General features: G+C 72.6%; 48 protein-coding genes (2 of these 48 cut by a window edge). 30 read left to right on the forward strand and 18 right to left on the reverse strand.

The window, feature by feature from the left end:
- The 9 genes from ACFC8N_RS11900 to ACFC8N_RS11940 all read left to right on the forward strand — a co-directional run.
- Window positions 1–151, forward strand: the final stretch of a protein-coding gene (locus tag ACFC8N_RS11900; protein ID WP_356029798.1) for an alpha/beta hydrolase. The gene continues 767 nt to the left of window position 1, outside the view; the window shows 151 of its 918 coding nt (coding positions 768–918); its start codon lies off the left edge, out of view; it ends in the stop codon at window positions 149–151.
- Between the two features lie 189 nt (window positions 152–340).
- Window positions 341–1,471, forward strand: coding sequence for an alpha/beta hydrolase (locus ACFC8N_RS11905; protein WP_376288008.1), 1,131 nt, complete (start codon window positions 341–343; stop codon window positions 1,469–1,471).
- Window positions 1,472–1,523: 52 nt separating this feature from the next.
- A complete protein-coding gene (locus tag ACFC8N_RS11910; RefSeq protein WP_356029868.1) occupies window positions 1,524–2,732 on the forward strand; it encodes an acyltransferase in 1,209 nt (402 codons plus the stop codon).
- A 10-nt stretch (window positions 2,733–2,742) separates the two neighbouring features.
- Entirely contained in the window at window positions 2,743–4,218 is a 1,476-nt protein-coding gene (locus tag ACFC8N_RS11915; protein WP_376288009.1) for a sensor histidine kinase, read from the forward strand.
- A complete protein-coding gene (locus ACFC8N_RS11920) occupies window positions 4,215–4,907 on the forward strand; it encodes a response regulator transcription factor (protein WP_356029793.1) in 693 nt (230 codons plus the stop codon). Before ACFC8N_RS11915 ends, ACFC8N_RS11920 begins: the two co-directional genes overlap by 4 nt.
- 68 nt (window positions 4,908–4,975) lie before the next feature.
- The gene (locus tag ACFC8N_RS11925) at window positions 4,976–6,322 is read left to right on the forward strand and encodes a histidine kinase (RefSeq protein ID WP_362822368.1); all 1,347 of its coding nucleotides are present in this window, start codon (window positions 4,976–4,978) and stop codon (window positions 6,320–6,322) included.
- On the forward strand, window positions 6,319–6,984 hold the full coding sequence (locus tag ACFC8N_RS11930; RefSeq protein WP_356029790.1) for a response regulator transcription factor: 666 nt from the start codon (window positions 6,319–6,321) through the stop codon (window positions 6,982–6,984). Before ACFC8N_RS11925 ends, ACFC8N_RS11930 begins: the two co-directional genes overlap by 4 nt.
- Before the next feature lie 158 nt (window positions 6,985–7,142).
- Entirely contained in the window at window positions 7,143–7,694 is a 552-nt protein-coding gene (locus ACFC8N_RS11935; protein WP_376288010.1) for a hypothetical protein, read from the forward strand.
- A 94-nt stretch (window positions 7,695–7,788) separates the two neighbouring features.
- Window positions 7,789–9,009, forward strand: a complete 1,221-nt coding sequence (locus ACFC8N_RS11940) for a cytochrome P450 (RefSeq protein ID WP_376288011.1) — start codon at window positions 7,789–7,791, stop codon at window positions 9,007–9,009.
- Window positions 9,010–9,018: 9 nt separating this feature from the next.
- Here the strand turns inward: ACFC8N_RS11940 and ACFC8N_RS11945 are convergent, their stop codons facing one another.
- Complete coding sequence (locus ACFC8N_RS11945) at window positions 9,019–10,590, reverse strand: ABC transporter permease (RefSeq protein ID WP_376288012.1); 1,572 nt, start codon at window positions 10,588–10,590, stop codon at window positions 9,019–9,021.
- Window positions 10,590–11,501 carry an ATP-binding cassette domain-containing protein gene (locus tag ACFC8N_RS11950; RefSeq protein ID WP_376288013.1) on the reverse strand — a complete coding sequence of 304 codons (912 nt, stop codon included), beginning with the start codon at window positions 11,499–11,501 and terminating at the stop codon, window positions 10,590–10,592. The genes ACFC8N_RS11945 and ACFC8N_RS11950 overlap by 1 nt, the downstream gene beginning before the upstream one ends.
- 74 nt (window positions 11,502–11,575) lie before the next feature.
- Here ACFC8N_RS11950 and ACFC8N_RS11955 point away from each other — a divergent pair, with 74 nt between their 5' ends.
- Entirely contained in the window at window positions 11,576–12,085 is a 510-nt protein-coding gene (locus tag ACFC8N_RS11955; protein WP_362822364.1) for a MarR family transcriptional regulator, read from the forward strand.
- Between the two features lie 6 nt (window positions 12,086–12,091).
- Here ACFC8N_RS11955 and ACFC8N_RS11960 read toward each other — a convergent pair whose 3' ends face one another.
- Together ACFC8N_RS11960 and ACFC8N_RS11965 are read right to left on the reverse strand one after the other, a co-directional pair.
- On the reverse strand, window positions 12,092–13,603 hold the full coding sequence (locus ACFC8N_RS11960) for an APC family permease (protein WP_356029780.1): 1,512 nt from the start codon (window positions 13,601–13,603) through the stop codon (window positions 12,092–12,094).
- Window positions 13,604–13,745: 142 nt separating this feature from the next.
- Window positions 13,746–14,618 (reverse strand): diacylglycerol kinase, encoded by an 873-nt coding sequence (locus tag ACFC8N_RS11965; protein ID WP_362822362.1) that lies wholly within the window; start codon window positions 14,616–14,618, stop codon window positions 13,746–13,748.
- 212 nt (window positions 14,619–14,830) lie between these two features.
- Here ACFC8N_RS11965 and ACFC8N_RS11970 point away from each other — a divergent pair, with 212 nt between their 5' ends.
- Window positions 14,831–16,114, forward strand: a complete 1,284-nt coding sequence (locus tag ACFC8N_RS11970; protein ID WP_356029776.1) for an adenylosuccinate synthase — start codon at window positions 14,831–14,833, stop codon at window positions 16,112–16,114.
- Window positions 16,115–16,311: 197 nt separating this feature from the next.
- Window positions 16,312–18,129, forward strand: coding sequence for a 5'-nucleotidase C-terminal domain-containing protein (locus ACFC8N_RS11975; protein WP_356029774.1), 1,818 nt, complete (start codon window positions 16,312–16,314; stop codon window positions 18,127–18,129).
- 63 nt (window positions 18,130–18,192) lie between these two features.
- Here ACFC8N_RS11975 and ACFC8N_RS11980 read toward each other — a convergent pair whose 3' ends face one another.
- From ACFC8N_RS11980 to ACFC8N_RS11990, 3 genes are all read right to left on the reverse strand, one after another.
- Entirely contained in the window at window positions 18,193–18,843 is a 651-nt protein-coding gene (locus tag ACFC8N_RS11980) for a hypothetical protein (RefSeq protein ID WP_362822361.1), read from the reverse strand.
- 61 nt (window positions 18,844–18,904) lie between these two features.
- A complete protein-coding gene (locus ACFC8N_RS11985) occupies window positions 18,905–19,600 on the reverse strand; it encodes a GntR family transcriptional regulator (RefSeq protein ID WP_071373859.1) in 696 nt (231 codons plus the stop codon).
- 108 nt (window positions 19,601–19,708) lie between these two features.
- Window positions 19,709–21,064: an aspartate aminotransferase family protein gene (locus ACFC8N_RS11990; RefSeq protein ID WP_376288014.1), complete on the reverse strand. Its 1,356-nt coding sequence runs from the start codon at window positions 21,062–21,064 to the stop codon at window positions 19,709–19,711.
- A 225-nt stretch (window positions 21,065–21,289) separates the two neighbouring features.
- Here ACFC8N_RS11990 and ACFC8N_RS11995 point away from each other — a divergent pair, with 225 nt between their 5' ends.
- Both ACFC8N_RS11995 and ACFC8N_RS12000 read left to right on the forward strand, forming a co-directional pair.
- Window positions 21,290–23,191 carry a serine/threonine-protein kinase gene (locus tag ACFC8N_RS11995; protein WP_376288015.1) on the forward strand — a complete coding sequence of 634 codons (1,902 nt, stop codon included), beginning with the start codon at window positions 21,290–21,292 and terminating at the stop codon, window positions 23,189–23,191.
- Between the two features lie 137 nt (window positions 23,192–23,328).
- Window positions 23,329–24,870, forward strand: coding sequence for a substrate-binding domain-containing protein (locus tag ACFC8N_RS12000; protein WP_356029768.1), 1,542 nt, complete (start codon window positions 23,329–23,331; stop codon window positions 24,868–24,870).
- Between the two features lie 24 nt (window positions 24,871–24,894).
- Here ACFC8N_RS12000 and ACFC8N_RS12005 read toward each other — a convergent pair whose 3' ends face one another.
- Window positions 24,895–25,644 carry an SLATT domain-containing protein gene (locus ACFC8N_RS12005; protein ID WP_356029767.1) on the reverse strand — a complete coding sequence of 250 codons (750 nt, stop codon included), beginning with the start codon at window positions 25,642–25,644 and terminating at the stop codon, window positions 24,895–24,897.
- Between the two features lie 278 nt (window positions 25,645–25,922).
- Here ACFC8N_RS12005 and ACFC8N_RS12010 point away from each other — a divergent pair, with 278 nt between their 5' ends.
- The 7 genes from ACFC8N_RS12010 to ACFC8N_RS12040 all read left to right on the forward strand — a co-directional run bounded on the left by ACFC8N_RS12010 (window position 25,923) and on the right by ACFC8N_RS12040 (window position 32,322).
- On the forward strand, window positions 25,923–26,267 hold the full coding sequence (locus ACFC8N_RS12010) for a YbaB/EbfC family nucleoid-associated protein (protein ID WP_356029766.1): 345 nt from the start codon (window positions 25,923–25,925) through the stop codon (window positions 26,265–26,267).
- A gap of 51 nt (window positions 26,268–26,318) precedes the next feature.
- Complete coding sequence (gene recR, locus ACFC8N_RS12015) at window positions 26,319–26,918, forward strand: recombination mediator RecR (protein WP_356029764.1); 600 nt, start codon at window positions 26,319–26,321, stop codon at window positions 26,916–26,918.
- Window positions 26,911–27,573 (forward strand): DUF5063 domain-containing protein, encoded by a 663-nt coding sequence (locus ACFC8N_RS12020; RefSeq protein WP_376288016.1) that lies wholly within the window; start codon window positions 26,911–26,913, stop codon window positions 27,571–27,573. The genes recR and ACFC8N_RS12020 overlap by 8 nt, the downstream gene beginning before the upstream one ends.
- A 208-nt stretch (window positions 27,574–27,781) precedes the next feature.
- Window positions 27,782–29,053 carry an aspartate kinase gene (locus ACFC8N_RS12025; RefSeq protein WP_356029761.1) on the forward strand — a complete coding sequence of 424 codons (1,272 nt, stop codon included), beginning with the start codon at window positions 27,782–27,784 and terminating at the stop codon, window positions 29,051–29,053.
- Window positions 29,053–30,126, forward strand: coding sequence for an aspartate-semialdehyde dehydrogenase (locus tag ACFC8N_RS12030; RefSeq protein ID WP_356029760.1), 1,074 nt, complete (start codon window positions 29,053–29,055; stop codon window positions 30,124–30,126). Before ACFC8N_RS12025 ends, ACFC8N_RS12030 begins: the two co-directional genes overlap by 1 nt.
- A 335-nt stretch (window positions 30,127–30,461) precedes the next feature.
- On the forward strand, window positions 30,462–31,142 hold the full coding sequence (locus ACFC8N_RS12035) for a SigE family RNA polymerase sigma factor (protein WP_079176770.1): 681 nt from the start codon (window positions 30,462–30,464) through the stop codon (window positions 31,140–31,142).
- Between the two features lie 70 nt (window positions 31,143–31,212).
- Entirely contained in the window at window positions 31,213–32,322 is a 1,110-nt protein-coding gene (locus tag ACFC8N_RS12040; RefSeq protein ID WP_356029758.1) for a hypothetical protein, read from the forward strand.
- Window positions 32,323–32,337: 15 nt separating this feature from the next.
- Here the strand turns inward: ACFC8N_RS12040 and ACFC8N_RS12045 are convergent, their stop codons facing one another.
- Entirely contained in the window at window positions 32,338–33,135 is a 798-nt protein-coding gene (locus ACFC8N_RS12045) for an SURF1 family protein (protein WP_356029757.1), read from the reverse strand.
- 221 nt (window positions 33,136–33,356) lie between these two features.
- Between ACFC8N_RS12045 and ACFC8N_RS12050 the strand changes: the two genes are divergently transcribed.
- Window positions 33,357–35,165: a prolyl oligopeptidase family serine peptidase gene (locus ACFC8N_RS12050; RefSeq protein WP_376288017.1), complete on the forward strand. Its 1,809-nt coding sequence runs from the start codon at window positions 33,357–33,359 to the stop codon at window positions 35,163–35,165.
- A gap of 12 nt (window positions 35,166–35,177) precedes the next feature.
- Here ACFC8N_RS12050 and ACFC8N_RS12055 read toward each other — a convergent pair whose 3' ends face one another.
- Window positions 35,178–37,046, reverse strand: coding sequence for an NAD-binding protein (locus ACFC8N_RS12055; RefSeq protein ID WP_356029867.1), 1,869 nt, complete (start codon window positions 37,044–37,046; stop codon window positions 35,178–35,180).
- 178 nt (window positions 37,047–37,224) lie between these two features.
- On the opposite strand from ACFC8N_RS12055, the gene ACFC8N_RS12060 reads away from it, so the two are divergent.
- Window positions 37,225–38,244, forward strand: a complete 1,020-nt coding sequence (locus ACFC8N_RS12060) for a permease (protein WP_376288018.1) — start codon at window positions 37,225–37,227, stop codon at window positions 38,242–38,244.
- On the forward strand, window positions 38,241–38,996 hold the full coding sequence (locus ACFC8N_RS12065; protein WP_376288019.1) for a TIGR03943 family putative permease subunit: 756 nt from the start codon (window positions 38,241–38,243) through the stop codon (window positions 38,994–38,996). Before ACFC8N_RS12060 ends, ACFC8N_RS12065 begins: the two co-directional genes overlap by 4 nt.
- A 25-nt stretch (window positions 38,997–39,021) precedes the next feature.
- Here ACFC8N_RS12065 and ACFC8N_RS12070 read toward each other — a convergent pair whose 3' ends face one another.
- The 5 genes from ACFC8N_RS12070 to kdpB (ACFC8N_RS12090) all read right to left on the reverse strand — a co-directional run bounded on the left by ACFC8N_RS12070 (window position 39,022) and on the right by kdpB (ACFC8N_RS12090) (window position 45,957).
- Window positions 39,022–41,064, reverse strand: a complete 2,043-nt coding sequence (locus ACFC8N_RS12070) for an NAD(+) synthase (protein ID WP_362822390.1) — start codon at window positions 41,062–41,064, stop codon at window positions 39,022–39,024.
- 76 nt (window positions 41,065–41,140) lie between these two features.
- Window positions 41,141–41,659: a hypothetical protein gene (locus ACFC8N_RS12075; RefSeq protein WP_376288020.1), complete on the reverse strand. Its 519-nt coding sequence runs from the start codon at window positions 41,657–41,659 to the stop codon at window positions 41,141–41,143.
- Between the two features lie 86 nt (window positions 41,660–41,745).
- Window positions 41,746–42,537: a GNAT family N-acetyltransferase gene (locus ACFC8N_RS12080; RefSeq protein ID WP_376288021.1), complete on the reverse strand. Its 792-nt coding sequence runs from the start codon at window positions 42,535–42,537 to the stop codon at window positions 41,746–41,748.
- 51 nt (window positions 42,538–42,588) lie between these two features.
- Complete coding sequence (locus ACFC8N_RS12085) at window positions 42,589–43,398, reverse strand: SDR family NAD(P)-dependent oxidoreductase (RefSeq protein WP_376288022.1); 810 nt, start codon at window positions 43,396–43,398, stop codon at window positions 42,589–42,591.
- A gap of 405 nt (window positions 43,399–43,803) precedes the next feature.
- Complete coding sequence (gene kdpB, locus ACFC8N_RS12090; RefSeq protein WP_376288044.1) at window positions 43,804–45,957, reverse strand: potassium-transporting ATPase subunit KdpB; 2,154 nt, start codon at window positions 45,955–45,957, stop codon at window positions 43,804–43,806.
- Window positions 45,958–46,214: 257 nt separating this feature from the next.
- On the opposite strand from kdpB (ACFC8N_RS12090), the gene ACFC8N_RS12095 reads away from it, so the two are divergent.
- Complete coding sequence (locus tag ACFC8N_RS12095) at window positions 46,215–47,801, forward strand: hypothetical protein (RefSeq protein WP_376288023.1); 1,587 nt, start codon at window positions 46,215–46,217, stop codon at window positions 47,799–47,801.
- Here the strand turns inward: ACFC8N_RS12095 and ACFC8N_RS12100 are convergent.
- Window positions 47,798–49,375: a Na+/H+ antiporter gene (locus ACFC8N_RS12100; protein WP_356029746.1), complete on the reverse strand. Its 1,578-nt coding sequence runs from the start codon at window positions 49,373–49,375 to the stop codon at window positions 47,798–47,800. The genes ACFC8N_RS12095 and ACFC8N_RS12100 overlap by 4 nt on opposite strands.
- A gap of 248 nt (window positions 49,376–49,623) precedes the next feature.
- Here ACFC8N_RS12100 and ACFC8N_RS12105 point away from each other — a divergent pair, with 248 nt between their 5' ends.
- Entirely contained in the window at window positions 49,624–52,116 is a 2,493-nt protein-coding gene (locus ACFC8N_RS12105; RefSeq protein WP_376288024.1) for an ATP-binding protein, read from the forward strand.
- Window positions 52,117–52,201: 85 nt separating this feature from the next.
- Here ACFC8N_RS12105 and ACFC8N_RS12110 read toward each other — a convergent pair whose 3' ends face one another.
- Both ACFC8N_RS12110 and ACFC8N_RS12115 read right to left on the reverse strand, forming a co-directional pair.
- On the reverse strand, window positions 52,202–52,402 hold the full coding sequence (locus tag ACFC8N_RS12110; RefSeq protein WP_356029743.1) for a hypothetical protein: 201 nt from the start codon (window positions 52,400–52,402) through the stop codon (window positions 52,202–52,204).
- Between the two features lie 46 nt (window positions 52,403–52,448).
- The gene (locus tag ACFC8N_RS12115) at window positions 52,449–52,961 is read right to left on the reverse strand and encodes a hypothetical protein (protein WP_362823977.1); all 513 of its coding nucleotides are present in this window, start codon (window positions 52,959–52,961) and stop codon (window positions 52,449–52,451) included.
- A gap of 197 nt (window positions 52,962–53,158) precedes the next feature.
- Between ACFC8N_RS12115 and ACFC8N_RS12120 the strand changes: the two genes are divergently transcribed.
- The 4 genes from ACFC8N_RS12120 to kdpB (ACFC8N_RS12135) all read left to right on the forward strand — a co-directional run.
- Entirely contained in the window at window positions 53,159–55,000 is a 1,842-nt protein-coding gene (locus ACFC8N_RS12120) for an APC family permease (protein ID WP_376288025.1), read from the forward strand.
- Window positions 55,001–55,240: 240 nt separating this feature from the next.
- On the forward strand, window positions 55,241–55,330 hold the full coding sequence (gene kdpF, locus ACFC8N_RS12125; RefSeq protein ID WP_016434100.1) for a K(+)-transporting ATPase subunit F: 90 nt from the start codon (window positions 55,241–55,243) through the stop codon (window positions 55,328–55,330).
- Window positions 55,331–55,338: 8 nt separating this feature from the next.
- A complete protein-coding gene (gene kdpA / locus ACFC8N_RS12130) occupies window positions 55,339–57,003 on the forward strand; it encodes a potassium-transporting ATPase subunit KdpA (protein ID WP_376288026.1) in 1,665 nt (554 codons plus the stop codon).
- Window positions 57,000–57,494: the start of a potassium-transporting ATPase subunit KdpB gene (gene kdpB, locus ACFC8N_RS12135; RefSeq protein ID WP_356029737.1), read on the forward strand. Its footprint extends 1,644 nt past the window's final position; 495 of the gene's 2,139 nt are visible here — the first part of the coding sequence; it begins with the start codon at window positions 57,000–57,002; its stop codon lies beyond the right edge, outside the window. Before kdpA ends, kdpB (ACFC8N_RS12135) begins: the two co-directional genes overlap by 4 nt.

Genomic DNA, 57,494 nt, shown 5'->3' on the forward strand with positions numbered 1-57,494 from the left:
GGTGGCCGAGTCGTACGCGGACGCCGCGGCGAAGGCGGGCGAGGTGGCGGGCCTGACCCTGCTGGAGGACGTGGGCCACTTCCCGCTGATCGACCCGGCGGCGGACGCGTGCGCGGTGGTGGCGGAGGAGATCGCCCAACTGGCCTGGTGATGTGAGTGGTTGCTCCCTGGGGGGGGGCAGCCGCGGCCCGCCCCTTGGGGGCCGCCCCCGGTCATACCCGTAGTACCTGAGAGCTACCCCGAAGGACCGCTCTCAGGCGGGACGCCGACGACAGGACCCGATCCATAACTTCCTTGTCAGAAAGGCCCGATGGCCGGGCTTTCTGAAAGGAAGCCGACCATGGGGCAGCATCCCCCGCACACCCCCGACCCCTGCCTCTCCTCCCACCCGCAGCCGCCGATGGCGAGTGCGCCCCACGAGGGCCGCCCGCACCCGGCGACGCAGCGGTCACCGACGGCGCGGGCGGGAAGCACGGCGCCGACGGCGAAGCCGAGGCGCGGCCTGTTCCCGCCGAGGCGTCGCAGACACTGGCGTCGCGCGTTCCTCGCCGCCCTCCTCACCACGGCCATCGCCGCCCCCCTCTCCGCCGCGACCACCCACCCCCGGATCCCGGCCCCCCGCCCCTCCGCCCTGCCCCCACTCACGGCGAGCACCCTTCAGAAGACCTACGAGGCCAACCGGGCCGACGCCACCGCGGCGGCCACCATGGCGGCGGAGCACGGCGACACCGACCGCGCCGCCGCCGACCGCACCCTCGCCTCCCGCAACCTCCTCTCCTTCGACGGCCGAGGCGCGGGCCGGGCCACCGAGGTCCTCGGCGACCTCTCCCGTGCCGACCACATCGCCGTCCTGGTCCCCGGCTCGGACACCTCCCTCGACACCTACGCCCGCTTCCACCAGACCGCCGCGGCGCTGTACGCGGACCTCACGCACCGCGCCCCCCACGGCACCCGCGTCGCCGTCATCGCCTGGCTCGGCTACGAGACCCCGGCCACGGTCAGCACCACCGTCACCACGACCACCCGGGCCGACGAAGCCGCCCCCCACCTGCGCACCTTCGTACGCGACCTGCGGGCCGCGACCGAGCCGCACGCCCACCTCTCCCTGCTCTGCCACTCCTACGGCTCGGTCGTCTGCGGCCGGGCCGCCCCCGGCCTGGACGCCGACGACATCGCCCTGGTCGGCAGCCCCGGCACCGGAGCGGGCTCCGCCGCCGCCCTGCACACCCGCGCCCGCGTCTGGGCGGCCCGGGGCGGCGACGACTGGATCGCGCACGTCCCGCACACCAGCGTCCACCTGTTCGGCACCGCCATCGGCTTCGGCACCGACCCGGTCTCCCGCGCCTTCGGCGCCCGGGTCTTCGACGCCGGCGACGCCCAGCACAGCGGCTACTTCACCCCGGGCTCGGCCTCCCTCGCCAACCTGGCCCGGATCACCCTCGGCGAGACCTCGGAGGTGACCCGTGCCTGAGCCAGCCGTACTCCACCCCGTTCACGACCCCGTCCACCACTCGCGACGCCACCTGCTCCGCCCTCCGCACGTCCCTCACCCCGTCCGCGCTCTTCGCCGCGGCGCCCACCAGGTGGACTCCGCCACTCCGGCCGACCGCGACCGTGCGGTCGACGCCCTGCGGGCCTTCGCGATCCTCGGCGTCGTCCTGGGCCACTGGCTGGTGACCGCGCTGGTGGCGAGGGACGGCGGCCTGCACACCACCAGCCCGCTCCAGCACATGCCGTGGCTGGCCCCGGTCTCCTGGCTGTTCCAGACCCTGGCCGTGTTCTTCCTGGTCGGCGGCCATGTGGCCACGCGCAGTCTCGCCTCGGCCCGGGCCCGGGGCGAGAGTTACGGCGCCTGGCTGCGCGCCCGACTGACCCGGCTGCTGCGCCCGGTGGCCGCGCTGCTGTGCCTGTGGACGGTGGCCGCCACGGCCCTCCTCCTCACCGGCACCCCGCCGGCCACGATCGAGACCCTGGTCAAACTGGCCCTGTCCCCGCTGTGGTTCCTGCTGGTCTTCGCCGCCCTGACGGCCGCCACCCCGCTCCTCACCCGCCTCAACCCCCTCTGGCCGCTGGCCGTCGTCCTGCACGTCGACCTGCTCCGCTTCGGCCTGCACCTCGGCCCCGCCTGGCTCGCCTGGCTGAACCTGCCGGCGGGCTGGCTCGTGCCGTACACGCTGGGCGCGGCCTGGACCCGGGGCGAGCTGGACACCCGCCGCGCGGCCTGGGTCCTGCTCCTCGGCGGTACGACGGCGACGGCGTTGCTCGTCGGCTTCGCCGGCTACCCGGCGTCGATGGTCGGCGTCCCCGGAGCGAGGATCTCCAACCTCGACCCGCCGACGCTCGCGGCCGTCGCCTTCGGTCTTGCCCAGTGCGGCCTGGCCCTGCTCCTGCGCGACCGGCTGCGCCGCGCGATGACGCGCCCGCTGCTCTGGTCGGCAACAGCCCTCGTCAACCTCTCGGCGATGACGATCTACCTGTGGCACCAGACGGCCATGATGGCCACGACCGCGACGGGTCTGACCGCGGGCCGCCTGCCCGGTCTGCACACCGCACCGGACTCGCCGGACTGGGTGATGTACCGCCTCGCCTGGCTCCCCGTCTTCGCTCTGGTCCTGGCCCTGTGCTGGACGGCCTTCCGCCACCACGAACAGGGCCCGCGCCGTCCCCGGGACCGCACGTCGCACGTGGTCCGCCGCCACCTGCCCCCAGCAAAGACCCCGCGCAATGCCTAATGTTGACCTCGTGAAGCCCGCGGCCGCCGACGACGAGAACGACCGACAGCGCCGCCCCACACCCGAACCCGTCACGCCCACCCCGCCCCGGCGCCGCCGCCTGCGCACCTGGCTGGGCGAGAACCCCTCTTCCCAGTCACCCCCCTTCGCCCGGCACCGCTGGCTCCGCTTCCTCATCTACCTGTTCGTCGCGTACGCCGCGCTGGGGATCGGCCTGGGCGGCGGGGACCAGCTGGCGAACGAGTACGGGCTGACGGCCGTCGTCGGCTGGCTCCTCGGCCTCGTCCAGGGGGCCGTCGTCGTTGTGGCGATCTGGCGCCCCGTCCCCGCCTGGGCCGCGTCCCTGGCCGCCGCCGTGCTCACCGCCCTCCTCGCCCGTCCGCATCTCGCGACGGACGCGACCGCCAACTCCGGCTGGCCCTGGACGACGCCCGCCCTGCTGGCCCAGATGGTCGTGCTGGCCCTCCTCGCCCTGCGCACCCGCCTGCGCGGCACGCTCGCCGCGCTCGGCATCACCGTCGTGGTGACGTGGGTGCTGGAGGCCCCGATCGGTGCTCGGAGATACTCCCCGACCGGTGTCGTGGCCGTCGCCCTCTTCGCCGTCGCGGTCCTGATCGGCACCGCCCTGCGCAGCCGCAGCGAGGCCCGGGCGGAGCTGGCCCAGCAGACGACGATCACCGCGGAGGAGCGGGCCCGCCGCGCCCTGCTGGAGGAGCGCAGCCGTATCGCGCGTGAGCTGCACGACGTGGTCGCCCACCACATGTCGGTGATCTCGATCCAGGCCCAGGTCGCCCCCCACCTGGTCGAGAACCCCTCCGAGGAGCTGAAGGAGAACCTGGCGGGCATCCGCAACAACGCCCTGGAGGCGCTGACCGAGCTGCGCCGTGTGCTCGGTGTCCTGCGGTCGGCGGGCCCGGACGACCCGGAGGCCCTGGACGACGCCTACCGGCTGTCCGCCCCCGGCACCGGCCCGGCCCCCGACGCCCCGCAGCCGAACCTCGCCCGGCTGGACGCGCTGATCGAGAACACCCGGGCGGCCGGTCTGGAGGTCGTCATGAAGACGGAGGGCGAGCCGCGCGGCTATCCGCCCGGTGTGGAGCTGTCGGCGTACCGGATCGTCCAGGAGGCGCTGAGCAACGTCCTGCGGCACGCCCCGGGCGCGTCGGCCACCGTGGAGGTCCTCCACTACCCGCACGGGATATGCCTGGACGTCACCAACTCCCGCCCCACCCGCCCGGCCCCGCCGTCCCCCGGCAGCGGCCACGGTCTGCTCGGGATGCGGGAGCGGGCGGCCATGCTGGGCGGACACGTCGTCGCGACGGGCGACCGGAACGGCGGCTTCCGCGTGACGGCGTTCCTGCCGCGCGAGGGCACCCCGCAGCCGGCGAACCCGGCCCGCCCCTCCGCGTCCAGCCCCGGCCCCGAGCTCGACCCCGACCCCGACCCGCACAGTCCCGAACCCCCGACAGGAGAGCAGTCCCCATGACGAGCGGTGCCGGCACCATCCGTGTACTCATCGCCGACGACCAGGAGATGGTCCGGCAGGGTTTCACCGTGCTGCTCAACACCCAGCCCGACATCGAGGTGATCGGGCAGGCGGTGGACGGGCTGGACGCGATCGCCCGTACCGCCGAACTGGCCCCGGACGTCGTGCTGATGGACATCCGGATGCCGGAGATGGGAGGCCTTGAGGCGACCCAGCGGATCACCGTCGAGCACCCCGCGGTCAAGGTGCTGGTGCTGACCACGTTCGACCTGGACGAGTACGTGTACGAGGCGCTGCGGGCCGGCGCCTCCGGCTTTCTGCTCAAGGACGCCTCGGCGGACAAGCTGGCCGAGGCGGTGCGGGTGGTGGCCGCGGGCGACGCCCTGCTCGCGCCCGGCATCACCCGGCGGCTCATCGCGGAGTTCTCCCGCATGGACGGCAGGAACCGGGCCCCGCTCAAGCAGCGCGTCGGCGATCTGACGGAACGGGAGACGGAGGTGCTGGCGCTGATCGCACAGGGTCTGTCGAACGCGGAGATCGCCGAGCGGCTGGTCGTGGCCGAGCAGACCGTGAAGACGCACGTCGGCCGGATCCTGGTGAAGCTGGGGCTGCGCGACCGCACGCAGGCGGCGGTGTTCGCCTTCGAGTCGGGCCTGGTCCGCCCGGGAGGGGCGACCCGTAGTACCTGAGAGGGACCCCGCAGGACCCCTCTCCAAGGGGACGACCGCGACCATGGCCTCGGCCTACCGTTCTGTACGTGACCGAGACGACGCACACGCAGACGACACCGCCGGGCCGGGCCGGCCGGCGGCGCAGCCCCGAGATGCGGCTGGCCGCGGACGCCCTGCGCGGTCTGCGGCAGGAACTGTTCCAGGACGCCTTCAGATACGACCCGCTGCCCCGGCCGGGCGAGGCGGGCCCGCTCACCCGGCGCCTGCCGGGCCGGATGCGGGAGTACGGCGCCTGGTCCCGGCACCTGCTGGTGGCCTTCGGCGGTGCGGTGGCCCTGTTCGTCGCCATGGCGGACGAGGAAGCGCCGTTGCTCGCCCTGCTGTGCGGGCTCTGCGCGCTGGTGCCGGTGCTGCTGACTCTGGTGCGTCCGGTGGGGGCGTTCTGGGCGTCCCTCGCGGGCACCGTCGTCATGTCCGTGATCGGCCGGGGAGAGGGCAGCTGGCCGTGGGCGCCGGCCAGTTTCCTCTCCCACCTGCTGGTGCTGACGGTCGTCGCGCTGCGCACCCGCCCGCGCACGGCGGCCTGGATGTGGGCGCTGACCGCGGTGTTCGGCGTCTTCTGCGACATGGTCCTCGGCGGGAACGAGTACGGCACGGACACCGCCCCGATGCTGTTCCTGTCGGCGCTGCTCCTGCTGATCGTCACGGTCCGGCACATACGCAGGGAGGCCCAGCAGGAGATGACCGCGCAGCAGACGGTGACGGCGCACGAACGCTCGCGCCGCACGCTGCTGGAGGAGCGCACGACCATCGCCCGCGAGCTGCACGACGTGGTCGCCCATCACATGTCGGTGGTCGCGATCCAGGCGGAGGCGGCGCCGTACCGGGTGGAGAATCCGCCGCCGGAGCTGGAGAAGGCGTTCGCCACCATCCGGGAGAACGCGGTCGCGGCCCTGACCGAGCTGCGCCGGGTGCTGGGCGTCGTCCGCGCGGAGGACTACGAGGCGCCGGAGGCCCCGCAGCCCACGCTCGCGGACCTGGACGGGCTGCTGGCCAATGTGCGGGAGGCCGGCCTGGTGGTGGACAAGGCGGTGACGGGCGCGGTCCGCGAACTCACGCAGGGCGTGGAGCTGTCGGCGTACCGAATAGTCCAGGAGGCGCTGAGCAACGCCCTGCGGCACGCCCCCGGAGCGGACGCCCGGGTGGAAATAGGCTACGTTCTCGGTGGCCTGGGCCTGCGCATCGTCAACGCCCCGCCGCCGGCCCCCCACCTGATAAATCCCTCGCCCGGTGCCGGGCACGGGGTGACGGGCATGCGGGAGCGGGTCTCGATGCTGAGCGGCGAGATGACGGCGGGCCCGACGGACGACGGGGGCTACGAGGTGACGGTGTTCCTGCCGGTGCCGGCCGCCGCGAGCGAAGGGGACGCATGACCATCCGCGTACTGATCGCGGACGACCAGATGATGGTCCGCGAGGGCTTCTCGGTCCTGCTGAACGCGATGCCGGACATCGAGGTCGTCGGCGAGGCCGTCAACGGGAGGGAGGCGGTGGACCGGGTTCGCGAGCTGGCCCCGGACGTCGTGCTGATGGACATCCGGATGCCGGAGCTGAACGGCATCGAGGCGACCCGGGAGATCGTCGCGGCGGACGCGGCGGCGAAGGTGCTGGTCCTGACGACGTTCGACCTGGACGAGTACGTGTACCAGGCCCTGCGCGCCGGCGCCTCGGGCTTCCTCCTGAAGGACGCCTCGGCCCGGCAACTGGCCGACGGCGTCCGGGTGGTGGCCGCCGGCGAGGCCCTGCTCGCTCCCTCGGTCACCAGGCGCCTGATCACGGAGTTCTCCCGCCTCTCGGAACCTCCGCGCCTGATCCCGGCGGCCCAGGCGACCTACGGCGAACTGACCGAACGCGAGACGGAGGTCCTGATCCTGATCGCCCAGGGCCTGTCGAACGCCGAGATCGCCGAGCGCCTGGTGGTGGCGGAGTCGACGATCAAGACCCATGTGAGCCGCATCCTGGTGAAACTGGGTCTGAGAGACCGCACCCAGGCAGCGGTCTTCGCGTACGAGGCACGTTTGGTCACGCCGGCCTGACGCTGCGTCACGTTGCTCATGAACAGGCCTTACATCGCCTGATGTTCGCACTTGCGCATCTGAAGCTGCGCAAGTGCGAAGGTTTTTGCGGCAACGGGGAGGCGACACGAACGCCCTGCTGGCCTGAGGGCCGGGGACGCGTAATCAAGGGAGTGAACATGGAACTGGAACGCGTGCCGCACGTCGGCACAGGGCGTTTCCGGTTCGGCGTGTCGGTCGAGGACGCGCGCGCAGCGGTGGCGGAGGGGGGTCTTTTCCGGACCGTTTCGAGCGACGAGGAGCCGGGGCAGATCGTGCTCACGCACGACGGATCCGAGAGGAACGTCGTGCTCGGGTTCACCAAGGGCGCGCTGAGCGGTGTGGAGCTGTACCGGTTCCGGAACGAGGCCGCCGATGTGCGGGTGCTGCTCGACGGACTGGACGTCTTCCGTACTCCGGGCGAGGACCTCTTCGAACAGCTCGCGGAACGGGGCCACACCATCGAGGAGAACGACCTGGGCTTCGACGCCCTGCCGGAACTCGACGTGATTCTTGCGAACCAGAGCAGCTACGCATACCCGGTGGACGAAGTCGACACGGCGGCGCCCGAGTACCCGGTGATCCCCGGTGTGTCGCTGGGTTCCACCCCGCAGACCTCCCAGGAGGTTTCCCGGGACGCCGGCGGTCTGCCGTCGTGCGCCACGTCCGTCCTCGTGGGCGGGAGGGACTAATACGGCGTCCGGCACGGGGAGCGGGGCTGATCGCTTCGTATCGCTCCGCCGGTCGCCCTGGTCACGGGCCCGCTCGGCGGGTTAGCGTCCGCGCATGGCTGGCGCTACCGATGTGACCTTCGATCCCTGGGACCCGGCGTTCCTCGCCGACCCGTACCCGGCCTATGCCGAGCTGCGGGCGCGGGGCAGGGTGATCCGGTACGAGGCGACCGACCAGTGGCTGGTCCCGCACCACGCGGACGTCTCGGCGCTGCTCAGGGACCGGCGGCTCGGGCGGACGTACCGGCCCCGGTTCTCGCACGAGGACTTCGGGCGCGGCGCGCCCCCGCCCGAGCAGGAGCCGTTCCACACGCTCAACGATCACGGGATGCTCGATCTGGAGCCGCCGGACCACACGCGGATCCGGCGCCTGGTGTCGAAGGCGTTCACGCCGAGGACGGTCGAGCGGCTGACGCCGTATGTGCGCCGGCTCGCGGACGAGTTGGTGGCCGGGCTGGTCCGGGAGGGCGGCGGGGATCTGCTCGCGGAGGTGGCCGAGCCGCTGCCCGTCGCCGTCATCGCCGAGATGCTGGGCATTCCGGAGGCGGACCGGGCGTCGCTGCGGCCCTGGTCGGCGGACATCTGCGGGATGTACGAGCTCAACCCGTCGCAGGAGACCGCGGCCCGGGCCGTCCGGGCTTCCGTGGAGTTCTCGGAGTTCCTGCGCGCACTGATCGCGGCGCGGCGGAGGGAACCGGGGGAGGATCTGATCTCCGGGCTGATCGCCGCTCACGACGAGGGCGACCGGCTGACCGAGCAGGAGATGATCTCCACGGCCGTGCTGCTGCTCAACGCGGGACACGAGGCCACGGTCAACGCGACGGTCAACGGCTGGTTCGCGCTGTTCCGGAACCCCGCCCAGCTCGCCGCCCTCCGCGCCGACCACTCGCTGATCCCGTCCGCGATCGAGGAACTGCTGCGCTACGACACCCCGCTCCAGCTCTTCGAGCGCTGGGTGCTGGACGACATCGAGATCGGCGGCACGACGATCCCGAGGGGTTCGGAGATCGCCATGCTCTTCGGGTCCGCCAACCATGACCCGGCGGTCTTCACCGACCCCGGCCGCCTGGACCTGACCCGTGCGGACAACCCGCACATCTCCTTCAGCGCGGGCATCCACTACTGCATCGGCGCTCCCCTGGCCCGGATCGAGCTGGGCGCCTCGATGCGGGCCCTGCTGGAGCGGGCTCCCGGCCTGGCCCTGGCCGCGGAACCGGAGCGGAAGCCCCACTTCGTCATGCGCGGACTGGAAGCGCTGCCCGTGGTGGCCGGTTGACCGGCGCGGTCAGCCGGCCAGGTCCCGGCGGCGCAGGCCCGCCAGGCCGCCCGCCACCAGCAGCGCCGCCAGGGCCAGCAGGACGCCCACGGGAGTCCAGTCCAGGTGTCCGCCGGGGAGCTTCGGCAGGTGGCCGAAGGGGGAGAGGTCCAGGACGGCACGGGGGACGTTCAGCGCCGGGCCGATCCAGCCGATCAGCAGGGCCGCGCCCGCCACGCCCCACGCGGCCGTCGCGCCCCGCGGCAGGACGCCGTGGAGCAGGACGGCGAGGCCGCCGATCACCCAGACGGCGGCGACCTGGAGCAGGCACGCGCCCAGCACCGGGCCGATCTGCCGGCCGTAGCCGACGGCGAAGCCCAGGCCGGCGAGCAGCATGATCAGGGCCGAGCCGCCGAAGGCGATCAGCAGGTGGCCGGCCGCCCAGCGCAGCCGGCCCACCGCGCCGGCCAGGACCGGTTCGGCGCGGCCGGAGCTCTCCTCGCCGTTCAGCCGCAGCACGGAGGAGACGACGTAGAGCGCGGCGACCAGGCCGAGCATGCCGACCATCGCGGCGAGGAAGGCGTCGGTCAGCCCCGACTGGCCGCCCATGCGCTGGAAGATCTCCCGCGCCTGGGCGTTGTCGCCGACGAGCCTCGCGGCGCCGTCGGTCAGCCCGCCGTAGACGACCCCGGCGAGGAAGAAGCCGATCGACCAGCCGAGGACGCTGCCGCGCTGCAGCCGCCAGGCCAGGGCGCCGGCGGTGCCGAGCCGGCCCGCCGCCGGTCCCGGCCGGGTCGGCAGGAAGCTCATGCCGATGTCCCGGCGGCCCGCCAACGCGTAGGCGAGGAAGGCCTGGAGGGCCGTCGCCGCCACGAACAGCAGCAGCACCCACCAGCGTTCGGCCGCGAAGGCGCGCAGGTTCTCCAGCCAACCCAGCGGGGACAGCCAGGTGAGGACGGACGAGCCGTCGGAGGAGGCCGAGTCGCCCGCCGCGCGCAGCACGAAGGCCGCGCCGAGCACCGCCGCCGTCAGCCCCCGGGCCAGCCGGGCGCTCTCGGTCAGCTGGGCGACGATCGCCGCCGCCGTGGCGAAGACCATGCCCGCCCCCGCCACCCCGAGCCCGAAGGCCAGGGCGCCGGCCGTGCCCTGCCCGGCGAGTCCGGCCACGATCAGGACGCACAGGGCCGTGTTCGCGACGGCCGCCGCCAGCAGGGCCGCCGTCAGGGGCGCCCGGCGCCCGACCGCCCCGGAGGAGAGCAGTTCCTGCCGCCCGCTCTCCTCCTCGTCGCGGGTGTGCCGGACGACGACGAGGAGGCTCATGACGGCGGCGAGGGCGCCCGCGTACACGCCGACGCGCCAGGCGGTCAGCGCGCCGAGCGAGTCGTCGAAGACCGGGCCGACCATGGCGCGCAGCGAGGCGTTGCCGGCCATCTGGTGCCGAAGGTCGGCGCGCTGGGCGGGGGTGGCGTACAGGGTCTTCAGGGTGTTCGGCATGGAGAGGACCATCAGCGCGTTCACCGCGACCCAGACCGGCAGCATGACGCGGTCGCGGCGCAGCGCGAACCTCAACAGGGTTCCGGTACCGGCCAGTTGGCGGGACATCAGGCCGACGCCCCCTCGGTCCGCGCCGTCTCTTCCGTGTAGTGCCGCAGGAACAGCTCCTCCAGCGTCGGCGGGGTCGAGGTGAGCGAGCGCACTCCGGTGGCGCTCAACGACCGCAGGACGGCGTCGAGCCGGTCGGTGTCGACCTGGAGCCGGACCCGGTGGCCCTGGATGTCCAGGTCGTGCACGCCCGGCAGGCGGGCCAGTCCGTCGGGCGGGCCCGCGAGTTCGGCGCTGACGCTGGTGCGGGTGAGGTGGCGCAGGTCGGCGAGCGAGCCGCTCTCCACCGTGCGCCCCTTGCGGATGATGCTGACCCGGTCGCACAGCTCCTCCACCTCGCTGAGGATGTGCGAGGAGAGGAGGATCGTGCGGCCCCTGTCGCGTTCCTCCTCCACGCAAGCCTGGAAGACCTCCTCCATCAGCGGGTCCAGGCCCGAGGTCGGTTCGTCCAGGATCAGCAGGTCGACGCCGGAGGCGAAGGCGGCGACCAGGGCGACCTTCTGCCGGTTGCCCTTGGAGTAGGTGCGGCCCTTCTTGGTGGGGTCCAGCTCGAAGCGCTGGATCAGCTCAGCCCTGCGCCGCTGGTCGAGTCCTCCGCGCAGCCGGCCGTAGAGGTCGATGACCTCGCCGCCGGAGAGGTTGCGCCACAGGGTGACGTCGCCGGGGACGTACGCGATGCGGCGGTGCACCTCGACCGCGTCCCGCCAGGGGTCGCGGCCCAGCACCTGGGCGGCGCCCGCGTCGGCGCGCAGCAGTCCGAGCAGGACGCGGATGGCGGTCGACTTGCCGGCGCCGTTGGGGCCGAGGAAGCCGTGCACCTCACCGGCCTCGACGTCCAGGTCGAGGCCGTCCAGCGCGTGGGTGCGGCCGAAGGACTTGTGGAGCCCGGAGACCGTGATTGCCTTGGTCATGCATCAGAACGTACGCTTCTTTCAGAAATTTGTGAAGTTAAGGAAACGCATGAACGCCGGATAGGGTGAGCGGCATGACGGAGCCAGGGAACGGGACGGAGTCAGGGAGTGCGCGGGACCCCGAGGCGGTCTCGCGGTTCGTGGAGCGGTTCGCGGCGCAGCTGGTCGAGGCCGGGATGCAGCGCATGCCCTCCCGTGTCTTCGCGGCCCTGCTCGCCTCCGACACCGGCACCCTGACCTCGGCCGAGCTGAGCGAGCAACTGCGGATCAGCCCCGCCGCCGTCTCCGGAGCGGTGCGCTATCTCGCCCAGGTCCACATGGTGTCGAGGGAGCGGGAGCCCGGCTCGCGCCGGGAGCGCTACCGGGTGCACAGCGACCAGTGGTACGAGGCGCTCACCAGCCGCGAGGCGATCATCAAGCGCTGGGAGGACGCCCTGCGCGAGGGCGTCGCCAGCCTCGGAGCCGACACCCCCTCGGGCCGCCGGCTCGCGCAGACGCTGGCCTTCTTCGAGTTCATCGAGCAGGACGTGGCCCTGATGATGGAGCGGTGGCGGGTGTACCGGCAGGAGAGGTTCGGGGACTGAGCCCGCTCAGCGCTCCTTCGTCTCCTCCAGCACCGTCCGCCCCAGCAGCGCGTACCGCTCGGGCGCCCGCCGCTTGAGGTACTGCGCGCCCCCGACCCCCGCCGCCGCGACCAGGGCCACCAGCCACGGCGTCGCCTTCAGCACCAGCGAGCCGGATTCGGGACCGGCCGCCGCGCCCATGTTGGACACGAGGAGCACGACGACAGCGAGCATCGCGATGCCGCCGAGCAGCGGCGCGGTGAAGGTGCGGAACCAGTGGCGGCTCTCGGGGTGGTGGGAGCGGAAGTAGGCCAGCACCGCGAAGGAGCACACGGCCTGCACGACGAGGATCGCCATGGTGCCGAGGATGGCGAGCAGGACGTACGTGCCGGTGTACGGGTCCTTGCCCGCGGCCCAGAACGCGCCGAGCAGCACCGCGGTGACCGCCGTCTGCACCAGCCCGGCGATGTGCGGGGAACCGTGCCGGGCGTGGGTGCGGCCGACGGTGCGCTGGAGCGAGGGCAGCACGCCCTCCCGCCCCAGGGCGTAGAGATAGCGGGCGGCGCAGTTGTGGAAGGCCATGCCGCAGGCCAGCGAGCCGGTGATCATCAGCCACTGCATGACGTCGACCGCCCAGTGCCCGACGTAGCGCTCGGTGGGGTTGAAGAACATCGCGAGCGGGTTGGCGGAGGAGGCCGCCTTCACGGCCTCGGCCTCGCCGTTGCCGGAGATGGCCATCCAGGAGACGAGGACGTAGAAGACGCCGACGCCCAGGACGCTGATCATCGTGGCCTTGGGGATGATCTTCTTCGGGTCGCGGGACTCCTCGCCGTACATCGCGGTCGACTCGAAGCCGACCCAGGACCAGAAGGCGAAGAACAGCCCGAGCCCGGCGGACGTGCCCTTGAAGGCGTTGACCGGGTCGACCGGCGCGAAGGTGAACCCGTGCGGGCCGCCGCCGTGGAGGGCGACCGACACCGCCATCGCGGCCAGCACGGTCACCTCGGTCGCCAGCAGCACCACCAGCAGTTTCTCGGCGACGCTGACCCCGAACCAGGTGCCGGTCGCGTTGATCGCGAGCATCAGCACGGCGAAGGCCCACCAGGGCACGTGCGCACCCGTCTGGTCCTTCAGGGTCGTGGTCGCGAAGGTCGAGAAGATCCCGATGAGCGCCGGCTCGAAGACGACGTACGCGAAGGTCGCGAGCAGCCCGGAGGCGAGCCCGACGGTCCGCCCCAGCCCGTACGAGATGAACCCGTAGAAGGCGCCCGTGGACGTGATGTGCTTCGCCATCGAGGTGAAACCGACGGAAAAGATTGCCAGGACGACCATTGCCACGAGATAACTCGCGGGCGCCCCGATCCCGTTGCCGGACGACACCATGAAGGGCACGTTCCCGGTCATCGCGGTGATCGGCGCGGCGGTCGCCACGGCCATGAAGACGACCCCGAGCAACCCGACCGCGTTGGGTTTCAGCCGGTGAACCGCATCCGAGCCATCCGCCTCCGCCGTCGGGGCAACGCCCTCGTCCACTGCCATCGGGTGGCCCCCTCCGTGTCCGGTCCGTGAGTCCTGGTGGGTCCTGATGGAGCAGGATGGTGGACGAGCGGGGGCCACGGGAAGGGGTCGGCCGGGTTAAATATTTGTCACCAGACCTTTAGGGGCGGCTCGTGGGGGTCCCTCAGGACGGCAGCACCAGCCCCCAGGCCGCCTCCGCCACCCTCCAGGTGCGCCTGCGTACGGGGCCCGAGACGGTCCCGTCGGCCCGGTAGCGGAAGTCCGGGCCCGTGACCGTCACCGTCCGCCCGCAGGCCCGCAGCGGGGTCGCCTCGGCGCCCACCGACAGGGGGCGGAACTCCACCTCGGCCGTGCCGGCGCCGGGCGCCCCGGGTGCGCCGAGCGCTCCGGGTGCTCCCGGCGCTCCGGGAGTCACCGTCAGGGACTCCAGCGGCTCGTCCAGGTCCACGAGCGTCTCGCCGTCGAGCTGGACGCGCAGCCGGGTGGGGCCGGGGGAGGGGACCGACGGGAGCCGGGGCGGGCGTGCGGGCAGCGTGCGGGCCAGCAGGGTGCGGTACCAGCGGCCGGCGGCCGGCGCCACCGGTTCGGGCACGGGCGCGGGGACGCGCCGGGCCGGCGGGATCGCCAGCCCGGTCAGGACGACCCCGTCGCTGTCGTCGACCAGCAGGTCCAGCCGCCGTTCGGTGCCCTCCAGGACCGCCCGGGCCGCCGCCACCGCGCCGCCGGGCACGCCCAGCGACTCCGTCAGGGACGTGTCTCCCGCCCCGCCGACCGGCACCACCGACAGACCGCATCCGCCCAGTTCGCGCTCGCGGTGCAGCAGCGTGACGGCCCGTAGCAGAGCGTGGTCGTCGCCGATGACGACCGGCCGCCGGGAACCCCTTCGGCCCAGCGCCCGGGCGAATTCCTCGGGGCCGTCCGGGAGGCACACTTTCGCCGCCGCACCCGCGCTGAGCACGTCTTTCGCGATCCGAACGGACTCGCCGTCCGTCTGCCGTGCCGCCGGATCGATGATCACCAGCAGCTGGTCGGACATCGCGAAAGTCGCCACCTCGGTCCTGCCTCGCTTCCTCGGGTAGCATCTTTGTGCAAGAGCCCCTTGCGCTATTGCGCCAGGGGCTTCGTCTATTCCGGGGCATCCGGTCCGACGGTTGTGCGACCAACGGCGGTCGCTGTGGCACGCGGCGGTGAACCTTACGCCCACGCCCCCGACCTTGGACATGCCCCGCCCGGAAGGGGTGTACGCGCGTGCCCGCACTTGTGCTGCTCGGTGCTCAGTGGGGTGACGAAGGCAAGGGGAAGGCGACCGACCTGCTCGGTGGCTCGGTGGACTATGTAGTGCGCTACCAGGGCGGCAACAACGCCGGCCACACGGTCGTCGTGGGCGACCAGAAGTACGCGCTCCACCTCCTCCCTTCCGGAATCCTCTCCCCCGGCTGTACGCCGGTCATCGGCAACGGTGTCGTCGTCGACCCGTCGGTCCTGCTCTCCGAGCTGAGCGGTCTGAACGAGCGTGGCGTCGACACGTCCAAGCTCCTGATCAGCGGTAACGCGCACGTCATCACGCCGTACAACGTGACCGTCGACAAGGTGACGGAACGCTTCCTCGGGAAGAGGAAGATCGGCACGACCGGGCGCGGTATCGGTCCCACCTACGCCGACAAGATCAACCGCGTCGGCATCCGGGTCCAGGACCTCTACGACGAGTCGATCCTGACCCAGAAGGTCGAGGCGGCCCTCGACGTCAAGAACCAGCTCCTGACCAAGCTGTACAACCGGCGCGCGATCGCCGTGGACCAGGTCGTGGAGGAGCTGCTGGGCTACGCCGAGCAGATCAAGCCGTACGTCACCGACACCGTCCTGGTCCTGAACCAGGCGCTGGAGGACGACAAGGTCGTCCTGTTCGAGGGCGGTCAGGGCACCCTCCTCGACATCGACCACGGCACGTACCCCTTCGTCACCTCCTCCAACCCGACCGCCGGCGGCGCCTGCACCGGCGCCGGCGTGGGTCCGACGAAGATCAGCCGGGTCATCGGCATCCTGAAGGCGTACACGACCCGCGTCGGCGCCGGCCCGTTCCCGACCGAGCTGTTCGACGAGGACGGCGAGGCGCTGCGCCGGATCGGCGGCGAGCGGGGCGTGACGACCGGCCGTGACCGCCGCTGCGGCTGGTTCGACGCCGTCATCGCCCGCTACGCGACCCGCGTGAACGGTCTGACCGACTTCTTCCTCACCAAGCTGGACGTGCTGACCGGCTGGGAGCAGATCCCGGTCTGCGTGGCGTACGAGATCGACGGCAGGCGGGTCGAGGAACTGCCGTACTCGCAGACGGACTTCCACCACGCGAAGCCGGTCTACGAGACGCTGCCGGGCTGGAGCGAGGACATCACCAAGGCGAAGTCCTTCGCGGACCTGCCGAAGAACGCCCAGAACTACGTCAAGGCGCTGGAGGAGATGTCCGGCGCCCCGATCTCCGCGATCGGCGTGGGCCCGGGCCGGGACGAGACGATCGAGATCAACTCGTTCCTGTAGTTCGTGGTTCCGTAATTCCTGGTAGTTCCCCACAGTTCGACCCCACGTCACGGGCCGGTCATGGACATGAAGTTCCTTGACCGGCCCTTGGGTTGTTCGTGGTTCTCAGGGGAAGAGTCCAAGGCAAGCATCTACGCGGGTAGTTGCCGCCGCGTTCCACCCATTCCTTCCTCTCATCCTCGCTCCAGGAGCCCTGAATGCCCGTCAGTCCCATGAACCGCCGGGAGTTCGTGAAGAAGTCGGCCGTCACCGGAGCGGCCGTCGCCGCGGCCGGGACCGTCGCCGCCGCGCCCGCCCGGGCGGCCGAGCAGCAGCGCGGACACACGCCGCGCACCTGGTCGTTCTCGATCCTCGGCACCACCGACCTGCACAGCCACGTCTTCGACTGGGACTACTACAAGGACGCGGCCTACAGCGACAAGGCGGGCAACTCCGTGGGTGTGGCGCGGGTCGCCACGCTCATCAAGCAGCAGCGCGAGGCCAAGGGCGAGCACCGCGTCCTCCTCGTCGACGCCGGTGACATCATCCAGGGCACCTCGCTCGCCTACTACTTCGCGCGCGTCGACCCGATCACCGGGACCGACGGCAAGAAGGGCCCCCGGCACCCGATGGCCGTGGCCATGAACCACATGCGCTACGACGCCGCCGCCCTCGGCAACCACGAGTTCAACTACGGCATCGAGACGCTGCGCAGGTTCGAGAAGCAGTGTCACTTCCCGCTGCTCGGCGCGAACGCGCTGGACGCGAAGACGCTCCGGCCCGCCTTCCACCCGTACACCGTGAAGCGGATCTGCGTGCCGGGCGCCCCCGACATCAAGGTCGGCATCCTCGGGCTCACCAACCCCGGGATCGCCCTGTGGGACAAGGACAACGTCAGCGGGAAGATGGTCTTCCCCGGGCTGGTGGAGCAGGCGAAGAAGTACGTGCCCCGGCTGCGGGCGCTCGGCTGCGACGTGGTCTTCCTGACCGACCACTCGGGCCTGGACGGCTCGTCCTCGTACGGCGACGCGCTGCCGTACGTCGAGAACGCCTCCAACATCGTCGCCGAGCAGGTCCCCGGCATCGACGCGATCCTGGTCGGCCACACCCACGTCGAGGTGCCCTCCTACACCGTCAAGAACGCGGAGACCGGCGAGGAGGTCCTCCTCTCCGAGCCGTACTGCTGGGGCTACCGGCTCAGCGTCTTCGACTTCGAGGTCGAGCTGGAGCACGGCCGCTGGAAGGTCGTCGGCAAGAAGGCCCAGACCCTCAACCCCAACACGGTGGACGAGGACCCGGAGATCAAGAAGCTCCTGGAGGCCGACCACGAGCTGGTCGTGAAGTACGTCAACACCGCGGTCGGCACCTGCACCGAGGACCTCTCGGCGGCCGAGTCCTGCTGGAAGGACGTGCCGATCATGGACTTCATCCAGAAGGTCCAGGCCGACACGGTCAAGGCGGGCCTCTCGGCGGCCGACGCCGCCCTGCCGCTGGTCTCCGTCGCCGCGCCGTTCAGCCGCACCGCCGACATCCCCAAGGGCAACGTCACCATCAAGGACATCGCCGGGCTCTACATCTACGACAACACCCTGTACGGCAAGAAGCTGACGGGCGCCCAGCTCAAGGACTACCTGGAGTACGCGGCGAAGTACTACCACCAGGTCCCGGCCGGCACGAAGGTCGACACCGCGACGCTGACCAACGCCAACAGCTTCTGGGACTACATGTACGACGTGGCCGCCGGCGTCGACTACGAGATCGACATCGCGCAGCCCGAGGGGTCCCGGATCAAGAACCTCTCCTACAACGGCGCCCCGGTCGCCGCCGACCAGGTCTTCGTCGTGGCCGTCAACAACTACCGGGCGAACGGCGGTTCCGGCTACCCGCACATCGCCTCGGCGCCGATCGCCTACAGCTCGACCAACGAGATCCGGCAGCTGATGATCGACTACGTGACGGCGAAGAAGACGCTGGACCCGGCGGACTTCGCGAAGGTCAACTGGAAGCTGACGCAGGCGGGGACGCCGGTCTTCTAGACCACCGCGCCCACCCTGCCGTGCACCGGCGGGTCACTGCTCCCGCGGGCAGTGGCCCGCCGGTCAGCTGAAGACGATCATCGAGCCCTGGGCGAGGGAGCGGGTCGCCGCCGCGTGCAGGCCCAGCCAGACGTGCCGCTCGCGGGCGAAGGGGCTCGGGTCGTAGGGCGCCGGGACCGCCGGTTCCTCCAGCTCCGTGGGGGCCGCGGGGGCGGCCGGGGCGGCCGGGGGGTTGGCCGGGTCGATGCCGAGCGAGGGGGCCACGTACTCCAGTTCCCGCAGCAGGCTCTGCGAGCTGCCCAACGGGCCGCCGCCCGCGAGGAGTTCCTCGTTGGACAGCGGGTGCGGGAAGTCGACGGGGACGTACGCGCCCGCGTGGTCGTAGTGCCAGACCAGGTGCGACTGCTGGGCCGTGGACTCGAACATCTCCAGCAACTGCTCGTAGTCGCTGCCCAGTTCGCCGACCGGGGTCACCGGCAGGCCGCACGCCTGGAGGAGGTAGGCGCGGCGCAGGAAGTGCAGGGCGTCGTAGTCGAAGCCGGCCACCGGGGCGACCTCGCCGTTCAGGCCCGGCATGTACTGGTACACCGGCACGGGTGGCAGGCCGGCCTCCGCCAGTGCCTTGTTGTACTGCGCGAGTTCGTCGGCGAACGGATTGTCCGGGGTGTGGCACAACACATCCACGAGCGGCACCAGCCACAGGTCACAGGCCAAAGAGGGCTCCTCGCACACATCACTCGCACACTGAAGGTGGTCAGGGAAGGGTACTGCTCGATCACCCGTTGGTCAGGTGCTCCAGCAGGGCGAGGGAGTGGGCGTTGGAGGCGGCGACGATCCGGCGGGCGGTGTCGGCCTCGCGGCGGGCCAGCGCGTCGACCAGCTCGGTGTGCCCGGCCCACAGGCGGCCGCGCAGATCGGGCAGGCGCAGCAGGTGCTGCACCGCGCAGACCCAGGACTGCACGCGCAGCCGGTGCAGGAAGTCGCCGAGGTAGGGGTTGCCGAACAGAGCGCTCAGCTCGCGCCAGAAGCGCAGGTCGTAGCCGATGAGGATGGTCAGGTCGCCCGCTGTCGCGGCCCGCGCGGCCTCCTCGCCGCGGCGGCGGACGGTGGTCAGCGCGGCCGTCGTACGGGGGTCGTCCGGCGGGGTGCGGAAGGCGGGGTGGCCGGTGGTGAGGGCCTGGAACATGCCGTCGGTGACCAGGCTGCGGGCCTCGATCATGTTCCGGTAGTCGGTGACGGAGTACTCCGGCACGCGGAAGCCGCGGTGCTGGTCGGCCTCCAGGATGCCCTGCGCGGACAGGTCGACCAGCGCCTCGCGGACAGGGGTGGCGGAGACGCCGTACTGGTCGGCGATCTCCTTGACCGTGAACGCCCGGCCCGGTCGCAGCCGCCCCGCGAGCACCTCGTCACGGAGCGCGTCCGCGATCTGCTGGCGCAGCGTGCTGCGCGTCACAGCGGCGTTGCCGGACATGGTCGGGCCTCTCCTCACGCGGTCGGTGACGTACTCGGTACTCGTCTGCTTACGTACGAGCACGTCACCTTACGCGTTCGAGTCTTCCCGGCGGCAGCCGCGGTTCGGTTACACCGTGTACGCGTCTGCCACGCTCAGCGCGGCGTCGAGGGCGGCCAGTCCCTCCTTCAGCTCGGCCTCGCTGACGTTGCACGGCGGGACCACATGGGTGCGGTTCATGTTCACGAAGGGCCACAGGCCGTGCTGCCTGGCGGCGGCCGTGAAGGCGGCCATCGGGGCGTTCGCCTCGCCGGCCGCGTTGTACGGCACCAGCGGCTCGCGGGTCTCGCGGTTCCTCACCAGTTCCAGCGCCCAGAACATGCCGGTGCCGCGGACCTCGCCGACGCTCGGGTGGCGCTCGGCCAGCTCGGCGAGCGCGGGGCCGAGGAGCGTGGCGCCGAGGCGCCGGGCGTTCTCGACGACGCCCTCCCGCGCCATCACGTTGATCGTGGCGACGGCGGCGGCGCAGGCCAGCGGGTGGCCGGAGTAGGTCAGGCCGCCGGGGTAGGGGCGCTTGCCGAAGGTCTCGGCGATCTTCTGGGAGATGGCGACACCGCCGAGCGGGACGTAACCCGAGTTCACACCCTTGGCGAAGGTCATCAGGTCGGGCACGACACCGAACAGGTCGGCCGCGAACCACTCACCGGTGCGGCCGAAGCCCGCCATCACCTCGTCCAGGACGAACACGATGCCGTGGCGGTCGCAGATCTCGCGGACACCGGCGAGGTAGCCGGGCGGCGGGACCATGATCCCGGCCGTGCCCGGGACGGTCTCCAGGATGATCGCGGCGACGGTCCCGGGGCCCTCGAAGGCGATCGTCGTCTCCAGGTGCTCCAGGGCGCGCGCGGTCTCCTGCTCCTCGTTCTCGGCGTAGAAGCGGGAGCGGTAGAGGTACGGCGCCCAGAAGTGCACGACGCCGGCCGCGGCGCTGTCGCTCGCCCACCGCCGCGGGTCGCCGGTGATGTTGACCGCCTGCTGGGTGCCGCCGTGGTACGAGCGGTACGCCGACAGGACCTTCGGGCGGCCGGTGTGCAGGCGCGCCATGCGCACCGCGTGCTCGACGGCGTCGGCGCCGCCGTTGGTGAAGAAGATCTTGTCCAGGTCGCCCGGGGTCCGCTCGGCGATCAGCCGGGCCGCCTCCGAGCGCGCCTCGACGGCGAACGCGGGCGCGAAGGTGGTCATCCTCGCCGCCTGCTCCTGGATCGCCGCGACGACCACGGGGTGCTGGTAGCCGATGTTCGTGAAGACGAGCCCGCTGGTGAAGTCCAGGTAGCGCTTGCCGTCGTAGTCCCAGAAGTACGACCCTTCGGCGCCGGCGACGGCGAGCGGGTCGATGAGGTCCTGGGCCGACCAGGAGTGGAAGACGTGCGCGCGGTCCGCGGCCTTCACTGCGGCACCGGCTTCGGGATGGGGCTGAGGGGTCATGCGGCCGAGCGTAAATGTCCGCGATGCGGAAGGCCTATCGGCGTCTTGTTCCGTGGGACGGGGGTTTCCGCGACAGATTGTCGAACGGGGAGCTCCCGGAGGTGCCGGAACAGGGCGGCCGGCCCGTTACGGAACCGTGGAGGCGGGCCTGCTCGACTCCTTGTGCGACCGCATTATTCTCGGTCCGTTGCCCATCAGGGGCGCATGGGGAGGGCGGCGCGAGGTATGGAGAAGCTGGGGCCCGGGGATCCGCAGCTCATCGGGGGGTACCGGCTGCTGGCGCGGCTGGGCGCCGGTGGGATGGGGCACGTGTATCTGGCCCGGTCGGACCGGGGCCGTACCGTCGCCGTGAAGCTCGTCCGTGCGGAACTGGCCCGCGAGGAGGAGTTCCGGGCCCGCTTCCGGCAGGAGGTGGCGGCAGCGCGGCGGGTCGGCGGGTACTGGACCGCGCCCGTGCTCGACGCGGACACCGAGGCCGCCGTGCCGTGGGTGGCGACCGGGTACGTGGCCGGGCCCAGCCTCCAGCAGGTCGTCGGCCAGGACCACGGGGCGCTGCCCGAGCGGTCGGTACGGATCCTCGCGGCCGGGCTCGCGCACGCGCTGAAGGACATCCACGCGGCGGGGATCGTGCACCGGGACCTCAAGCCGTCGAACGTGCTGGTGACCATCGACGGGCCGCGCGTCATCGACTTCGGGATCGCCCGGGCGCTGGAGACGGCCTCGCCGGGCGGGGGCGAGGAGGGCCTGACCCGGACCGGGGCGCTGGTGGGCTCGCCCGGGTTCATGGCGCCCGAGCAGGTGCGGGGCGACCGGATCACCCCCGCGTGCGACGTCTTCTGTCTGGGGTCCGTGCTGGCGTACGCGGCGACCGGCGCCCTGCCCTTCGGGACCGCGGGCAGCGGTGGGCACGCGCTGCTGTTCCGGATCGCCCAGGAGGAGCCGGATCTCACGGGGGTGCCGGAGGGGATCGCCGACCTGGTGCGGCAGTGCCTGCGCAAGGACCCCGCGGCCCGGCCGTCGCTGGACGTGATCCTGGAGCGGACCGGGGCGGAGGACACCGTGTCCGGGGGGCGGTCCCGGGACCCCTGGCTGCCGGGGGTGCTGGTCGCTCAACTGGGCAGGCACGCCGTGCGGTTGCTGGAGGTGGAGGAGCCCACGCGGGGCGCCGCCCCGGCCTCGCCCCCGGCGGGTGCGGGCGGTGCGGTCGAGGGCGGGGGCCGCGGCGGCTCGCCCGAGCATGCCGCCGCCTCCGACGAGGGGGACGGGGGCGAGGCCGGCGGCGGGGGCACCGACCGGCTGCCCACCGTCGTGGCGGGCGGGGCGCCGGTGCCCGGGGCCCCGTCCGCGCCCACGCAGTCCGGCCACGGGCAGGCACATCAGCACCCGCAGCCCGTGCCGCCGTACCCCCAGCCTCCTCAGCCGGCTCCCACGTACCCCCAGCACCAGGGCCCCGGTGGCTACGGATATCCGCAGCCGCCGTACCCCGCCTACGGCACGTACGGCGGCGGGCCCGGGGCCGCCCCGGAGGACGAGGCGGAGCGGCGCAGCGGGCGGTCCACCGCGCTGCTCGTCGTGATCGCGCTGATCGTGGCGCTGGGGGCCGGTGGCTCGGTGTACGCGCTGATGAACGGCGGCGGGCACGCCAAGGGCGGCGGGAGCTCCTCGCCGACCGCGACCTCGCCGACCGCGAACGGCGGGACGTCCGGCTCGTCCGGCCCCGGCACCTCCACACCGTCCTCCCCCTCCTCTTCCTCCTCCGCGTCCTCGGACGGGGCGGTCCCTGCGGGCTATCTGGGCACCTGGCGGACGAGCATCGACAGCGCCAACGGACCCAACATCCGCCAGTTGACCATCCGGCAGGGGCGGGTGGGCGACACCGTGCTGACCCTGGTCGCGGACGGGCCGACCGACGGCGGCGGGACGTACCACTGTGTCTTCGAGGCCAAGCTCGCCCAACAGCCCAGTGGCAGCGGCCCGTTGGAGATCGGTCCGTCCACCGTCAGCTCCGGCGCACCCGCCTCCTCCTGCACACCGGGCGCCGCCACCGAGATCACCCTGCTGCCGGGCGACGCGCTGAAGCGGGAGCAGGCGGGCGGCGGGGAGAGCCTGACGTACACCAAGCAGTGACGGAACGTCCGTTTCCCCCGGGGCAGTTGAACGCTCGGCGAACTTCGGGGACGCTGTCCGCTTCGTCCCCTTCTCCGCGCCCCTGCCCGCGTACCGTGTCCGCACGATCCGGCTCGGGGGAGTGGCGGGGGCACCACATGTCGTGGTTGAGCACGGAGAACGTCGTCGCGGTCGGCACCGCTCTGCTGGGCATCGCCGCGTCGGCGGGCATGGTCATGTACGAGCGCCGGGTGCCGCGCCGCAAGCGGATCGGCTACCGCGTACAGATGGACAACGCGATAGGCGACGACATCCGTTCGGGCCGCGCCGACCGCAGGCTCGGTCTCCTGCTCTTCGACTTCGACGGGGCGCCGGACATGAGCGACGCGACGCTCGTGCTGCTCCGCGTCGAGAACGACGGCTCGCTCGGCATCGACCGCGACGACTACACCAGCCCTGAACTGCACGGCCTGAACGCGGTGTTCACCGACCGGATCGTGCGCGGCGTCTCGGTGACCCAGGCGACCGAACGCGACCATCTGATGGACCACTTCACCGCCGAGCGCGGCTTCGGCTACGAGGGCAGCACCCTGCGCATCCCGCGCGTCCCGCTGAACAAGGGCGACCACTTCAAGCTGCTCGTGCTGCTGACCGGCGGTGGCGTCGGCCGGGACATCCGGATCCACGGCGGGATCAAGGAGGGCGAGGTCCATCCCAACCGCAGCGCCACGCCGGACGAGAAACCGCCGGTGTTCAGCCGCGCCACCCGGTTCATCACCGTCATGCTCACCCTGTCCGTGGTCACCCTGGCCGGGATCGTCGTGGCCCGCGACGGCACGCCGCCCCCGATCGGCTGCGCCAAGGGCGAGCTGACCGTCACCGGGTCGACCGCGTTCGCGCCGGTGGCGCAGGAGGTGGCGAAGAAGTACGAGCACGACTGCGCCGGGTCGACCGTCACCGTGGACGCGCACGGATCGACGGCGGGCGTACGGCAGCTGGCGGCGCAGGGCGAGCAGACGAAGGCGCAGGGGTCGCCGCCGCTGGTGGCCCTCTCCGACGGGCCCAAGCCGGACGACATGCCCGAACTGCGGGAGAACCGGGTCGCGGTGTCGGTCTTCGCCCTCGTCGTGAACGCGGACGTGGGCCTGACGAACCTGTCGACGGCGGACGTACGGCGGCTGTACCAGGGGCAGGTCACCGACTGGAGCCAGCTGGGCGGCCGTTCGCTGCCCGTGCGCCTGGTCAGCCGGGACGCCAACTCCGGTACCCGGCAGGTCTTCCAGCGCCGTGTCCTGGGGCGCGGCGAGATGGCGAACTCCTCCGTCGACTGCGCCCACAAGGACGACGCGACGGCGCCGGTGACCCGCTGCGAACTCGACTCCACCGGGCAGGTGCTGACCGAGGTCGCCCAGCTGCCCGGCGCGATCGGCTACAGCGAGCTGAACCTCGCCGACGACGCGAAGGGGGTGCGCGTGCTGGACCTCGACCACAACGCGCCGTCGGTGGACGCCATCGAGCACGGGAACAGCGCGTATCCGTACCGGGAGATCGAGTACGCGTACACCTACGGCCAGCCGCCCGCCGACTCCCTGGCCTCCAGCTTCCTGACGTATCTGACCCGGGGGACCGGACAGGACGTCGTACGGACGCACGGGCACGTGCCGTGCTGGACGCCGGAGGGGATGAAACTCTGCGCCTAGGGGGTGTCGTGGGCGGTCAGCGGGTCATCGCGGTTCCGGGGGGCGCTGCCTGGGCATGTTCGGGCGCGAGCCGTTCGCCGGGGGCAGGGGGAAGCGGCCGCCGGCGCCCCCCGTCTCCGTCCTCGGCGCCGCCGGCGCCGCCGTCTGGATGCCCAGCGGCGCGGACCCGGTGCGGAACTCGACCATCCAGTCGGTCGTCTCCGTGCGCACCAGCTCGGTGACGTCCTCCGAGAACCGGCGCAGCACGCCCAGGCACCGCTCGGCCGCCTCGCCCGCCGTGCCCTCCGCCGGGCCCAGCACCTCCCGGATGCTCTCGGAGGCCCAGTCGAACTGGAACGCCTGGAGCCGCCGCGCGACCGCCTGCGCCGTGGCGACGTCCCGCATCCAGCCCGAGGTCACGCCGAAGTAGCGGTCGATGCCGACGCACGCGACCGCGACGAGCAGCGCCAGGCAGCCCCAGGGGGCCACCCCGTGCGCCACCTTGGTCAGATCCAGCAGCGGCAGCGCCGCACCGGCCGCCACGCCCGCCGCCGCGCCGACCCGCAGCATGCGCGCGCCCCGCCGCTTCCACACCCGGTCGCGCAGATACCAGGACGCCGTCCGCAGCGCCCCGCGCTCCGCCCACCGGTACAGCTCGTCGAGCCGCTCGGCGGGCTCGCCCCAGTCGCCGAGCGGAAAGGGCCGCCCGGTCAGGTCGCCCGGCCGCAGCCCGGCCGCACCCTCGCCCCGCCCGTCCTGAGGAGGACCCTCGGGCTGCATATCCGGCTGACCCACCCGGCACTCCCTACTGACCCTACTGACCACGGTTGATTACGTTGCGTGACAATTCCTGCCGATCTCTGCCGACGCGCGGCACCCTTCCTACCGCCCAATGGGTGGCGAAGAGGGGCCTTTCCCAGGTTTTCCGCCCGGAAGAGGGCCTTGATCAGGTATAGGGCTGCCGGGGTTCTCACTCGAAAGAGTGGCGGGGCGGCGGCAGTGTGGACCACGTAGGCTCATGCTCAGCGGAGAAATCCGAGAACGACTCCGAGAAGAGCGCAGAGGAGCTGATCGTGATCCCCGGTGGTGGCCAGCCCAACATGCAGCAGTTGCTCCAGCAGGCCCAGAAGATGCAGCAGGACCTGCAGCGGGCGCAGGAGGAACTGGCGAACACGGAGGTCGACGGGCAGGCGGGCGGCGGTCTGGTGCGGGCCACCGTGACCGGCGCGGGCGAGCTGCGCGCACTGAAGATCGACCCGAAGGCGGTGGACCCGGACGACACCGAGACGCTCGCCGACCTGATCGTGGCGGCCGTGCACGCGGCCAACGAGAACGCGCAGTCGCTCCAGCAGCAGAAGCTCGGCCCGCTGGCCCAGGGGCTCGGCGGCGGCACGGGCATCCCCGGTCTGCCGTTCTGAGCCCGGGCCAACTACGGTACGTACCGAAAGGTCTCCAGGAAAGGCAGTCCGGTGTACGAAGGCGTGGTCCAGGACCTCATCGACGAGCTGGGGCGGCTGCCCGGCGTCGGTCCCAAGAGCGCGCAGCGGATCGCCTTCCACATCCTCCAGGCGGAACCGACGGACGTGAAGCGCCTCGCCCAGGCCCTGTTGGAGGTGAAGGCGAAGGTCCGCTTCTGCGCGACCTGCGGCAACGTGGCACAGGAGGAGCTGTGCAACATCTGCCGTGACCCGCGCCGCGACCTGTCGGTCATCTGCGTGGTGGAGGAACCGAAGGACGTGGTGGCGATCGAGCGCACCCGCGAGTTCCGCGGGCGCTACCACGTGCTCGGCGGCGCGATCAGCCCGATCGAGGGTGTGGGCCCCGACGACCTGCGTATACGAGAACTTCTCGCGCGGTTGGCCGACGGGACGGTCACGGAACTGATCCTGGCGACGGACCCGAATCTGGAGGGCGAGGCCACCGCGACCTACCTCGCCCGGATGATCAAGCCCATGGGCCTGAAGGTCACCCGCCTGGCCAGCGGCCTCCCGGTGGGTGGCGACCTGGAATACGCGGACGAGGTCACGCTCGGCCGCGCCTTCGAGGGGAGACGACTCCTAGATGTCTGACGCCACACTGCACGACTCGACGCAGAACCCGGACGACTTCGTGGTCCAGATCGCGGATCAGGTCGAGAGTTTCCTGGTGGCCGTCACAGAGGTGGCGAGAGGCGACGAACCCGGCTCGACCGTGCCCTTCCTCCTCCTGGAGGTCTCCCAGCTCCTGCTGGCCGGCGGCCGCCTGGGCGCGCACGAGGACATCGTCCCCGACGAGCGCTACGAGCCCGACCTCGGCCCGGAGCCGGACGTCGACGAACTCCGCGAGCACCTGGCCCGCCTGCTGGAACCGGTCGACGTCTACTCGGAGGTCTTCGACCCCTACCAGCCCCGCAAGGCCCCGCTTCCGGCCCGCATCTCCGACGACCTGGCCGACATCATCACCGACCTGCGCCACGGCATGGCCCACTACCGCGCGGGCCGCACCACCGAGGCCCTGTGGTGGTGGCAGTTCTCGTACTTCTCCAACTGGGGTCCCACGGCCTCCTCCGTCCTGCGCGCCCTCCAGTCGGTCCTCATCCACGTCCGCCTCAACCAGCCCCTGGAGGAACTCGACGGCCTGGACACCGACCAGGCCACGATGGGCGACGAGACCCTGGAGTTCGAGGCGGGCCGCGTCATGGCCGAGGAGATCGGCGAGCCGCTGGGGATCCGGCGGGGGAAGTAGCGGCCGGCGCGATCACCGGGGGGCCGCTCACGGCGCCCGCCGTCACCGCTCCTCCGCTGTGACGCGGCGCACTTTTCCGCGTGGCACGGCGGAGTCTGGGCAGATGCGGAACGCGGACGTCCGACGTCTCACCATGCGGGACCAGGGTGGTGGAATTCGGGCGCTCGTTAGACTGAGCCGACACAAACGAACCGAGCGAGGAGCGCACGTGGGCCTTGTCGTGCAGAAGTACGGAGGCTCCTCCGTAGCCGATGCCGAGGGCATCAAGCGCGTCGCCAAGCGGATCGTGGAAGCGAAGAAGAACGGCAACCAGGTTGTCGTCGTCGTTTCCGCGATGGGCGACACGACGGACGAGCTGATCGATCTCGCCGAGCAGGTTTCTCCGATGCCTGCCGGGCGTGAGTTCGACATGCTGCTGACCGCCGGAGAGCGGATCTCCATGGCCCTGCTGGCGATGGCGATCAAAAACCTGGGGCATGAAGCCCAGTCGTTCACCGGCAGCCAGGCAGGCGTCATCACCGACTCGGTCCACAACAAAGCCCGGATCATCGACGTCACGCCGGGGCGGATCCGGGAGTCGCTCGACAAGGGCAACATCGCGATCGTCGCCGGTTTCCAGGGCGTCAGCCAGGACAAGAAGGACATCACCACGCTGGGCCGCGGCGGGTCCGACACCACGGCCGTGGCGCTGGCCGCCGCGCTCGACGCCGAGGTCTGCGAGATCTACACCGACGTCGACGGCGTGTTCACCGCCGACCCGCGTGTGGTGAAGAAGGCGAAGAAGATCGACTGGATCTCCTTCGAGGACATGCTGGAGCTGGCCGCGTCCGGGTCCAAGGTGCTGCTCCACCGCTGTGTGGAGTACGCCCGCCGCTACAACATCCCGATCCACGTCCGCTCCAGCTTCAGCGGGCTGCAGGGCACGTGGGTCAGCAGTGAGCCGATTGGGGACAAGCAGGTGGAGCAGGCCATCATCTCCGGTGTCGCGCACGACACCTCCGAGGCCAAGATCACGGTCGTCGGTGTGCCGGACAAGCCGGGTGAGGCCGCCGCGATCTTCCGGACCATCGCCGATGCCGAGATCAACATCGACATGGTCGTGCAGAACGTGTCCGCCGCCGCGACCGGCCTGACGGACATCTCCTTCACGCTGCCGAAGACCGAGGGCCGCAAGGCCATCGACGCGCTGGAGAAGAACCGGCCGGGCATCGGCTTCGACTCGCTGCGCTACGACGACCAGATCGGGAAGATCTCGCTGGTCGGCGCGGGGATGAAGACCAACCCGGGCGTCACGGCCTCCTTCTTCGAGGCGCTGTCCGACGCCGGCGTGAACATCGAGCTGATCTCGACCTCCGAGATCCGCATCTCGGTCGTCACGCGCGCCGACGACGTGCCGGAGGCCGTGCGCGCCGTGCACACCGCCTTCGGACTCGACTCCGACACCGACGAGGCCGTCGTCTACGGAGGCACGGGCCGGTAATGGCACCGACCGGCAGGCCGACGCTCGCGGTCGTGGGAGCGACCGGGGCCGTCGGCGCGGTCATGCTCCAGATCCTGTCCCAGCGCGCGGACATCTGGGGCGAGATCCGCCTGATCGCCTCCCCGCGCTCGGTCGGCCGCAAGCTGGCCGTGCGCGGGGCGGAGGTCGAGGTGGTGGGCCTGAGCGAAGAAGCCTTCGACGGGGTCGACATCGCCCTGTTCGACGTGCCGGACGAGGTCGCCGCCGCGTGGGCGCCGGTCGCCGTCGCGCGCGGTGCGGTCGTCGTCGACAACTCGGCCGCCTTCCGGCTCGATGCCGAGGTGCCGCTCGTGGTGCCCGAGGTCAACCCGCACGCCGTTCGGATGCGGCCGCGCGGGATCGTCGCCAACCCCAACTGCACGACCCTGACGATGATCGTCGCCCTGGGCGCGCTGCACGCCGAGTTCGGGCTGCGCGAGCTGGTGGTGTCGTCGTACCAGGCGGTGAGCGGGGCCGGGCAGGCCGGTGTGGACACGCTGCGGGCCCAGATGTCCCTGGTGGCCGGTACCGAGCTGGGGACGAAACCCGGTGACGTGCGGCGGGCCGTCGGCGAGCACACCGGCCCGTTCCCGGAGCCGGTCGCGCTGAACGTCGTGCCGTGGGCCGGGTCGCTGCGTGAGGACGGCTGGTCCTCGGAGGAGATGAAGGTCCGCGACGAGGCCCGCAAGATCCTCGGGCTGCCGCAGCTGCCGGTTGCCGTGACCTGCGTCCGGGTGCCGGTCGTGACCACCCACTCCCTGACTGTCCACGCCCGCTTCCAGGGCGAGGTCACCGTCGACGGCGCCCGCGAGATCCTCGCGACCGCGCCGGGGGTCGTCCTCTACGACGATCCGGAGGCCGGTGAGTTCCCGACCCCGGCCGACGTCGTCGGCACCGATCCGACCTGGGTCGGGCGGGTGCGGCGCGCCCTGGACGACCCGACCGCGCTGGAGCTGTTCGTCTGCGGCGACAACCTCCGCAAGGGCGCCGCGCTGAACACCGCGCAGATCGCCGAACTGGTCGCCGCGGAGAGAGCCGCGGAGAGCACGGCGTAGAGATTCGGCCACCGAGTCCGAAAAACGGCAAGAGGTTTATAGGATCCGTGTAAGGAATGTGGCCGGAAGCATGGTCCAAACCACTTGATCCACTGGATCACGGCGACAGAGGATTTCCCTCCCCGCCCCCGCAACCGTGCGCGGGGCGGGGAGCGTCTTTGCGGTCACTCTTCGGGCGCGGGGACGCCGTGAGCGGACCGGGCGTGGGGACGCCTGCTCCACATCGGACATAGGGGAAGAGCGGGACGCATGACGGCTCTCGAAGCACCGTCGGTTGTCGCATATGTGACGTCCGGCACGTACAACCCTGGCGGGGGGAGGCGTGTCCAACAGGCGTGGCAGAGGTACTCGAACTCAGTGCGGCCCGCGGCACCGCGGCACTCCGGCCGCCCCGTGCGGCGCTGCGGCCCCGCACGCCCGGCGGCATGCCGGTGATCGCGCCCATGCCCGCCGCGCGGCCCGCCCGCATACCCAGTCAGCGAGACGAAGCCGGAGCCGAGGGGGCCGCGGCGGACGCGGTCGCCGGGACCACCGTCGACCACCTCACCGAGACCTACCGCGCGCACTACCGCTCCCTGCTGGGCCTGGCCGCGCTGCTCCTCGACGACACCGCCTCCTGCGAGGACGTCGTACAGGAGGCCTTCATCCGCGTGCACTCCGCCCGCAAACGCGTGCGCGACCCGGAGAAGACCCTCGCCTATCTGCGCCAGACGGTCGTCAACCTCTCCCGCTCCACGCTGCGCCGGCGCATCCTCGGCCTGAAGCTGCTCTCCAAGCCGATGCCCGACATGGCCAGCGCGGAGGAGGGCGCCTACGACCAGCTGGAGCGCCGCGACCTCATCAAGGCGATGAAGGGCCTCCAGCGCCGCCAGCGCGAGGTCCTGGTGCTGCGCTACTTCGCGGACATGACCGAGGCGCAGGTCGCCGAGACCCTGGGGATCTCCCTGGGTTCGGTGAAGGCGTACGGCTCGCGCGGCATCGCCGCGCTGCGGGTGGCCATGGAGGCACCGGCATGAGTGAGCGAGGGCCGGCATGAGGCGGCACGACGAGGACGAGCACAAGCAATCGCACGCTGGGAACGGAACTGTGAACCACGGCCCCGACGAGAAGAACGCCGAGGGGCTCGGCCCGGATCCCGACGGGCTCGGTGCGGAGCTCGGCGGCCTCGGGGACGATGAGCTCGCGCTGCGGCGGATGCTGCACTCCGTCGTCGACGACATCGAGCCGCGGTCCGGTTCGCTGGAGCGGCTGCGGCGCGCGGTGCCGGCCCGGCGGGCCCGCAAGCGGCAGGCCGTCGTCGGGGTGGCCGCCGCGGCCCTGTTCTTCGGCACCGCGATCCCGGCCCTCGTGCACGTCTCGGACGCCGGCGGCACCGACCCCGACACCGCCATGGCCGGCCAGTCCTCCCAGGCCCAGGGCGGCACCGGGCAGGACCCGGCCCCGGCCGGCGGCACCTCCGGGAAGAAGGGCGGGGGCAGCGCGAGCGCCGAGCCCGGCCGGCAGCCCGGCAGGACCGGCGAGAAGGGCAGGAGCGGCGGCGGCGCCACCAGCTCCGCGGGAGCCGATCCGAGCGCCACGCTCTCCGCGGGCGGCGCCCCGGTGTGCAAGGCCGCGCAGTTGGGGTCCGCGACCGGCAGCGCCGCCGCGCCCGACACCGCGGGCGTCGTCTACGGCACGTTCCAGGTCACCAACACCTCCTCCGTCGCGTGCTCCGTCGGCGGCGCGGGCAAGGTCACCCCCGCCGCTCAGGGCGCGGCCGACCCGGCCAAGATCGTCACCGCCCGGCATGTGGCCGGGGACGCGGCGACCGGGCTGCCCGACCCGTCGCTGGAGGTCTCCGGACTGGTGCTGCAGCCCGGCGCGGCGTACGAGGAGAAGTTCGCCTTCGTGCCCTCGCAGTCCTGCCCCACCTCCGGCGGCTCCACCGCCACGGGCGGCTCCACCGCCGGTTCCACCGGCGGCCCGTCGCCGGACCCGACGCCCACCCCGCAGGCCGGCGCCTCCGGCACCGCGGGCTCGGACACGGGCGGCACGACGTCGGGCACGACGACCCAGCTGGGCACGGAGGGGGGCACGGCCCCGGGGAGTGTCGTGGTCACGCACACCGCCCAGGGCGGCTCGCCGACGGCCTCGGCGACGGTGCCGCAGGCGTGCGCCGGGACCGTGTACTACACCGGGGTGCTGGCGGGGCCGTAACCCCGGCGGCGCCTCCTACGGGGCGCTCACCGCGGCCGGGGTCTCTTCCTCCTCCGGCACCAGGAGGCCCAGCGCGGCGTCCCGTACCGCCTCCGCCTCGCGCCGCAGCAGGCGGAACCACATGAAGACCACGAAGCCCGCGAAGACGAACCACTCGCCGGTGTAGCCGAGGTTCTGGAAGGCCTTCAGGTCCAGGCCGCTGCCCGACGGGGCGGTCGCGGGGACGGGCTTCATGCCGGAGTCGGCCGTGTCGAGGGTGATCCAGGCGTCGTACAGCTTGTACGGCACCAGGTTGACCAGCGACGCCGAGCTGATCGCCGCAGTCTGGCCCGCCGGGAGTCCGCCGGCCGCGCTGACCCCGTTGTCACCGGGCGTCTCGGAGGCCTGGAGCGCGCCGGTGACGGTGACCTCACCGGTCGGCGGGGCCGGGGCCTTCGCGGCGTCAGCCGTGCCCGGCAGCCAGCCCCGTACGACCGGCAGGGCCTTGCCGGAGTCGGTGCGCAGCAGCGTGAGGACGTAGAAGCCGTTCCTGTCGTCGAGCTGCCGGCCGGGCACCAGCAGCTGGGTGCCGTACCGGCCGTGCGCGCTGACCCGGCGGCCGGAGGTCGCCTGGTCCACGGGCAGCATCGTGTCCAGCGGCTTCGCGGTCTCCCGCTGGTCGGAGGCGGCCTGCTTGGTCGCGGCGCGGCTGTCGTGCACCCGCCCCTCGAACCGGCTCAGCTGCCACGACCCCATGAAGACGCAGAACGGGATGGCGAGCAGCACGAAGACGTTGATGCCCCACCAGCGGGGTGTCAGCAGAAAGCGGTACACGCCCTCCACGGTACGGCGCCGCCGCCGGACCCCCGCCCGCGGGGCGCCCGTGAGCGACCTGCCCGACCGGTCCCACATGGCGCGATCGTCCTCTCGTCGGTTCGGCGGGACGGACACCGGCGGGCGCTGTGCGGTCAGGAGCCGAAAGTTATCCACAGGCTGCGGACACTCGCCACACAATTGTCGGCGCGGCCAGGCAGTATGGGCGCATGACTGGGGCGATGAGCGAGAGCGACATGTACGACCTGCACGACCTGCCGGACTGGGAGAAGCGCTTCCGGGCGCCGCGGGTGTCACTGCCCGACTGGGCGGAGGACGCACCGGACCGCTCCCTGTTCGTGTCGAACGCGACGGGGACGTACGAGCTGTACGCCTGGGACCGCGCGACGGGCGAGCAGCGCCAGGCGACGGACCGGCCGAACGGCACGACGGACGGCGTGCTCTCCCCGGACGGCGCCTGGATCTGGTGGTTCGACGACAAGGACGGCGACGAGTTCGGCGTCTGGCGCCGCCAGCCCTTCGCGGGCGGCGCGGCCGAGCCCGCGGTCCCCGGCCTCGCCCCCTCCTACCCGGCCGGGCTGGCCCTCGCCCGCGACGGCCGCACGGCGGTGGTCGGCCGCTCCACCGACGAGGACGGTACGACGATCCACCTCGCCCGCGCGGGCGAGGCCCCGGCCGAGATCTACCGCCACCGCGAGTCGGCGGGCGTCGGCGACCTCTCGCGCGACGGCTCCCTGATCGCCGTCGAGCACACCGAGCACGGCGACGCCATGCACGCGGCGCTGCGCGTGCTGCGCCCGGACGGCACGACGGTCGCCGAGCTGGACGACACCAAGGGCGGCACCGAGGAGCTGGGCCTCGAAGTGCTCGGCTTCGCCCCCGTCGACGGCGACACCCGGCTGCTCATCGGCCATCAGCGCCGGGGCCGCTGGGAGCCCATGGTGTGGGACGTGGTGACGGGCGAGGAGACCGACCTCGCCCTGGAGCTGCCGGGCGACGTCGGTGCCGAGTGGTACCCGGACGGCTCGGCCCTGCTCGTCGCGCACGGCTTCGAGGCCCGCAGCGAGCTGTTCCGCCTCGACCTCGCGAGCCGCGAGCTGACCCGCATCCCCACCCCGCCCGGCACGGTGTCGGGCGCCACGGCCCGCCCCGACGGCAGCGTGGAGTACCTGTGGTCGTCGGCCGAGGAGCCGCCGGCCGTGCGCTCCACGTCCGGCGGGGTCGTCCTGGACCCCCCGGGCCTGCTGTGCCCGCCGTCGGTGGCGGTGGAGGACGCCTGGGTGGAGGGCCCCGGCGGCCGCATCCACGCCCTGATCCAGAAGCCCGCGGGCGCGACCGGCCCCCTGCCCACGGTCTTCGACCTGCACGGCGGCCCGACCTGGCACGACAGCGACTCCTTCGCCGCGGGCCCGGCCGCCTGGGTCGACCAGGGGTACGCGGTGATCCGCGTCAACTACCGCGGCTCCACGGGATACGGCCGCGCCTGGACCGACGCCCTCAAGCACCGGGTCGGCCTGATCGAGCTGGAGGACGTGGCGGCGGTCCGCGACTGGGCGGTCTCCTCCGGCCTCGCCGACCCCGAGCGCCTGGTCCTCACCGGCGGCTCCTGGGGCGGCTATCTCACCCTGCTCGGCATCGGCACCCAGCCGGACGCCTGGACGGTGGGCATCGCGGTCGTGCCCGTCGCGGACTACGTCACCGCGTACCACGACGAGATGGAGGCCCTGAAGGCCATGGACCGCACCCTGCTGGGCGGCACCCCGGAGGAGGTCCCGGAGCGCTTCGAGGCGTCCTCCCCGCTGACGTACGTCGACGCGGTCAAGGCCCCGGTCTACATCTCGGCCGGAGTCAACGACCCCCGCTGCCCGATCCGCCAGATCGACAACTACGTCAAGCGCCTGGACGCCCGCGGCGCCACCCACGAGGTCTACCGCTACGACGCCGGCCACGGCTCCCTGGTCGTGGACGAGCGCATCAAGCAGGTCCGGCTGGAGATGGACTTCGCGGCGCGGCACCTGCCCAAGGCGTAACCCCCGTACGGGTCAGCGCAGTTCCGCGAGGCCTCTGCGGGTGGCGGCGACGACGACACGGTCCCCCTTCTCCAGCACATGGTCCGGGGCCGTGTCGGTGCGGCCCTCCAGGGCCAGGGCCCGCCAGGAGCCCGCCTGGAAGGCCTCGCGTACGGTGCGGCCCTCCAGCTGGGGATGGCCGGCCACGTCCACGGAGGCGAAGAGCAGGACCCTGCGGCCCACGGGGATCGCGCCCACCACCTGCCGGCCGAGCATCGCCCCGGCGAACGCGGGCGCGGCCAGGTGCGTGACGCTGCGGCTCCGGGTCAGCGCGTGCGGGTACGCGGCCCGCAGGGTGCGGTAGACCGCGGTGGCGAAGTCGTCGTCGTAGAGCCGGAGCACCACCCGCAGATCGGGCCGTACGGTGCGCGCGTACAGCACCGCCTCCAGGTTGGTGGTGTCGGCGCTGGTCACGGCGAGGAGGGCGTACGCGCGGTGGATCTTGGCGGCCTCCAGGACGCCTTCCTGGGTGACGTCGCCGAGGACCACCGGCACCCGCAGGCGGCGCGCGGTCGCGAGGCCGCGGGCCTCCGGGTCGGACTCCACGCACACGACGGGGACGTTCAGTTCGCGCAGCCGGGTCATGACCCGGGTGCCGATCTTCCCCAGCCCGAGCAGCACCACGTGCCCGCCGAGGCCGCGCGGCGGCTTGCGCAGGGCGGAGGCGGTGCGGAAGGTGCCCAGCGCCTCCAGCACGGCCGCCAGCAGCACCGGCAGCAGCAGCAACCCGACCAGCGCGGACAGGAGTTGGAGGAGCTGCCGGCCGAGGGGCGCCTCCTTGGCGGGGTCGTCGATCGCGAGCAGATCGAGGAGGGTGTAGTAGAAGGCGCGCAGCGGCTGGATCCCGCTGACCAGCCACAGCGCGACGGCGAGCGCGACGACGCAGGCCACCATGCCCGCCAGCGACCAGCGCAGCCGGCGTGAGAACAGCGAGGCGAGCGGCGGCACGCCCCCCACCCCGCGGCCGGCCATCCCGCGTCCGCCCGCCCGGCGGCCGGCCGTGTCCGCGTCCGGGCCGCCCGCCGCCGACGCCTGCTCCAGCACCAGCGCCGTGCGCCCGCCGGCCCGGGCGACCTCCTCGTCGTCGGGCAGCAGCCGCGTCTCCTGCTCCCCGTTGCCGTCCGGGCCCTCCCCGCCGGCCCGGTCGCCCGCCGACAGCAGGGCCAGCGTGTACAGGCCGGAGCCGGCGGGCCGCCCGTCCGCGGACAGCGGGCGTTCCACGGCCCGCAGCAGCAGGCCCTCGGTCTGGACGACCTTGCTGGTGCCCGTCACCGCGGTCGCGGCGAGCGCGGGCGCGGCGGTGTCGGCGTCCGACAGCACGGTCGTGGAGGCGTCCGCGGCGCCCTCGCCGTCACCGGTCGCCAACGCGGCGGCCTGGTCGAGGAGTTCCTCGATGTGCTGGCCCAGCCGGCGGTTGTAGAGCCGCAGGACGAGGCGCAGCCGCGGGTTGAGACGACGGGCGGTCAGGGCGGCGCGGATGTTGGTCTCGTCGTCGTCGAAGACGAGGGCGAGCGCGGCGGCCCGCTCCACCCCGGCCTCGGCGAGCACGGCCTCGCCGAGGCCGACGGCCTCCAGCACCCGGGGTCCGTCCTGCCCGTCCGCACCGCCGGAGCCGCTCGCGGCGGGCGGCGTCGTGGCCCCGGCGACGGCACCCGCCCGGCCCACCGTCGCGCTGACCACGCGGTCGAACAGCGCCGCCGACGCCGCCCGGGCCCGGCCGACCACCGGCGGGCGGGCGGTGCGCTCGTCCGGCGGTACGACCAGGGTGACCTGCTCGCCGTAGACCCCGCGCAACTCGGCGGCCAGCCGGTGCGCGAGCCCGTCGTCACCGCACACCACCATGTGCGCACGCGGGGCCCTCGGCCCGCCGCGCGCGGCACCCTGGCCTCCCTGATTCGGAACGCTCACCACGAGGGAAAAGAGTGCCCCAAGAAGAAGAGTGGTTCCAGCAACGGTGTGAACACCTGCGCAAGCATGCGCGTACCGAGGGGGAGGGAGCACACCAGCCGGAGGTAACCGCGTGGCCATCACCGAAGACGCCCCACCCGGTGCGCAGGCACGCCCCGCTGACGCGTCGTCGGATCAGGAGGGCCGTCGGCTCAGCTCTCCGCTGGTGCTGGTCCTGACCCTGCTCCTCGCCGTGCTCGCCCAGTCCCCGATCCGCGGACTTCTCGGCACCCCGCTGATGCAGAGCTGGATGACGGTGTTCGTCGCGGTGACCATGCAGGCGCTGCCCTTCCTGGTGCTCGGCGTGCTGCTCTCGGCGGCGCTCGCGGCGTTCGTCCCGCCGTCCTTCTTCGCGCGCGCCCTGCCGAGCCGTCCCGCCCTCGCCGTCCCGGTGGCCGGGGTCGCGGGCGCGATCCTGCCGGGCTGCGAGTGCGCGTCGGTGCCGGTGGCGGGCGCGCTGGTGCGCCGGGGCGTCACCCCGGCCGCCGCCCTCGCCTTCCTCCTCTCCGCCCCGGCCATCAACCCGATCGTGCTGACCGCCACCGCCGTGGCCTTTCCCCGCGACCCGGAGATGGTCCTCGGCCGGTTCGCCGCGAGCCTGCTGGTGGCGTGCGTGATGGGCTGGCTGTGGCAGCGGCTGGGCCGCACCGACTGGCTGCGCCCGCCGGCCCACGGCGCGCACGAGGGCGCGACCAGGTGGGAGGCGTTCTGGAACTCGGTCCGGCACGACACCGTGCACGCCGGCGGTTTCCTGGTGCTCGGCGCGATGGCCGCCGCGACCCTGAAGGCGGTGGCCCCCGCACAGTGGCTGCGCACGGCCGCCGCGAACCCGCTGGTCGCGATCCTCGCCCTCGCCGTCCTCGCCGTACTGCTGTCCATCTGCTCGGAGGCGGACGCGTTCGTCGCGGCCTCCCTGACCCAGTTCTCCCTGACGGCCAAGCTGGTGTTCCTGGTGGTGGGCCCGATGATCGACCTCAAGCTGTTCGCGATGCAGGCCGGCACCTTCGGCCGCGGCTTCGCCCTGCGCTTCGCCCCCGCCACCTTCGCGATGGCCGTCGCGGGTGCCGTGGTGGTCGGGACGGTGCTGCTGTGAACCGCCAGTCCCAGGCCGCCGTCATGTTCCTGCTCGGCGCCGCGCTGCTGCACGCGGGCAGCACCGGTCTGTATCTGCGCTACGTCAAGGCGGGCCTGCAGCCGCTGCTGCTGGCGTCGGGCGCGGTACTGATCGTGGGGGCGCTGGCGACCGTCTGGTACGAGCGCGGGCGGCATCGCCTGCGGCAGCGGACAAACGAGGGCCAGGCCCACGAGGGTGATGCTCACGAGGGGCATGCTCACCCCGAACCCCGGGTCTCCTGGCTTCTGTTGCTGCCTCTCCTCGCGCTCATCCTCGTCGCGCCGCCCGCCCTCGGCTCGTACAGCGCGCTGCGCTCGGGGACGGCGCTGCAGAAGCCGTACGGCGTCGGGCCGCTGCCCGGCGGCAGCGGGCCGGCGCGGTTGTCCGTGGTCGACTACGCCTCCCGCGCGGCCTACGGCAACGGCCGTTCCCTGAGCGGACGGACGGTCCAGGTCACCGGGTTCCTCGCGCTGGACGGTTCGGGGCAGCCGTATCTGGTGCGGATGGCCCTCAACTGCTGTGCCGCGGACGCCCAGCCGGTCAAGGTCGGGCTGACCGGTCAACTGCCGCCGGTGCTGCGGCCGGACGCGTGGCTGGAGGTGACCGGTGCGTACAGCCCCCGGCTGGGCCGCGACCCCGTCAACAACGGGCCGATCCCGTTCCTGAAGGTCAGCTCGGCACAGCCGGTGCCGGTGCCGCACGATCCGTACGACGAGACGTGGAACAACTGAACGCCCGCCGACGCGCGCGACGCGCCTACGCCCCGGTCAGATCGAAGCGCTCCAGGTCCCGCAGCCACGCCTGGGCGTTGCCGTCCGAGGGGGCGCGCCAGTCGCCGCGTGGGGAGAGGGCGCCGCCGGCCGAGACCTTCGGGCCGTTCGGCATGGCGGAGCGTTTGAACTGGGAGAAGCCGAAGAAGCGGCGGACGAAGACCTCCAGCCAGCGGCGGATCTCGGGGAGGTCGTAGGCGCGGCGCTCGGCCTCGGGGAAGCCGGGGGGCCAGGCGCCGGCCTCCTGGTCGTGCCAGGCGTGCCAGGCCAGGAAGGCGATCTTCGAGGGGCGGAAGCCGTAGCGCAGCACGTGCCAGAGGGTGAAGTCGTGCAGCGCGTACGGGCCGATCTTCGACTCGGTGGACTGCATCTCCTCGCCGGGTACGAGTTCGGGGCTGATCTCCGTGTCGAGGATCGCGGTGAGGATCTTGCCGGTCTCGTCGTCGAACTGGCCGCTGCTGACGACCCAGCGGATCAGGTGCTGGATCAGCGTCTTCGGCACGCCGGAGTTGACGTTGTAGTGGCTCATCTGGTCGCCGACGCCGTACGTGCACCAGCCGAGCGCCAGCTCGGAGAGGTCGCCGGTGCCGAGGACGATGCCGTCGCGCTGGTTGGCCAGCCGGAACAGGTAGTCGGTGCGCAGGCCCGCCTGGACGTTCTCGAAGGTGACGTCGTAGACCGGCTCGCCGGCGGCGAAGGGGTGGCCCATCTCCTTCAGCATCAGCCGCGCCGTCGGCGTGATGTCCAGCTCGGACGCCGTGACGCCGAGGGCGCGCATCAGCTTGTGGGCGTTGTCCTTGGTGTGGTCGCTGGTGGCGAAGCCGGGCAGGGTGAAGGCCAGGATGTCGCTGCGCGGGCGGCCGGCGCGGTCCATCGCGCGCGCGGCGACGATCAGCGCGTGCGTGGAGTCCAGGCCGCCGGAGACGCCGATGACGACCTTGGGGCCGCCGATCGAGGCGAGGCGCTGCTGGAGCCCGGCGACCTGGATGTTGTAGGCCTCGTAGCAGTCCAGGGCGAGCCGCTCGGCGTCGGCGGGCACGAACGGGAAGCGCTCCAGGCGGCGGCGCAGGCCCAGGTCGGTGGTGGTGGGCGGGGCGAGCTCGAAGGACACCGTGCGGAAGTCGGCGGTGCGGGCGGCGTGGGTGCGGCGGTTGTCGTCGAAGGTGCCCGTCCGCTGGCGCTCCTGGCGCAGCAGGTCGAGGTCGACGTCGGCGACGGCGTACTGCTCTCCGGCCGGGAAGCGCTCGGTCTCGGCCAGCAGCACCCCGTTCTCGTAGATCAGGGTCTGGCCGTCCCAGGACAGGTCGGTGGTGGACTCGCCGAGACCGGCGGCCGCGTACACGTAGGCGGCGTGGCAGCGCTCGGAGGCCGAGCGGCACAGCAGCTTGCGGTCCTCGGCGCGGCCGACGGTGATCGGGCTGCCGGAGAGGTTGAGCAGGACGGTCGCGCCCGCCAGCGCCGCCTCCGCGCTCGGCGGCACCGGGACCCACATGTCCTCGCAGATCTCGGTGTGCAGGACCAGTCCGGGCACGTCGTCCGCCGCGAAGAGCAGGTCCACGCCGAAGGGGAGGTCGGCACCGGCCAGGCGGATCGTTCCGCCGCGCTCGTCGTCGCCCGCGGCGATCTGGCGGCGCTCGTAGAACTCGCGGTAGTTCGGCGGGTACGACTTCGGTACGACGCCGAGGATCCGGCCCCGGTGGACCAGCACCGCGCAGTTGTAGACCCGGCCGCGGTGGCGCAGCGGGGCGCCGACCACCAGCACCGGCAGCAGCTCGGCCGACCCGGCGACGACGGTGGCGAGCGCCGACTCGACCTCGTCCAGCAGGGCGTCCTGGAGCAGCAGGTCCTCGATCGCGTACCCGGACAGGCACATCTCGGGGAACACGGCGACCGCGACGCCCTCCTCGTCGCACCGGCGCGCGTGGCGCAGGACGGAGGCGGCGTTGGCGGGCGGGTCGGCGATGACGGTGTGGCCGGTGCAGGCGGCGACACGTGCGAAGCCGTGCTGATAGATCGACCAGAAGCTCAACGGGACCTCTCTCACGGCTCCACGACGTTCCTGCGGGGTGCTACGAGGAAAGCCTACGGGGGCCGCGCCGGGAGGGTCAGGACAGGCCCGAAGCGCGCAGTACGCCCTCGGCCGCCTCGCCGTCGATGCGGTGGCCGAGCCGGTCCAGCACGTCGGCGCCCTGGCGCAGCGTGCCGCGCTCCAGGGAGCGGCGCACCCCGGTGTCGAGTTCGTGCCAGAGCAGCGGGTTGGCCGCGAGGATCCGGGGGTCCAGTTCCAGCCGGTGGCCGTGGACGTCCCGCAGGACCAGGTGGGAGGAGACGCCGTCGTACTGCCGTACGGCCGTGAGCGCGTCGGTGCGGACGACGCGCCGGCGCCAGGGGGTGCGCACCGCGAGCCAGCCGGGGCCCGCGCTCACCCGCTGCGGCAGCAGCACCACGCCCACCGCTGTCGCGAGGGCGGCCCAGAGCAGGGCGCGCGGCCCGGTCAGGCTGCCGGCGTCCCAGTCGACCAGGAAGGCGAGCGTGCCGAAGAGGAGGGCACAGCTCGCCGCGAGCCGGGCACTGCCACGCCAGTGACGGTCGCGGGCGGTCCCGGCCGCTGTGCTGCGTCGCATGGTGCCGACGCTAGGCACGGCCGCGCGGTCCGGCGACCGCTGCTGACGCTCCCCTGACGGGGTACGGCCCGATCCTGACGGAATCCTTACGCGCCGCCTGCCAGGGCGCTCGGCCGGGCGGGCCGTACCGGGCTGCCCACGGCGTGGTGGACGTACTCGCGGACCAACCGGAACCCGGCGTGCCACGCCAGCAGGCGGCTGGCGCGGTTGTGCAGGGAGCAGGTCCAGGCGGGGGTGTGGCCCCGGGCGACGACGTCCGCGCACAGGGCGGTGACGCAGGCCAGGCCGAGGTGCAGGCGGCGGCGGTCGGGGACGGTGTACACGGCCACGTCCTCGTGGCCGGTGCCGCGGAAGTAGGTGCAGGCCACGGCGAGGATCCGGCCGGCGCGGGTCACCGCGGCCCAGGCGTGCCCCGAGGCGGCGAGGCCGAGCGGCCCGCCCCAGCTGGCCGAGAGCCAGGAGGCGTCCGGGCCGAGGGCGTCCAGGGCGCCGGTGTCGGCCGGCTCCAGGCGCCGCACGGTCACGGCGTGCGGGACGGTCGCGGGCTGGGGCCGTGCCTGGAGCGTCCAGACCATGCGCTCCCACGGGGTGAGCCGGTCGAAGGCGGCACCGAGGACGGGCAGGAACCGGTCCGGGGCCTCGATCCGGCTGCCGGCCAGCGGGGCGAGCAGTTCCGGCGACAGCCGCTGCGGGCTGCCGCGCAGGACGACGTGCCCGGCGCAGGAGACGGCGACCGCGCGCGGCTGCACGGGCCGGTCGGCCCACCACCGGCCGACGCCGGTGGCCAGCGCGTGCTCGCCGATCGTGGCGGGACCGGGGGCACCGGTGGGGAACCAGCGCGCCAGCGCCCGTGCGTCCGGCGGCGGGATCTCGATCATCGGGCCCTCCTGAGCGTCGACGCCTCGCGGGAGTTCTCTGCGGTGCGCACTTCAGACGGTCCGGCCGACCAGCAGGTCCGCCAGCTTGTTCAGGCGCCGTACCGTGCGGTCCTCGCCGGCCGCCGGGGCCGGGTCGACGCGTTCGGCGCGGTCGTAGTAGGCGCCGTTGACGATCTCGACGGCCGGGTCGCAGAGCCGGACCACGTGCGCGGCACCCTCGGCGGGGGTGGTGCCCTCGTGGGCGTAGAGCGGGAGCAGCGCGGTGTCGCAGACGCCCGGGTGGACGGAGACGGCGGTGACGCGCGGGTCGGCGGCGAAGACCGTGAGGGCGAGCTGCGACTGGGCGTAGGCGGCGAGGCGCGAGTAGCGGCGGGCGCGGTTCGGGTCGGCCCAGCTGATGGAGGCCGTGCGGTGCAGCGAGGAGGACACGTTCACCACCCGGCCGCCGGGGTCGCTGGTCAGCGCCGGCTCCAGCAGGCACGTGAGCAGGTAGTGGGCGAGGAAGTTGACCTGGAAGGCGATCTCGTTGCCGTCGGCGGTGACGGTGTGCCGCTCGGGAGCCGCCATGCCCGCGTTGTTGACGAGGACGTCCAGGTGCGGGTGCTCGGCGACGACCGCGCGGGCGAGGGCCTCGACCTCTTCCAGGTGGGCGAAGTCGGCGCCGTACGAACACAGTTGGGCCGGTGCGATGCCTGCCGTGGCGACCAGCCGGTCCGCCGCCGCGCGCGCCTCGGCCGCCGTACGGCCGTGCAGCAGCACGGTGGCGCCGCGCTCGGCGAGCTGTCGTGCCGTCTCGTGGCCGATGCCGGAAGTGGCGCCCGTGATCAGGACGGTTCGGGATGAAAGGGATGACTGGGTCATGATCCTGTCCGGATGGAGGAGAAGGAGGAGATGAGGGAGGAGAGGGAGAGGGAGGAGCGAGGGGCGCCGGAGCCGGTCACGGCGCCCCTCGGGTCACGGAAAGCGGCGTCGGCGGACGCGGCGTCGGCACGGCGGGCGTCGGCGGGACGCGCTGCCGGCGCGGCGCGGGCGCTTCCGTTCAGCGCGGCGTACGACGCGGCGGCCGAGCGAAGCGAGATGGGGGCACCCCCGGCCGAAGGCTGGGGGAGGGACTCGGCGGCCGGTCGGAAAGGGGCCAGGCGCTGTTCACGCCCTCCATGGAAGCCGCGCCGCTCGGGCCGGGCAAGCCGGAAACGCCTTCCCTGACGGGGCCCTGACGTGCGCATACGTGTCCTTGACGGGGTCAGCCGGGCGGGCGGGCGCGGGTCAGCCGAGGCCGGGCACCTGGGAGACGGCCAGGTCGATGACCTTGATGCCGACGAAGGGCAGGACGAGTCCGCCGAGGCCGTAGACGAGCAGGTTGCGGCGCAGCAGGTCGTGGGCGGAGGCGGGGGTGTAGCGCACGCCGCGCAGGGCCAGCGGGATCAGGGCGACGATGATCAGCGCGTTGAAGATGATCGCGGAGGTGATCGCGGAGGTCGGGCTGTGCAGGCCCATCACGTTCAGGGAGCTCAGGCCCGGGTACGTGCCCGCGAACATCGCCGGGATGATGGCGAAGTACTTGGCGACGTCGTTCGTGATGGAGAAGGTCGTCAGCGCGCCGCGGGTGATGAGGAGTTGCTTGCCGATCTCGACGATCTCGATGAGCTTGGTCGGGTTGGAGTCGAGGTCGACCATGTTGCCGGCCTCCTTGGCGGCCGACGTGCCGGTGTTCATGGCCACGCCGACGTCCGCCTGGGCGAGCGCGGGCGCGTCGTTGGTGCCGTCGCCGGTCATCGCGACGAGCTTGCCGCCCTCCTGCTCACGCCTGATCAGCGCGAGCTTGTCCTCGGGGGTGGCCTCGGCCAGGTAGTCGTCCACGCCCGCCTCCTGGGCGATGGCGCGGGCGGTCAGCGGGTTGTCGCCGGTGATCATCACCGTGCGGATGCCCATGCGGCGCAGCTCGGCGAAGCGCTCGCGGATGCCGTCCTTGACGACGTCCTTGAGGTGGATCAGGCCGAGCACGCGCGGCCCGTCCCAGTCGTGCACGGCCACCAGCAGGGGCGTGCCGCCGCCGGCGGCCACCGCGTCGGAGTACCGCTGGGCCTCGGGCGGCACGTGGCCGCCGTACCGGCGCACCCACTCGATGACCTGCCCGGCGGCGCCCTTGCGGACGGCGCACACCGCGCCGTTCGGCCAGCGCAGGTCGACCCCGCTCATCCGGGTCTGCGCGCTGAAGGCGACCCAGTGGGCGTTCGCCAGCGCACCCTGCTCCGGCGTGCGCAGGCCGTGCCGGTTCTTGGCGAGGACGACGACGGAGCGGCCCTCCGGGGTCTCGTCGGCGAGCGACGACAGCTGGGCCGCCTCCGCGAGGTGCGCTTCGCGGACACCGGGCATCGGGACGAAGGCGGCGGCCTCGCGGTTGCCGAGGGTGATGGTGCCGGTCTTGTCGAGCAGCAGGGTGTTCACGTCGCCGGCGGCCTCGACGGCGCGGCCCGACATGGCGAGCACGTTGCGCTGCACCAGCCGGTCCATGCCCGCGATGCCGATCGCCGAGAGCAGGGCGCCGATGGTGGTCGGGATGAGGGTGACGAGGAGGGCGACCAGCACGGTCGTGGACTGGGCGGCGCCCGCGTACGCGCCCATCGGCTGGAGCGCGACCACGACCAGCACGAAGATGACCGTGAGTGAGGCCAGCAGGATGTTGAGCGCTATCTCGTTCGGGGTCTTCTGCCGGGCGGCGCCCTCCACCAGGGCGATCATCCGGTCCAGGAAGCTGTGCCCGGGCCGGGCGCTGACCCGTACCAGGAGCCGGTCGGACAGCACCGTCGTACCGCCGGTGACCCCGCTGCGGTCGCCGCCGGCCTCCCGGATCACCGGCGCGGACTCCCCGGTCACCGCCGATTCGTCCACGGCCGCGACCCCGTCGATGACGTCGCCGTCGGCCGGGATCAGCTCGCCCGCCTCCACGAGTACGACGTCCAGGGGCTTGAGGTCGGTGGCGGCGACGGCCTCCGTGCGGGCGGTGGCGAGGTTCGTGCCGTAGCTCCAGTGCTCCAGCCGCAGCGCCACCGTGTCCGTGCGGGCCCGGCGCAGCGCCTGGGCCTGCGCCTTGCCGCGGCCCTCGGCGACGGCCTCGGCGAGGTTGGCGAAGACGACCGTCAGCCACAGCCAGAGGCTGATGACCCAGGTGAAGACGTCCGGGTGCAGCAGCGCCGACAGCGTGGTCAGGGCCGCGCCGACGGAGACGACGAAGAGCACCGGGTTCTTCACCAGGACCCGGGGATGCAGCTTGTGCAGGGCCTCGGGCAGGGAGCGGACGAGCTGGGCGGGTTCGAACAGCCCGCTCGGCGCCCGGCGCCGCGCCCCGCGCGCCGGTCTCGCCCGGCCTGCGCGCTCGGGGTGTGCCGACGGGGTCTGCTCGGGGGCGGCGGGAAGCATGGACACCTTCGTGCCTTCTGGAGGGGGGTGACAGAGGCAGCGAATCTAACCGCGCCCGCCGCCCGGTCCGCCCTGCTCAGCGGGGAATTTGCGGCACTCATACGGCTTCGCCGCCGACGCCGTCAAAGGGCCGTCAAACCGACCTGAGGATGCATCAGGGAACCGTCAACGCCGGCCAAGGGTGGCCGGATCCGGTCGCAGACTGATCGTCAACGGGGGACGGGCGACACCGTCCGTGGCGTGACGTTGGAGGGACCGTGACTCTCACGGCCGGATCAGCGCAGAGTCCTGGCACCGAAGAGGAGGCCGGGGAGAACACTCCGCCACGGAGAGCGGCGGTCGCCCCGCGCGGGGGCAGCCCCGGACCGGGCCAGCGAGGGGGTTCGCGGACGGCCGGACCGGGTCCGGGGCTGCGCCTGCGGCGACAGGCCGAGGCCGCGCGGGCCGCTCTGCGCCGCCGCTACTGGGCCACCGTGCCGGCACGGCTGCGCCTTCTGCGCGTGGCCACGGTCCTGCTCGCGGCCGCCCTCGCCGGACTTCTGCTGGTGGCGGGCCTGGCCCTGACGGGGACATGGGGCGCCGTGGCCGACCGCGACGCGCCCCGCACCACCAGCGCCGCCGACCTCGACCTGGCCCTGAACGACATGGACGCCCAGGCCGCCAACATCCTGCTGTCCAACGGCGACGCGGGACAGGGGCGCCTGACGACGCCGTACACGAAGGCCGTCGGCCACTACGCCGACGCCCGGCGCGAGATCGGGCACGACCTGCGCACCCTCGCCGTCGCGGCGCAGGGCAGCCGGGCCGACGAGAAGACGGTCGAGTCGCTGACGGACGGCTTCGCCGAGTACCAGGAGCTGATCGGCCGGGCTCTGGAGAACGACGGCCACCACGGCGGCAGACCGGCCGCCCTCGCCGACCACCGTCGCGCCACCGACCTGCTGCGCGGCCAACTCCTGCCCGCGGCAAGCGCTTTGGTGTCGTCGAACGACACGGCCTTCGAAGCCGAGTACACGACCGCCCGCTCCGCCCTCTTTGCGCAGTTCGCCGCCGTCCTCGCGCTCGGCGCGGCGCTGCTCGCCGTGCTCGGCGTCCTCCAGTGGTACGTGGCCCGCACCTTCCGCCGTGTCCTCAATCCCGGGCTGCTGGCGGCGACCTGCTGCACTCTGCTCGCGGTGATCCTCGGCGCCCACCTGCTGTCGGCCTCGTCGTCCCACCTGCGGGTGGCCCGGCACGACGCCTTCGACTCCGTCGTCGCCCTCTCCCGCGCCCGCGCCCTCGCCTACGACGCCAACGCCGACGAGAGCCGCTACCTGCTCGACCCGCAGCGCCGCGACCGGTACGCGGACGCCTTCCTCGCCAAGTCCCAGCAGCTGTACGGCCTCACGGGCGCGACCCTGCCGACGTACGACGCACAACTGGCCACCACGTGGCAGGCGTACCGGTCCGACCACCACGACCTGCGTTTCACCGGCGAGTTCCGGCGCGAGCTGGACAACATCACCTTCCCCGGCGAGCGGGCCGCGGCCGAGAGGACCGTGGAGACCTACGCCGTCTACCAGCGCGACGACCGCAGCATCCGCGCGCTGCTCGCGGCCGGCGAGGAACGCGAGGCGGCCGAGTTCTGCACGGGCTGGGAACCGGGCACGTCCAACGCCCACTTCGAGGCCTGGATGGTCGCGCTGGACAAGGTCACGGGCATCAACCGCGCCCACTTCGACGCGTCGGTGGACGAGGGGCGGGCGGCGGTGAGCGATCTGCTGCCGTGGGCGGGCGGCGGTCTGTCGGCCGTGCTGGCCCTGACGGTCCTGGGCCTGCGCCCGAGGCTGGCGGAGTTCCGTTAGACGTCCGTCAGCCGAGCCTCCTCCAGGTCCAGCGCCCGCTGCAGCCGGCGCCGGGTGGTGTCACTGATGGCGTGGCCGTCGTACAGCCGCTGCAGTTCCGCCGTCTCCACCGCTATCAGGTCCCGGCGCAGCTGCCGGTAGACGAGGTCGGCCGACTCGGTCGCCGTGCCCTCCGCCCCGTTGCTCTCGGCCAGCCGGTCCCGGGCGTCCTCCAGGCGGGCGGTGAGGCCACGGCGCAGGCGGTCCAGGACGACGTCGGAGACGACCTCCAGCTCGGCCAGCTCCTCCAGGCGGGCCAGGCCGGCGTGGGCCAGGTGGGAGCGGGCGCGGGCCTCCTCGCGGGCGGTGTGGGCGGGCTCCAGGGCGATGCCGGAGGCGCGCACGACCGGGGCGAGGGTGAAGCCCTGGACGACCAGGGTCACGACCACGACCGACGTGGTCAGGACCAGCACCAGCGGGCGGCCGTCGAGCGGTGTGCCGTCCTTCATGGCCACCGGGATGGACAGCGCGGCGGCCAGCGGCATCACGCCCCGGGTGCCGGCCCACGTCAGCACCACCGGGATCCGCCAGTTCATGCGGCTGATCCCGCCCTTGCGCTGCACGACCGCCGACAGCGGCGCGAGCCACAGCAGCCGTACGGCGATCAGGGTGGCGGCGACCGCGAGGGCGTACAGCGGCCAGGCCCGGTCGCCGTGGGCCAGGGCCCGCACCTGGGCGGGCAGGGCCAGCCCTATCAGGCTGAACACCACGCTCTCCAGCAGGAACACGACCGTGCCGTAGACGGCGTGCAGCTGGAGGCGGATGCGGGCGTTGGTGAGGCGGTCGCCCCGGCCGCCGAGGACCACCCCGGCGACCACGCACGACGTCACGCCGGAGGTGTGCGCGACCTCGGCCAGGAGGTAGGCGGCGTAGGGGGTGACCAGCGCGATCACCGTCTCCAGGACCGGGTCCTCGGTGCGCCGCCGGATCAGGGTGATCACGCCGGCGACCGCCGCGCCGATCACCGTGCCGCCGCCCGCGAGCAGGAAGAACTCGCCGCCCGCCGAGTCCCAGTGGGCGGCGGCCGAGGCGACGGCGATGCCCGCCGCCACCCGGACCAGCACCAGCGAGGTCGCGTCGTTGAACAGGCTCTCCGCCTGCACCAGGACCTGCACCCGCGGCGGCAGCGCGAGCCGGCGGCCCAGCGCGGTGACGGCCACCGGGTCGGTGCTGGCCAGCACCGCGCCCAGCACGAACGCCATCTGCCAGGACAGGGGCGTCACGTACACGGCGACCGCGCCGACGGCCGCCGCCGAGGCGAGGACCAGCCCTATGGCGAGGATCCCGACCGGCTTCCACACCGCGCGCAGTTCCCGCCAGGGCATGTCCTCGGCGCTCGCGTACAGCAGCGGGGGCAGCACGACGAGGCCGATGATCTGGGGGCTGATCGCGATCTGCGGGGTGCCCGGCAGCAGGGCCACGGCGAGACCGGCGACCACCAGCAGTGAGGGCGCGGGGATCCGCCAGCGGCGCGCGAACGTGGCGACCAGCGTGGCGAGGACCACGAGGGCGAGAACCGTACCGACGCTGCGCATGCCGTCCCCCGGGGATGCGAAAGGGGATTGCGGAAGCCGCTCCGGCCCCCGGCCGACCAGACTTCCCGGCACACCTGGCCTCACCCTATCGGGCCAGGCCCCATCAAGACAGTGTCAAGGTCCCCGGGGCCCCCGCCAAGGAAGCGCTAACAAGCGCGCGGGCGGGTCGGGGGAAGCGGCTTCCTTGGAGGAAGCACCTTCGAATCAGTCGAATCAGTTGGATCAGCGAGCGGAGCGCGTCGGCGGCGATGAGTGACGTACGGCCCGGACGACTGAAGGTCTACCTCGGGGCGGCCCCGGGAGTCGGCAAGACCTACCGCATGCTCGACGAGGGACGGCGCCGCGCCGCGCGCGGGGCGGACGTGGTGATCGGGTTCGCGGAGTGCCACGGGCGGCCGCAGACCGAGGCCATGCTCGACGGCCTGGAGGCCGTGCCCCGGGCGTCCTGCTCGTACCGGGGCGGGCAGTTCGAGGAGATGGACCTGGCCGCGGTGCTGGCCCGGCGGCCGCACGTGGCGATCGTGGACGAGTTCGCGCACAGCAACATCCCGGGCGCCGGCCGCAACCCCAAGCGCTGGCAGGACATCGAGACCCTGCTGGACGCGGGTGTCGACGTGATCACCGCGCTGAACATCCAGCACCTGGAGTCCCTCAACGACGTGGTCGAGAAGATCACCGGGGTGCCGCAGCACGAGACCGTGCCGGACGAGGTGGTGCGGCGGGCCTGGCAGATCGAGCTGGTGGACATGCCGCCGGAGGGACTGCGCCGGCGGATGGCGCACGGGAACATCTACGCCCCCGAGAAGATCGACGCCGCGCTCGCCAACTACTTCCGGCCCGGCAATCTGACGGCCCTGCGGCAGCTGGCGCTGCTGTGGACGGCCGACCGGGTGGACGAGGCGTTGCAGGAGTACCGGTCGCAGCACGGCATCGGCCGGGTGTGGGAGACCCGGGAGCGGGTCGTCGTGGCCCTGACCGGCGGGCCGGAGGGCGACACGCTCGTCCGGCGGGCCGCCCGCATCGCCGACCGGTCGGCCGGCGGGGATCTGCTCGCCGTCCACGTGGCCCGCAGCGACGGGCTCGCGGCCGGCGGGGTCTCGCACGCCTCCCTGGCCCGGCAGCGCCGGCTCGTGGAGGACCTGGGCGGCAGCTACCACTCGGTCGTCGGTGACGACGTGGCCACCGCCCTGGTGGAGTTCGCGCGCGCCGAGAACGCCACCCAGCTCGTGCTCGGCACCAGCAGACGCGGCCGGCTGGCCCGCTTCCTCACCGGACCCGGCACCGGCGAGACGGTCACCGAGCTGTCCGGGGACATCGACGTCCACCGTGTCACCCACGAACGGGCCGGCCGCGGCACCCTGCTGCCGTCCCGCCGCCGTACGCTCTCGACGGCCCGGCTGATCGCTGGCCCGGTGGCCGGACTGGTGCTGCCGGTCCTGATCACGGCCCTGCTCGCCCAGCTGCGCGGCACGCTCAACCTGACCAGCGAGGCTCTGCTGTTCCTGCTCGCGGTGGTCGGGGTGGCCTGCATAGGCGGCGTGGCTTCGGCGGTGATCGCCTCGATCACGGCGTCCCTGCTGCTCAACTACTGGTTCATCCCGCCCATCGGCGCCTTCACCCTGGACGATCCCAACGCCCTGGTGGCGCTGACGGTGTTCGCGGTCGTGGCGGCCACCGTGGCCGCGGTCGTGGACCGCTCCCTGCGGCTGTCGCGCCGCTCCGCCCGGGCCACGGCCGAGGCGGAGACCATGTCGTCCCTGGCCGGCAGCATCGTGCGCGGCGAGGCGACCATCCCGGCCCTGCTGGAGCGCACCCGCGAGACCTTCGGCATGGAGTCGGCGGACCTGGTCGACGAACCCCCGGACGCGGCGCCCGGGTTGACGGCGGTGCCCGCCGGAGCCGGCGCCTGGCTCGCCCTGCACGGCCGTACCCTCTCCTCCTCCGAGCGCCGGGTGCTGGCCGCGTTCGCCGCGCACGTGGGCTCGGCGGTGGAGCGGGCCCGGCTGGCACAGGCGGCGGCCGAGGTGGAGCCGGTGAAGGCGGCCGACCGGCTGCGTACGGCGCTGCTGCGGGCCGTCGGCCACGACCTGCGCACCCCGCTCGCCGCCGGCTGGGCCGCCGTCACCTCGCTGCGCAGCCGCGACGTCACCTTCACGGCGGAGGACCGCGAGGAACTCCTGTCCACCGCCGACGAGTCGATGGCCAAGCTCAACCGCCTGGTGGAGAACCTCCTCGACCTCAGCCGCCTGGAGGCGGGCGCCCTCACCCTGAACCTGCGGGCCACCTCCCTGGAGGAGGTGCTGCCGCCGGCGCTGGCGGACGTGCCGGACGTCGAGGTGGCGGACGTCGAGGCGATCCCGGCGGTCCTGGCCGACCCGCCGCTGCTGGAGCGGGTGATCGCCAACCTGGTCGGCAACGCCGCCCGTCACACCCCGCCCGGCCGGAAGGTGCTGGTCACGGCCAGCGCGCTGGCGGGGCGGGTGGAACTACGGGTGATCGACCGCGGACCGGGCCTGCCCGCCGACGGCCGCGACCGCCTCTTCGAGCCCTTCCAGCGGCTCGGCGACACCGACAACACCACCGGCCTCGGCCTGGGCCTCGCGCTCGCCCGCGGCCTGACCGAGGCGATGAGCGGCACCCTCAGCCCCGAGGACACCCCGGGCGGCGGACTGACGATGGTGGTCTCGCTGCCGTTCGCGGCAGTGCCGGTGGGCGCCGAACCTTCCGAACAGAGCGTGTAGGAGGTGCCGGCCGGCGGGCGAGACCGAACGGCGCCTACGGCAACGGCCACTGCCTGCGCGGCTTCCTGCTCACCCCCGGCCCGGTTCACCGGCGGCGCCGTCCAGGAAACAGCGCACCGAGCACCCCGCACACCAGCGCGCCGAGGAGCAGGCCGCCCCACGGCGGCCCGCCCGGCCGGTGCGTGAGCGCCGCGTAGGCGAGGAAGCCGAGGCCGCCGCCCAGCAGGAAGCAGCCGAAGCCGCGCAGCCCCAGCCACCAGCGGGGGCGAGCCGTCCGTACGTTCATGCCGGACATGGTGCACGGCACCGGACCCCGGCCCCGCTCCGGCCCCCTATTCCAGCCCCGACACCCTGAACACCCCCAGCGCCGTCTCCCTCTCCACCCGGGACGACAGGCGGTGCAGCGCGGTCTCGCCGCACAGCAGCAGCCCGTCGGCCGTGGCCTGCCGTGCGCCCTCGGCGAGGTGGTGCCACAGGCGCGGGTTGCGGAGCAGGACCTCGGGGTCGATCTCGACCCGGCCGTCCCACGCGTCCCGCAGCAGCAGCCGCTGGGAGACGCCGTCCAGGACGCGGACCGAGATCAGCAGGTCGGTGCGGACGCGGTGTTCGCGGCCCAGCCGGCGCGAGGACAGCCAGTTCGGGCCGGCGGTGACACGGGCGGGACACAGCACGGCGAACAGCAGGACGGAGAGCGCCAGCCACAGCGCCGTACGCCACAGGGCGGCACGGCCGGTGGCCCAGTCGAGCAGGAGCAGCAGGACGAGGGGCAGGGCGGCGCAGCGGACGGCGCTCCACCGCTCCCGTGTCCAGTTCTGGTCGTTCGCCGTCGCGCCGGAGCCCGTCATGCCGCTCACGGTACTGACCTGCGGAAGCCGCCTCGCGCACCTTGACACGGCTCTGACGCGGACCCCCGTCAAGGACACGTCAAGACGGGCCGGTTGGGCGCGAAGATCCCGCAAGGACCGGTCGGATGCGGCCGGAAACAGACAGAACCTGGGTGCGCCCGCGCACGCAAGGCCGCGCACGAACAAGGAGCACGCCCATGTCCGTCCTGACCACCGAGCAGCCGGATGCCGTCCCCGCCGGCGAGGAGCCGCCTGATACCGGCGAACGCCACCGGCTGACGGCCGTCACGGGGCTCGCCGCCCTCTCGCTGGACGCGATGGCGTCGGTGGCCTATGGCCCCGAGGCGATCGTGCTGGTCCTCGCAGCCGCCGGTGCGCACGGACTGGGCTTTACGATGCCCGTCACGCTGGCCATCGCCGCCCTGCTGGCCGTGCTCGTGGCGTCCTACCGGCAGGTCATCGCGGCCTTCCCGGACGGCGGCGGTTCCTACGCCGTGGCGAAGACGCATCTGGGCGCGCGGACGAGCCTGGTGGCCGCCGCCTCGCTGGTCCTGGACTACGTGCTCAACGTCGCCGTCGCCGTCACCGCCGGCGTGGCGGCCCTGACCTCCGCCTTCCCCTCCCTCTACGCCGACCGGCTGTGGCTGTGCCTGGCCGTGCTCGTCCTGATCACGGGCGTCAATCTGCGCGGCATCGTGGAGTCCGCGAAGGCGTTCATCGTGCCGACCGTCGTCTTCGTCGGCTCGATCTTCGTCCTCATCGCCGTGGGGTTGTTCCGCTCCCACCCGGTGAGCACGGCGACGGCGGCCGGGCACGTCTCGGTCCTCGCCGACAACGCCTCCTCCGTGGGCACGCTGCTTCTGCTGAAAGCATTCGCCTCCGGCTGTGCCGCGCTGACCGGCGTGGAGGCCATCGCCAACGCCGTGCCCTCCTTCCGGGTGCCGCGCGTCCGGCGGGCGCAGCGGGCCGAGGTCGCGCTCGGAGCCGTGCTCGGGCTCATGCTGATCGGCCTGTCGGTGCTGATCGGCCGCTTCCACCTCCAGCCGGTCGAGGGCGTCACCGTCCTCGCCCAGCTCGCGGACGCCTCCTTCGGCCACAACTGGGCCTTCTACGTCGTCCAGTTCGCGACGATGCTCCTGCTGGCCCTGTCCGCGAACACCTCCTTCGGCGGGCTGCCGGTGCTGCTGAAGCTGCTGGCCCGGGACAACTACGCCCCGCACGTGTTCGCCCTGAAGGCCGACCGCCAGGTGCACCGGCACGGCGTCCTCGCGCTCGCCGTCGTCTCGGCCGCGCTGCTGGTCTTCTCCGGCGGCGACACCAACACCCTGGTGCCGATGTTCGCGATCGGCGTCTTCGTCGGCTTCACCATCGCGCAGGTGGGCATGGTCCGGCACTGGTGGCTCCAGCAGGGCCCGGGCTGGCGCGGAAAGGCGCTGCTCAACGGCTTCGGTGCCGTTCTCACCGGCGTCGCGACCGTCGTCGTCACGGCGAGCAAGTTCACCGAGGGCGCCTGGCTGATCGTCATCGCGCTGCCGCTGCTGGTCGTCGCCTTCGAGACCGTGCACCGCGCCTACGGCCGGATCGGCGAGCGCCTCGGGCTCGGCCGGATCCCGCAGGCCCCGCACCGCGACCGCTCGCTGGTGGTCGTGCCGGTGTCCACGCTGTCCCGGCTGACCTCCGAGGCGCTGACCGCGGCCGTTTCCCTCGGCGACGAGGTCCGCGCGGTGACCGTCTGCTACCCCGACCCCGAGGACCGGGCCCACCTGCACGCCCTGGAGCGCGCCTGGGCCGACTGGGACCCCGGCGTGGAGCTGGTACGGCTGTCCTGCGCCCGGCGCAGCCTCGGCAGGCCCATCGCCGCGTACGTCCGCGAGGTGGCCGCCGCCGAACCGGGCACCCGGGTCACCGTGCTGATCCCGGAGGCGGAGCCGGAGCGGCTGTGGCAGCGGCTGCTGCAGAACCAGCGGGGCGCGGTCGTCGCCCACGCCGTACGCCGGGAGACGGACGCGGTGATCTGCCGGCTGCGCTTCCGGCTGTGATCACAGGGCTACCCACCGGTATGGGCCGGGGGTCGTAAGAGAGCCGTCAAAGGCGTCGGCGCGGCCGTATGAGAGCCGTCAACGGGGGGTCGGATCCGGCCACACAGGCGCTTTCCTCGTACACGTCCGTTTCAACCGAACCTCACTCCAGGAGTTCGCGATGGCCGATCTGGCCTTCGTCGTCACCGTGCTCGCGGGTTTCGCGCTGGTGGCCCTCGTCGCCAAGGGGGTGACGAAGCTGTGACCGCCGAGAACATCGTCGGCCTCGTCGTGGCCGTCGCCCTGCTGGGCTATCTCGTCCTCGCCCTGATCTTCCCGGAGAGGTTCTGAGAACAGACATGGGTCCCGTACTCGCAGCCGTGCTCCAGCTGCTCGCCCTCATAGGCGCGCTGGCGCTCGTCTACGTCCCCGTCGGCAACTACATGGCCAGGGTCTACGAATCGCGCACGCACCTGCGTGTCGAGAAGTGGATCTACAAGGCCATCGGCGCCAACCCCGACGCCGAGATGACCTGGCCCGCGTATCTGCGCGGCGTCCTCGCCTTCTCGGCGGTCAGCGTCCTCTTCCTCTACCTCCTCCAGCGGCTCCAGGGCGTCTTGCCGGGCTCGCTGCACTTCTCCGCGGTCAACCCGGCGCAGTCGTTCAACACGGCCGTCTCGTTCGTGACCAACACGAACTGGCAGTCGTACTACGGCGAGCAGACCATGGGGCACGTCGTGCAGACCGCCGGTCTGGCCGTGCAGAACTTCCTCTCGGCCGCCGTCGGCATCGCCGTCGCCGTCGCCCTCGTGCGCGGCTTCGCCCGCTCGCGCACCGGTGAGCTGGGCAACTTCTGGGCCGACCTGGTGCGCGGCACACTGCGCATCCTGGTGCCGGGCGCGGCCGTCGCCGCGATTGTGCTGGTGGCGTGCGGCGCCATCCAGAACTTCTCCGGCATCCACGAGGTCGGCCAGTTCATGGGCGGCTCGCAGCAGTGGAACGGCGGCGCGGTCGCCTCCCAGGAGGCCATCAAGGAACTGGGCACCAACGGCGGCGGTTACTTCAACGCCAACTCCGCCCACCCCTTCGAGAACCCGACCGGGTTCACCAACCTCTTCGAGATCTTCCTGATCCTCGTCATCCCGTTCGCGCTGACCCGCACCTTCGGCGTGATGGTCGGCAACGTGAAGCAGGGCTACGCGATCCTCGCCACGATGTTCACCATCTGGCTGAGCTTCGTCGCGCTGATGATGTGGACCGAGTTCGCCCACCACGGTCCGGCGCTCCAGGCCGCGGGCGGCGCGATGGAGGGCAAGGAGACCCGGTTCGGCGTGGGCTCCTCGTCGATCTTCGCGGTGTCGACGACGCTCACGTCGACGGGTGCGGTGGACTCCTTCCACTCCTCCTTCACCGGTCTGGGCGGCGGCATCGCGATGCTCGGCATGATGCTGGGCGAGATCGCGCCCGGCGGTACCGGCTCGGGTCTGTACGGCATGCTGATCATGGCGGTCATCGCGGTGTTCATCGCCGGCCTGATGGTCGGCCGTACGCCCGAGTACCTGGGCAAGAAGATCGGCGGCCGCGAGATGAAGCTCGCCGCCTGCTACATCCTCATCACCCCCGCCCTGGTGCTGGTCTTCACGGCGGCCTCCATGGCCCTGCCGACCCCGCCGCACTCGATGCTGAACTCCGGCGCGCACGGGTTCTCCGAGGTGCTGTACGCGTTCACCTCCGCGTCGAACAACAACGGCTCGGCCTTCGCCGGTCTGAACGCGAACACCGACTGGTACAACACCATGACCGGACTCGCGATGCTCCTCGGCCGCTTCCTGCCCATGATCTTCGTCCTGGCGCTGGCCGGCTCGCTCGCCGAGCAGAAGCCGGTCCCGGAGACGGCGGGCACCCTGCGCACCGAGAAGCCGCTGTTCACCGGCCTGCTGGTGGGCGCGATCCTGATCATCACCGGTCTGACCTACTTCCCGGCCCTGGCCCTGGGTCCGCTCGCGGAGGGACTGGCGTCATGACCACTGGCATAGACAAGCAAGAGGACTCGATGTCCACAGCCACTCCCACCCGGGCGCCGCACAGCGACGTCCCCACCGGGCACAAGCCCGCCGAGGGCCGTGTCGGCGCGGGCCTCTTCGACCCCAAGGCACTGGTCAAGTCACTGCCGGACGCCTTCCGCAAGCTCGACCCGCGGGTGATGGTCAAGTCGCCCGTGATGTTCGTGGTGTGGATCGGCTCGGTCCTGACCACCGTCTTCTCCTTCCAGCACCCGGGCGACTGGTTCGGCTGGACCATCAGCGCCTGGCTGTGGCTGACGGTGATCTTCGCCAACCTGGCGGAGGCGGTCGCCGAGGGCCGCGGCAAGGCGCAGGCCGACACCCTGCGCAAGGCCAAGACCGACACCGTCGCGCGCCGGCTGCTCGCGGACGGCACCTCCGAGGAGGAGGTGCCCGGCACCGCGCTGACCATCGGTGACCTGGTCGTCTGCGAGGCCGGGGACGTCATCCCC

This window comes from Streptomyces sp. NPDC055966 (genome assembly GCF_042269865.1).
Lineage (GTDB): Bacteria > Actinomycetota > Actinomycetes > Streptomycetales > Streptomycetaceae > Streptomyces.

What these genes read in the sequence shown, in the direction of transcription:
- ACFC8N_RS11965 (WP_362822362.1), bottom strand. Translation starts at nt 14,618, where the DNA reads ATGTCCGACCAGCTGCTGGTGATCATCGATCCGGCGGCACGGCAGACG.
- ACFC8N_RS11960 (WP_356029780.1), bottom strand. Translation starts at nt 13,603, where the DNA reads ATGGCAGTGGACGAGGGCGTTGCCCCGACGGCGGAGGCGGATGGCTCG.
- ACFC8N_RS11990 (WP_376288014.1), bottom strand. Translation starts at nt 21,064, where the DNA reads ATGACCCCTCAGCCCCATCCCGAAGCCGGTGCCGCAGTGAAGGCCGCG.
- ACFC8N_RS11905 (WP_376288008.1), top strand. Translation starts at nt 341, where the DNA reads ATGGGGCAGCATCCCCCGCACACCCCCGACCCCTGCCTCTCCTCCCAC.
- ACFC8N_RS12115 (WP_362823977.1), bottom strand. Translation starts at nt 52,961, where the DNA reads ATGACGGGCTCCGGCGCGACGGCGAACGACCAGAACTGGACACGGGAG.
- ACFC8N_RS11935 (WP_376288010.1), top strand. Translation starts at nt 7,143, where the DNA reads ATGGAACTGGAACGCGTGCCGCACGTCGGCACAGGGCGTTTCCGGTTC.
- ACFC8N_RS12075 (WP_376288020.1), bottom strand. Translation starts at nt 41,659, where the DNA reads ATGCGACGCAGCACAGCGGCCGGGACCGCCCGCGACCGTCACTGGCGT.
- ACFC8N_RS12055 (WP_356029867.1), bottom strand. Translation starts at nt 37,046, where the DNA reads ATGGTGGTGTGCGGTGACGACGGGCTCGCGCACCGGCTGGCCGCCGAG.
- ACFC8N_RS11950 (WP_376288013.1), bottom strand. Translation starts at nt 11,501, where the DNA reads ATGACCAAGGCAATCACGGTCTCCGGGCTCCACAAGTCCTTCGGCCGC.
- kdpB (WP_376288044.1), bottom strand. Translation starts at nt 45,957, where the DNA reads ATGCTTCCCGCCGCCCCCGAGCAGACCCCGTCGGCACACCCCGAGCGC.
- kdpA (WP_376288026.1), top strand. Translation starts at nt 55,339, where the DNA reads ATGGGTCCCGTACTCGCAGCCGTGCTCCAGCTGCTCGCCCTCATAGGC.
- ACFC8N_RS11930 (WP_356029790.1), top strand. Translation starts at nt 6,319, where the DNA reads ATGACCATCCGCGTACTGATCGCGGACGACCAGATGATGGTCCGCGAG.
- ACFC8N_RS12100 (WP_356029746.1), bottom strand. Translation starts at nt 49,375, where the DNA reads ATGCGCAGCGTCGGTACGGTTCTCGCCCTCGTGGTCCTCGCCACGCTG.
- ACFC8N_RS11945 (WP_376288012.1), bottom strand. Translation starts at nt 10,590, where the DNA reads ATGTCCCGCCAACTGGCCGGTACCGGAACCCTGTTGAGGTTCGCGCTG.
- ACFC8N_RS11955 (WP_362822364.1), top strand. Translation starts at nt 11,576, where the DNA reads ATGACGGAGCCAGGGAACGGGACGGAGTCAGGGAGTGCGCGGGACCCC.
- ACFC8N_RS12110 (WP_356029743.1), bottom strand. Translation starts at nt 52,402, where the DNA reads ATGAACGTACGGACGGCTCGCCCCCGCTGGTGGCTGGGGCTGCGCGGC.
- ACFC8N_RS12120 (WP_376288025.1), top strand. Translation starts at nt 53,159, where the DNA reads ATGTCCGTCCTGACCACCGAGCAGCCGGATGCCGTCCCCGCCGGCGAG.
- ACFC8N_RS12085 (WP_376288022.1), bottom strand. Translation starts at nt 43,398, where the DNA reads ATGACCCAGTCATCCCTTTCATCCCGAACCGTCCTGATCACGGGCGCC.
- ACFC8N_RS11920 (WP_356029793.1), top strand. Translation starts at nt 4,215, where the DNA reads ATGACGAGCGGTGCCGGCACCATCCGTGTACTCATCGCCGACGACCAG.
- ACFC8N_RS11985 (WP_071373859.1), bottom strand. Translation starts at nt 19,600, where the DNA reads ATGTCCGGCAACGCCGCTGTGACGCGCAGCACGCTGCGCCAGCAGATC.
- ACFC8N_RS12030 (WP_356029760.1), top strand. Translation starts at nt 29,053, where the DNA reads ATGGCACCGACCGGCAGGCCGACGCTCGCGGTCGTGGGAGCGACCGGG.
- ACFC8N_RS12020 (WP_376288016.1), top strand. Translation starts at nt 26,911, where the DNA reads ATGTCTGACGCCACACTGCACGACTCGACGCAGAACCCGGACGACTTC.
- ACFC8N_RS12080 (WP_376288021.1), bottom strand. Translation starts at nt 42,537, where the DNA reads ATGATCGAGATCCCGCCGCCGGACGCACGGGCGCTGGCGCGCTGGTTC.
- ACFC8N_RS11995 (WP_376288015.1), top strand. Translation starts at nt 21,290, where the DNA reads ATGGAGAAGCTGGGGCCCGGGGATCCGCAGCTCATCGGGGGGTACCGG.
- ACFC8N_RS12050 (WP_376288017.1), top strand. Translation starts at nt 33,357, where the DNA reads ATGAGCGAGAGCGACATGTACGACCTGCACGACCTGCCGGACTGGGAG.
- ACFC8N_RS11975 (WP_356029774.1), top strand. Translation starts at nt 16,312, where the DNA reads ATGCCCGTCAGTCCCATGAACCGCCGGGAGTTCGTGAAGAAGTCGGCC.
- ACFC8N_RS12105 (WP_376288024.1), top strand. Translation starts at nt 49,624, where the DNA reads ATGAGTGACGTACGGCCCGGACGACTGAAGGTCTACCTCGGGGCGGCC.
- ACFC8N_RS12000 (WP_356029768.1), top strand. Translation starts at nt 23,329, where the DNA reads ATGTCGTGGTTGAGCACGGAGAACGTCGTCGCGGTCGGCACCGCTCTG.
- ACFC8N_RS11940 (WP_376288011.1), top strand. Translation starts at nt 7,789, where the DNA reads ATGGCTGGCGCTACCGATGTGACCTTCGATCCCTGGGACCCGGCGTTC.